General features: G+C 73.4%; 43 protein-coding genes and 1 pseudogene (2 of these 44 only partly in view). 20 read left to right on the top strand and 24 right to left on the bottom strand.

The genetic code is table 11. From position 1 onward, the window contains the following. The 4 genes from rapZ to uvrA all read right to left on the bottom strand — a co-directional run. Positions 1-234 carry the 5' portion of an RNase adapter RapZ gene (gene rapZ / locus ACPC54_RS16860; protein WP_498965545.1) on the bottom strand. The gene continues 651 nt to the left of window position 1, outside the view, so 234 of the gene's 885 nt are visible here — the first part of the coding sequence; its start codon is at positions 232-234; its stop codon lies off the left edge, out of view. 118 nt (positions 235-352) lie between these two features. After that, positions 353-2,392: an excinuclease ABC subunit UvrC gene (gene uvrC, locus ACPC54_RS16865; RefSeq protein WP_498965546.1), complete on the bottom strand. Its 2,040-nt coding sequence runs from the start codon at positions 2,390-2,392 to the stop codon at positions 353-355. A gap of 66 nt (positions 2,393-2,458) precedes the next feature. After that, positions 2,459-2,905, bottom strand: a complete 447-nt coding sequence (locus tag ACPC54_RS16870) for a Rieske (2Fe-2S) protein (RefSeq protein WP_498965547.1) — start codon at positions 2,903-2,905, stop codon at positions 2,459-2,461. 102 nt (positions 2,906-3,007) lie between these two features. Next, the gene (uvrA, locus tag ACPC54_RS16875) at positions 3,008-5,920 is read right to left on the bottom strand and encodes an excinuclease ABC subunit UvrA (protein ID WP_498965548.1); all 2,913 of its coding nucleotides are present in this window, start codon (positions 5,918-5,920) and stop codon (positions 3,008-3,010) included. A gap of 290 nt (positions 5,921-6,210) precedes the next feature. Between uvrA and ACPC54_RS16880 the strand changes: the two genes are divergently transcribed. Together ACPC54_RS16880 and ACPC54_RS16885 are read left to right on the top strand one after the other, a co-directional pair. Further along, positions 6,211-6,951 carry a maleylpyruvate isomerase family mycothiol-dependent enzyme gene (locus ACPC54_RS16880; protein ID WP_498965549.1) on the top strand — a complete coding sequence of 247 codons (741 nt, stop codon included), beginning with the start codon at positions 6,211-6,213 and terminating at the stop codon, positions 6,949-6,951. A gap of 49 nt (positions 6,952-7,000) precedes the next feature. Beyond that, positions 7,001-7,654, top strand: coding sequence for an MBL fold metallo-hydrolase (locus tag ACPC54_RS16885; RefSeq protein WP_498965550.1), 654 nt, complete (start codon positions 7,001-7,003; stop codon positions 7,652-7,654). Positions 7,655-7,733: 79 nt separating this feature from the next. Here ACPC54_RS16885 and ACPC54_RS16890 read toward each other — a convergent pair whose 3' ends face one another. The 4 genes from ACPC54_RS16890 to zapE form a co-directional block, all read right to left on the bottom strand. Beyond that, positions 7,734-8,753 carry a TerC family protein gene (locus ACPC54_RS16890; protein WP_498965551.1) on the bottom strand — a complete coding sequence of 340 codons (1,020 nt, stop codon included), beginning with the start codon at positions 8,751-8,753 and terminating at the stop codon, positions 7,734-7,736. A 190-nt stretch (positions 8,754-8,943) separates the two neighbouring features. After that, complete coding sequence (locus ACPC54_RS16895) at positions 8,944-9,522, bottom strand: TerD family protein (RefSeq protein ID WP_498965552.1); 579 nt, start codon at positions 9,520-9,522, stop codon at positions 8,944-8,946. Between the two features lie 257 nt (positions 9,523-9,779). Continuing rightward, complete coding sequence (gene uvrB, locus ACPC54_RS16900) at positions 9,780-11,870, bottom strand: excinuclease ABC subunit UvrB (RefSeq protein ID WP_498965553.1); 2,091 nt, start codon at positions 11,868-11,870, stop codon at positions 9,780-9,782. Positions 11,871-11,906: 36 nt separating this feature from the next. Then, complete coding sequence (gene zapE / locus ACPC54_RS16905; protein ID WP_498965623.1) at positions 11,907-12,950, bottom strand: cell division protein ZapE; 1,044 nt, start codon at positions 12,948-12,950, stop codon at positions 11,907-11,909. 146 nt (positions 12,951-13,096) lie between these two features. Here zapE and ACPC54_RS16910 point away from each other — a divergent pair, with 146 nt between their 5' ends. The 4 genes from ACPC54_RS16910 to msrB all read left to right on the top strand — a co-directional run bounded on the left by ACPC54_RS16910 (position 13,097) and on the right by msrB (position 16,345). After that, the gene (locus tag ACPC54_RS16910) at positions 13,097-13,882 is read left to right on the top strand and encodes a pyrimidine reductase family protein (protein WP_498965554.1); all 786 of its coding nucleotides are present in this window, start codon (positions 13,097-13,099) and stop codon (positions 13,880-13,882) included. Between the two features lie 57 nt (positions 13,883-13,939). Continuing rightward, the gene (locus ACPC54_RS16915; RefSeq protein ID WP_498965555.1) at positions 13,940-14,401 is read left to right on the top strand and encodes an indole-3-glycerol phosphate synthase; all 462 of its coding nucleotides are present in this window, start codon (positions 13,940-13,942) and stop codon (positions 14,399-14,401) included. A 107-nt stretch (positions 14,402-14,508) separates the two neighbouring features. Then, on the top strand, positions 14,509-15,918 hold the full coding sequence (gene murC, locus ACPC54_RS16920; RefSeq protein WP_498965556.1) for a UDP-N-acetylmuramate--L-alanine ligase: 1,410 nt from the start codon (positions 14,509-14,511) through the stop codon (positions 15,916-15,918). Positions 15,919-15,940: 22 nt separating this feature from the next. Further along, on the top strand, positions 15,941-16,345 hold the full coding sequence (gene msrB / locus ACPC54_RS16925; RefSeq protein WP_498965557.1) for a peptide-methionine (R)-S-oxide reductase MsrB: 405 nt from the start codon (positions 15,941-15,943) through the stop codon (positions 16,343-16,345). A gap of 49 nt (positions 16,346-16,394) precedes the next feature. Here the strand turns inward: msrB and ACPC54_RS16930 are convergent, their stop codons facing one another. The 7 genes from ACPC54_RS16930 to ACPC54_RS16960 form a co-directional block, all read right to left on the bottom strand. Next, positions 16,395-17,591 carry a cytochrome P450 gene (locus ACPC54_RS16930; protein ID WP_498965558.1) on the bottom strand — a complete coding sequence of 399 codons (1,197 nt, stop codon included), beginning with the start codon at positions 17,589-17,591 and terminating at the stop codon, positions 16,395-16,397. Continuing rightward, a complete protein-coding gene (locus tag ACPC54_RS16935; RefSeq protein WP_498965559.1) occupies positions 17,588-18,265 on the bottom strand; it encodes a GTP-binding protein in 678 nt (225 codons plus the stop codon). Before ACPC54_RS16935 ends, ACPC54_RS16930 begins: the two co-directional genes overlap by 4 nt. Continuing rightward, positions 18,243-18,596 (bottom strand): DUF742 domain-containing protein, encoded by a 354-nt coding sequence (locus ACPC54_RS16940; RefSeq protein ID WP_045703841.1) that lies wholly within the window; start codon positions 18,594-18,596, stop codon positions 18,243-18,245. Before ACPC54_RS16940 ends, ACPC54_RS16935 begins: the two co-directional genes overlap by 23 nt. Next, the gene (locus tag ACPC54_RS16945; RefSeq protein ID WP_498965560.1) at positions 18,593-19,030 is read right to left on the bottom strand and encodes a roadblock/LC7 domain-containing protein; all 438 of its coding nucleotides are present in this window, start codon (positions 19,028-19,030) and stop codon (positions 18,593-18,595) included. The genes ACPC54_RS16940 and ACPC54_RS16945 overlap by 4 nt, the downstream gene beginning before the upstream one ends. Then, on the bottom strand, positions 19,027-20,907 hold the full coding sequence (locus ACPC54_RS16950) for an ATP-binding protein (protein WP_498965561.1): 1,881 nt from the start codon (positions 20,905-20,907) through the stop codon (positions 19,027-19,029). The genes ACPC54_RS16945 and ACPC54_RS16950 overlap by 4 nt, the downstream gene beginning before the upstream one ends. Before the next feature lie 99 nt (positions 20,908-21,006). Then, a complete protein-coding gene (locus tag ACPC54_RS16955) occupies positions 21,007-22,020 on the bottom strand; it encodes an MBL fold metallo-hydrolase (protein ID WP_498965562.1) in 1,014 nt (337 codons plus the stop codon). Between the two features lie 188 nt (positions 22,021-22,208). Then, positions 22,209-23,141: a GNAT family N-acetyltransferase gene (locus ACPC54_RS16960; protein WP_498965563.1), complete on the bottom strand. Its 933-nt coding sequence runs from the start codon at positions 23,139-23,141 to the stop codon at positions 22,209-22,211. 274 nt (positions 23,142-23,415) lie between these two features. On the opposite strand from ACPC54_RS16960, the gene ACPC54_RS16965 reads away from it, so the two are divergent. The 3 genes from ACPC54_RS16965 to ACPC54_RS16975 all read left to right on the top strand — a co-directional run bounded on the left by ACPC54_RS16965 (position 23,416) and on the right by ACPC54_RS16975 (position 26,848). Further along, complete coding sequence (locus ACPC54_RS16965) at positions 23,416-24,774, top strand: MbnB/TglH/ChrH family RiPP precursor modification enzyme (RefSeq protein WP_498965564.1); 1,359 nt, start codon at positions 23,416-23,418, stop codon at positions 24,772-24,774. A gap of 80 nt (positions 24,775-24,854) precedes the next feature. Beyond that, positions 24,855-25,982, top strand: coding sequence for a TIGR04222 domain-containing membrane protein (locus ACPC54_RS16970; RefSeq protein WP_498965566.1), 1,128 nt, complete (start codon positions 24,855-24,857; stop codon positions 25,980-25,982). An 83-nt stretch (positions 25,983-26,065) separates the two neighbouring features. Next, a complete protein-coding gene (locus tag ACPC54_RS16975) occupies positions 26,066-26,848 on the top strand; it encodes a TIGR04222 domain-containing membrane protein (RefSeq protein WP_498965568.1) in 783 nt (260 codons plus the stop codon). 73 nt (positions 26,849-26,921) lie between these two features. On the opposite strand, the gene hemQ is transcribed toward ACPC54_RS16975, so the two are convergent. Then, positions 26,922-27,647 carry a hydrogen peroxide-dependent heme synthase gene (gene hemQ / locus ACPC54_RS16980; RefSeq protein ID WP_498965569.1) on the bottom strand — a complete coding sequence of 242 codons (726 nt, stop codon included), beginning with the start codon at positions 27,645-27,647 and terminating at the stop codon, positions 26,922-26,924. Then, entirely contained in the window at positions 27,644-29,083 is a 1,440-nt protein-coding gene (gene hemG, locus ACPC54_RS16985; protein WP_498965571.1) for a protoporphyrinogen oxidase, read from the bottom strand. Before hemG ends, hemQ begins: the two co-directional genes overlap by 4 nt. A gap of 193 nt (positions 29,084-29,276) precedes the next feature. On the opposite strand from hemG, the gene ACPC54_RS16990 reads away from it, so the two are divergent. Together ACPC54_RS16990 and ACPC54_RS16995 are read left to right on the top strand one after the other, a co-directional pair. Continuing rightward, positions 29,277-29,729, top strand: a complete 453-nt coding sequence (locus tag ACPC54_RS16990) for a 2-thiouracil desulfurase family protein (RefSeq protein WP_498965574.1) — start codon at positions 29,277-29,279, stop codon at positions 29,727-29,729. 182 nt (positions 29,730-29,911) lie between these two features. Then, entirely contained in the window at positions 29,912-30,898 is a 987-nt protein-coding gene (locus ACPC54_RS16995; RefSeq protein WP_498965575.1) for a DUF4349 domain-containing protein, read from the top strand. A gap of 61 nt (positions 30,899-30,959) precedes the next feature. On the opposite strand, the gene hemE is transcribed toward ACPC54_RS16995, so the two are convergent. Beyond that, a complete protein-coding gene (gene hemE, locus ACPC54_RS17000; RefSeq protein WP_498965624.1) occupies positions 30,960-32,042 on the bottom strand; it encodes a uroporphyrinogen decarboxylase in 1,083 nt (360 codons plus the stop codon). 216 nt (positions 32,043-32,258) lie between these two features. Between hemE and ACPC54_RS17005 the strand changes: the two genes are divergently transcribed. The 5 genes from ACPC54_RS17005 (at position 32,259) to ACPC54_RS17025 (ending at position 39,037) form a co-directional block, all read left to right on the top strand. Beyond that, positions 32,259-32,921: a DUF3000 domain-containing protein gene (locus tag ACPC54_RS17005; protein WP_498965577.1), complete on the top strand. Its 663-nt coding sequence runs from the start codon at positions 32,259-32,261 to the stop codon at positions 32,919-32,921. 322 nt (positions 32,922-33,243) lie between these two features. Next, positions 33,244-33,966 carry a LuxR C-terminal-related transcriptional regulator gene (locus ACPC54_RS17010; RefSeq protein WP_498965579.1) on the top strand — a complete coding sequence of 241 codons (723 nt, stop codon included), beginning with the start codon at positions 33,244-33,246 and terminating at the stop codon, positions 33,964-33,966. A gap of 206 nt (positions 33,967-34,172) precedes the next feature. Then, on the top strand, positions 34,173-35,426 hold the full coding sequence (locus ACPC54_RS17015; RefSeq protein ID WP_498965581.1) for a ribonuclease D: 1,254 nt from the start codon (positions 34,173-34,175) through the stop codon (positions 35,424-35,426). Between the two features lie 243 nt (positions 35,427-35,669). Further along, on the top strand, positions 35,670-36,887 hold the full coding sequence (locus ACPC54_RS17020) for a thiolase family protein (RefSeq protein WP_498965582.1): 1,218 nt from the start codon (positions 35,670-35,672) through the stop codon (positions 36,885-36,887). A gap of 2 nt (positions 36,888-36,889) precedes the next feature. Beyond that, positions 36,890-39,037 (top strand): 3-hydroxyacyl-CoA dehydrogenase NAD-binding domain-containing protein, encoded by a 2,148-nt coding sequence (locus tag ACPC54_RS17025; RefSeq protein ID WP_498965584.1) that lies wholly within the window; start codon positions 36,890-36,892, stop codon positions 39,035-39,037. Positions 39,038-39,118: 81 nt separating this feature from the next. On the opposite strand, the gene ACPC54_RS17030 is transcribed toward ACPC54_RS17025, so the two are convergent. From ACPC54_RS17030 to ACPC54_RS17040, 3 genes are all read right to left on the bottom strand, one after another. After that, positions 39,119-40,645, bottom strand: coding sequence for an ArnT family glycosyltransferase (locus ACPC54_RS17030; RefSeq protein WP_498965585.1), 1,527 nt, complete (start codon positions 40,643-40,645; stop codon positions 39,119-39,121). A 214-nt stretch (positions 40,646-40,859) separates the two neighbouring features. Then, positions 40,860-42,764: a 1-deoxy-D-xylulose-5-phosphate synthase gene (gene dxs / locus ACPC54_RS17035; RefSeq protein ID WP_498965587.1), complete on the bottom strand. Its 1,905-nt coding sequence runs from the start codon at positions 42,762-42,764 to the stop codon at positions 40,860-40,862. A 294-nt stretch (positions 42,765-43,058) separates the two neighbouring features. Beyond that, positions 43,059-44,237: an ROK family transcriptional regulator gene (locus tag ACPC54_RS17040; protein ID WP_498965588.1), complete on the bottom strand. Its 1,179-nt coding sequence runs from the start codon at positions 44,235-44,237 to the stop codon at positions 43,059-43,061. 293 nt (positions 44,238-44,530) lie between these two features. Between ACPC54_RS17040 and ACPC54_RS17045 the strand changes: the two genes are divergently transcribed. Next, positions 44,531-46,333 (top strand): outer membrane protein assembly factor BamB family protein, encoded by a 1,803-nt coding sequence (locus ACPC54_RS17045; protein ID WP_498965589.1) that lies wholly within the window; start codon positions 44,531-44,533, stop codon positions 46,331-46,333. A 193-nt stretch (positions 46,334-46,526) separates the two neighbouring features. Next, positions 46,527-49,121 (top strand): aminopeptidase N, encoded by a 2,595-nt coding sequence (gene pepN, locus ACPC54_RS17050; protein ID WP_498965590.1) that lies wholly within the window; start codon positions 46,527-46,529, stop codon positions 49,119-49,121. A 145-nt stretch (positions 49,122-49,266) separates the two neighbouring features. Here the strand turns inward: pepN and ACPC54_RS17055 are convergent, their stop codons facing one another. Further along, a complete protein-coding gene (locus ACPC54_RS17055; protein WP_498965591.1) occupies positions 49,267-49,503 on the bottom strand; it encodes a hypothetical protein in 237 nt (78 codons plus the stop codon). A gap of 103 nt (positions 49,504-49,606) precedes the next feature. Beyond that, positions 49,607-51,709: a 4-alpha-glucanotransferase gene (gene malQ, locus ACPC54_RS17060; protein WP_498965625.1), complete on the bottom strand. Its 2,103-nt coding sequence runs from the start codon at positions 51,707-51,709 to the stop codon at positions 49,607-49,609. A 410-nt stretch (positions 51,710-52,119) separates the two neighbouring features. On the opposite strand from malQ, the gene ACPC54_RS17065 reads away from it, so the two are divergent. Then, a complete protein-coding gene (locus tag ACPC54_RS17065) occupies positions 52,120-56,064 on the top strand; it encodes a beta-N-acetylglucosaminidase domain-containing protein (protein ID WP_498965592.1) in 3,945 nt (1,314 codons plus the stop codon). Positions 56,065-56,309: 245 nt separating this feature from the next. Here ACPC54_RS17065 and ACPC54_RS17070 read toward each other — a convergent pair. Then, a pseudogene (locus tag ACPC54_RS17070) lies at positions 56,310-56,813 on the bottom strand (HNH endonuclease); the annotation flags it as partial. 447 nt (positions 56,814-57,260) lie between these two features. Between ACPC54_RS17070 and ACPC54_RS17075 the strand changes: the two are divergent. Continuing rightward, positions 57,261-57,671 carry the 5' portion of a mechanosensitive ion channel family protein gene (locus ACPC54_RS17075; RefSeq protein ID WP_498965594.1) on the top strand. Its footprint extends 780 nt past the window's final position, so only the first 411 of its 1,191 coding nucleotides appear in the window; the start codon lies at positions 57,261-57,263; the stop codon falls past the right edge of the window.

Genomic DNA, 57,671 nt, shown 5'->3' on the forward strand with positions numbered 1-57,671 from the left:
GTCGTCGAAGAACTGCCGGCCGCGGACGTCCACGACCACGCCGATCCGGGCCACGTTCCCCTGGGAGCGGGCGCCGAGGTCGACCATGGTCGGGATCAGGGCCGGCGGCAGGTTGTCGACCACGAACCAGCCGAGGTCCTCCAGGCACTTGGCCGCGGTGGAGCGGCCGGCTCCGGACATGCCGGAGATGATCACCAGCTCCGGCGCGTTCTCGGCCACGTCTGACACGGTCACTTCGGTTCCCCGCTCTCGGTCTTTCTGCTGGGGAGAACGCCTACGGCGCGGCCGCCCTTCCCCGGCCCGGACGGGCGCGCGGGGGCGGGGCGGGCCTGCTGACGGGCGGCGTCGGCCGTCATGGCGTCTCCTGGGATGGTGCGGTCAGGGGCACTGCGGTCACGACCTCGTCGGCCCCGTCCTCGATGATCTCGCCGGTCGCGGTGTTGACCGCGGGTGCGGCGGGTGTACGGGAGGACAACGCCGCCGCGACTGTCTCCGCCGTGCGGCGTCCGATGCCGGGTACGGCGCAGAGTTCGTCGACGGTGGCCGCCCGGAGCCTCTTCAGCGAGCCGAAGTGCTTGAGCAGTGCCCGGCGGCGAGTCTCGCCGAGGCCCGGGACGGAGTCCAGCTCCCCGGCGGTGAGTCGCTTGGAACGCTTGGCGCGCTGGTAGGTGATCGCGAAACGGTGGGCCTCGTCGCGGACGCGCTGCAGCAGGTACAGGCCCTCGCTGGAGCGGGGCAGCACCACCGGGTCGTCCTCGCCGGGCAGCCAGACCTCCTCCAGGCGCTTGGCCAGGCCGCACAGCGCGACGTCGTCGATGCCGAGTTCGTCCAGGGCGCGACGGGCGGCGGCGACCTGCGGCTGGCCGCCGTCGACCACCAACAGCTGCGGCGGGTAGGCGAAGCGGCGCGGGCGGCCGTCCTCGGTGCGCGGGCCCTCCCCCTCGTCGTCCGCCTCGGGGACGGCCCACTCGCCGGTCTGCTCGCGCTCCTGGAGGTAGCGGCGGAAGCGCCGGCCGATCACCTCGTGCATCGAGCGGACGTCGTCCTGGCCGTCGAACCCCTTGATCTGGAAGCGCCGGTACTCGCTCTTGCGGGCCAGGCCGTCCTCGAAGACGACCATCGAGGCGACCACGTCCTCGCCCTGGAGGTGGGAGATGTCGAAGCACTCGATGCGCAGCGGGACGGAGTCCAGCTCCAGCGCGTCGGCGATCTCCTGCAGGGCGCGGCTGCGGGTGGTGAGGTCGGAGGCCCGCTTGGTCTTGTGCAGCGCCAGCGCCTGCTGGGCGTTGCGCTGCACGGTGGCCATCAGGTCCTTCTTGTCGCCGCGCTGCGGGATGCGCAGGTCGACCTGGCTGCCGCGCAGGTCGCTCAGCCAGTCCCGGACCGGCCCGACCGGGTCGGGCAGCGCGGGCACCAGCACCTCGCGCGGGACGGACTCGTTGCGCTCGTCCGCGGCGGCGGCGCCGTACAGCTGCTGCAGGGCGTGCTCGACCAGGCCGGCCGTGTCGACGTCCTCGACCTTGTCGGTGACCCAGCCGCGCTGGCCGCGCACCCGGCCGCCGCGGACGTGGAAGATCTGCACGGCGGCTTCGAGTTCGTCCTCGGCGACGGCCAGCAGGTCGGCGTCGGTGGCGTCGGCGAGCACGATGGCGTTCTTCTCCATCGCGCGCTTGAGGGCGCCGATGTCGTCCCGCAGCCGGGCCGCCTTCTCGTACTCCATCTCCTCGGCGGCCTCCTGCATCTCCGTCTCCAGGCGGCGCAGGTAGTTGCCGGTGCGCCCGGCCATGAAGTCGCAGAAGTCCTCGGCCAGCGCCCGGTGTTCGTCCGCCGTCACCTTGCCGACGCAGGGCGCCGCGCACTTGCCGATGTAGCCGAGCAGGCAGGGCCGGCCGACCTGCCGGGCGCGCTTGAAGACGCCGTTGGAGCAGGTGCGGACGGGGAAGACGCGCAGCAGCAGGTCGACCGTCTCGCGGATCGCCCAGGCGTGCCCGTACGGGCCGAAGTAGCGCACGCCCTTCTTGTGCGCCCCGCGCATCACCTGGACCCGCGGGTACTCCTCGTTCAGGGTGACGGCGAGCTCCGGATAGCTCTTGTCGTCGCGGTACTTGACGTTGAACCGGGGGTCGAACTCCTTGATCCAGGAGTACTCCAGCTGCAGCGCCTCGACCTCGGTGGCGACCACCGTCCACTCCACCGAGGCGGCGGTGGTCACCATCGTCGCGGTGCGCGGGTGCAGCCCGGCCAGGTCCTGGAAGTACGAGGACAGGCGCGGGCGCAGGCTCTTGGCCTTGCCGACGTAGATGACCCGGCCGTGGGCGTCGCGGAACTTGTAGACGCCCGGGGACGTCGGGATCGCTCCCGGCGCCGGGCGGTAGGTGCTCGGGTCAGCCATGGGTCCACCGTACCGATCGGGGCCGGTGCCGCGGGGGAAAGATCACGGGGACGGGGCTCGCCTGCTTCAGCTCGGGGTCACCTTGAGGTTCCCGCCCTCGACCGTGACGGCGTAGGCGGGCAGCGGGGTCGGGGCCGGGCCGTCCTGCACGGAGCCGTCGGTGATGGCGAACCGGCTGCCGTGGCACGGGCACTGGATCTGCTGCTTCTTCACCTGGTCCACCACGCAGCCGGCGTGGGTGCACTTGGCGCTGAACGCCTTGAACTGGCCCTCGGCGGGCTGGGTCACGACGATCTTCTGCTCCCGGAAGACCTTTCCGCCGCCGACCGGGACGTCGGTGGCCGGGCCGAGGTCCACCGGGCCCTTGGGGGCGCTGCTCTTGCCGGAGGAGGAGTCGGCGGAGGAGCCGCAGCCGGCGACCGCCACGGTGCCGCCGGCCGCCAGGGCGGCCGCGGCTCCGCAGAGCAGGGTGCGGCGGGAGGTGGCGGGGCTGGACTCGGGGGCCTCGGACATCGGTGCTCTCCTGCGGTTCGGCTGCTCGTGGGACCACGGAAGTCTATGCGGCACGCGCCCCGCCGCCCCCTGGACGTCCGGGGAACGGCGGGGCGGGGCCGACTACTTCTTCGCCGCGACGGCCCGCTTGCGCGGCGCCCGCTTGGCGGGGGCGGCGACCGGGGCGTCCGCGAAGTCGCCCGGCAGGATGTCCCGGAGGAACTTGCCGGTGTGGCTCTCCGGGACGGCCGCGATCTGCTCCGGGGTGCCCTCGGCGACCACCGTGCCGCCGCCGGAACCGCCCTCGGGGCCCATGTCGACGACCCAGTCGGCGGTCTTGATCACGTCGAGGTTGTGCTCGATCACGATCACCGTGTTGCCCTTGTCGACCAGCCCGCTGAGCACCTTGATCAGCTTGCTGATGTCCTCGAAGTGCAGGCCGGTGGTGGGCTCGTCCAGCACGTAGACCGTCCGCCCGGTGGAGCGCTTCTGCAGTTCCGAGGCGAGCTTGACGCGCTGCGCCTCGCCGCCGGACAGCGTCGGCGCGGACTGGCCGAGCCGGACGTAGCCGAGGCCGACGTCGTTGAGCGTCCGCAGGTGGCGGGCGATCGCCGGGACGGCCTCGAAGAAGGCCAGCGCCTCCTCGATCGGCATGTCCAGCACCTCGGCGATGGACTTGCCCTTGTAGTGCACCTCCAGCGTCTCCCGGTTGTACCGGGCGCCGTGGCACACCTCGCACGGCACGTAGACGTCCGGCAGGAAGTTCATCTCGATCTTGATGGTGCCGTCGCCGGTGCAGTTCTCGCAGCGGCCGCCCTTCACGTTGAACGAGAACCGGCCGGGCAGGTAGCCGCGGACCTTGGCCTCCTGCGTCTCCGCGAACAGCCGGCGCACGTGGTCGAACACCCCGGTGTAGGTGGCCGGGTTGGAGCGCGGCGTCCGGCCGATCGGCGACTGGTCGACGTGCACCACCTTGTCCACCAGGTCCGTGCCGGTGATCCGGGTGTGCCGGCCGGGCACGCTGCGGGCGCCGTTCAGCTCCCGGGCGAGGTGGGTGTAGAGGATGTCGTTGACCAGCGTCGACTTGCCGGAGCCGGAGACGCCGGTGATCGCCGTGAAGGTGCCCAGCGGGAAGCCGACCGTGACGTCCTTGAGGTTGTGCTCGCGGGCGCCGTGCACCGTCAACTGCCGCTTCTTGTCCCGCTCGCGGCGCTCGGCCGGGACCGGGATGAACCGCTTGCCGGACAGGTACTGGCCGGTCAGCGACTCCTTGTTGGTGAGCAGCTGCTTCAGCGACCCGGAGTGCACCACCTTGCCGCCGTGCTCGCCGGCGCCCGGGCCGATGTCCACCACCCAGTCCGCGGTCTTGATGGTGTCCTCGTCGTGCTCGACCACGATCAGGGTGTTGCCGATGTCGCGCAGCCGCACCAGCGTCTCGATCAGCCGGTGGTTGTCCCGCTGGTGCAGGCCGATCGACGGCTCGTCCAGCACGTACAGCACGCCGACCAGGCCGGAGCCGATCTGGGTGGCCAGCCGGATGCGCTGCGCCTCGCCGCCGGAGAGGGTGCCGGCCGCGCGGTCCAGCGACAGGTAGTCCAGGCCGACGTCGACCAGGAAGCGCAGCCGCTCGTTGACCTCCTTGAGCACGCGCTCGGCGATCTGCTTGTCCCGGTCGTTCAGCTTCATCGCGCCCAGGAACTCGGCGCAGTCGCTGATCGACATCGACGAGACGTCGGCGATCGACTTCTCCTCGACGGTGACCGCCAGCACCACCGGCTTGAGCCGGGTGCCCTGGCAGGTCGGGCACGGCACCTCGCGCATGTAGCCCTCGAAGCGCTCGCGGCTGCTGTCGCTCTCCGCCTCGGTGTGCCGGCGCTGGATGAACGGGACGGCGCCCTCGAAGCCGGTGCTGTACGAGCGCTCGCGGCCGAAGCGGTTGCGGTAGCGGACCTGCACCTGGTGCTTGTGCCCGTACAGCAGCGCCTTCTTGGCGCGGGCCGGCAGCCCGGCCCAGGGGATGTCGGTGCGGAAGCCCAGCTCCTCGGCCAGCGCGTCGATCAGGCGCTGGAAGTACTCCTTGGCGTGCCCGGCCGACCACGGGTGGATCGCGCCCTCGTCCAGCGAGCGCTCCTGGTCCGGCACGACCAGCTCCGGGTCGACCTCCATCCGGTTGCCCAGGCCCGAGCAGTCCGGGCAGGCGCCGAACGGCGAGTTGAAGGAGAACGAGCGCGGCTCCAGCTCCTCGAACGACACGTCGTCGTACGGGCAGTAGAGGTGCTCGGAGTACATCCGCTCGCGCTCGGGGTCGTCCTCCGGGAGGTCGACGAAGTCGAGCACGACCATGCCGCCGGACAGCCGCAGGGCCGTCTCCACCGAGTCGGTGAGCCGCCGCTTGGCGCTCTCCTTGACGGTCAGGCGGTCGACGACCACCTCGACGGTGTGCTTCTCCTGCTTCTTCAGCTTCGGCGGCTCGGCGAGCTGGATCGTCTCGCCGTCCACCCGCGCGCGGGAGTAGCCCTTGGACTGGAGGTCGGCGAACAGGTCGACGAACTCGCCCTTGCGCTCGCGCACCACCGGGCTGAGCACCTGGAAGCGGGTGCCCTCGGAGAGCTCCAGCACCTTGTCGACGATCGCCTGCGGCGACTGCTTGGCGATCGGGCGGCCGCAGTGCGGGCAGTGCGGCTTGCCGATCCGGGCGAACAGCAGGCGCAGGTAGTCGTACACCTCGGTGATGGTGCCGACGGTCGAGCGGGGGTTGCGGTTGGTGGACTTCTGGTCGATCGAGACGGCCGGGGAGAGGCCCTCGATGAAGTCCACGTCGGGCTTGTCCATCTGACCCAGGAACTGGCGGGCGTAGGAGGACAGCGACTCGACGTAGCGGCGCTGGCCCTCGGCGAAGATCGTGTCGAAGGCGAGCGAGGACTTGCCGGAGCCGGAGAGGCCCGTGAAGACGATGAGGGAGTCGCGGGGCAGGTCGAGCGAGACGTTCTTGAGGTTGTGTTCGCGTGCACCGCGGACGACGAGGCGGTCGGCCACTGCTTCTGGCGCCTTTCTCCGGTGCCGAGACGGCTTGCGCCGAGGTTCGGGAGGTCTGCTTCTGGGTTCGTGTTCTTCTTCCAGGATGCGGCAGCCAGCCTATAGCTCAGACGTTCGAATATCGACTCTGTCCAGCGGGGACCACCCGAACGAGTGAGGGCCCGCCCCGGACGGTCCGTACCCGGACCGAAAAACCCCCTGCTCAGGGCCCGGATTCGGCGATAGCGTCAGCTGGTCAACGAGCGAAGCCCCCCGCGGGCAACGCCCCGTCCGCACCGAAGGCAGGATCGATGACCGACCCGCAGTCCGCCGCCGTCTCCGCCGCCAGCTGGCTCGCCCGGGCCGAGGAGAGCACCCAGCGTCTGCTGACCACCGTCGCCGCCCTGGAGCCCGACGCCGTCACCGGGCCCTCCGCGCTCCCCGGCTGGACCCGCGGCCACGTGCTCGCCCACCTCGCGCGCAACGCCGACTCCCTGGTCAACCTGCTGAACGGCGCCCGCACCGGCACCGACATCCCGCAGTACGCCAGCAACGAGGCCCGCGACCAGGACATCGAGCGCGACGCGCCCCGCCCGCTGGACGTCCAGCTCGCCGACCTGCGCGACTCGCACGCCCGCTTCGCCGAGGCCGCCGCGCTGATGACCGCCGAGGCCTGGACGGCCGGGGTCAAGCACCGCTCCGGCTACGTCTTCCCGGCGCACGAGATCCCGATGAAGCGCCTGCTGGAGCTGGACTACCACCACGTCGACCTCGACGCCGGCTACACCCCGGCGCAGTGGTCGGAGGCCTTCGCGGTGTCCCAGTTCCGCCGGCTCGCCAAGGTCCTGGAGGGCGACGACGACCTGGACGCCGCCGTCGAGCTGATCGCGGACGACACCGAGGACCGCGCCGTCATCGGCCTGGGCACCCCGTCGCTGACCGCCCGGGGCCCGGTCCGCGCCCTCGCCGCCTGGCTCTCCGGCCGCTCGGACGGCGCCGACCTGCGCCGCACCCCCGACACCGAGCTCCCCTGGCTTCCCCCGATGGGCTGAGGGCGGGACGATGATCCTGGACCCTGTTGCCGGACGAGGAGCAGACGGAATGACGTACCACGGAGCGGTCAAGGTCGGCGGACCGCCGGACGTGCGCGAGCTGGCCCACCTGATCATCACCAAGGTGGCCGTGGGCCCGTACGACAACAACGCCTACCTGCTGCGCTGCCGGGCCACCGACGAACAGCTGCTGATCGACGCGGCCGCCGACGCGCCCGTGCTGCTGGAGACGGTCGGCGACGAGCTGGCCACCGTGGTCACCACCCACCGGCACCACGACCACTGGGCCGCGCTCGCCGAGGTGGTCGCCACCACCGGCGCCCGCACCGCCGCCGGCGAGCACGACGCCGAGGGCATCGACGTCCCCACCGAGCTGCTGCTCGCGGACGGCGACCGGCTGCGCGTCGGCGAGGTCGAACTCACCGTCCGCCACCTGGTCGGCCACACCCCCGGCGCGATCGTGCTGGTCTACGACGACCCGCAGGGCCACCCGCACGTCTTCACCGGCGACTGCCTCTTCCCCGGCGGCGTCGGCAACACCTGGGGCGACCCGGAGGCCTTCCGGACCCTCTACCGGGACGTCACCGAGAAGATCTTCGACGCCCTCCCGGACGAGGCCTGGGTCTACCCCGGCCACGGCAACGACACCACCCTCGGCGCCGAGCGCCCCCACCTCGCGGAGTGGCGCGACCGCGGCTGGTGACGCCCCCCCGGGGGAACGCCGAGAGGCCCCCGGTGGACCGGAAACCGGTCCGCCGGGGGCCTCGGGCGTCGTGGCAGGGTCAGGCGTCGAGCTCCTGCGGCTCGCGCTCGGCCCGCCCGGCCTGCTCGGCCTGCTCGGCCTGCTCGGCCTGCTCGGCCTGCTTAGTGGAGGCCCGCAGGCTGGTGAAGGTGGTCACCGCCAGCACGACCACGATGAAGGCCAGCGAGAACGGGATGCCGATCTCGGGGACGTGGGCGCCCGCCTCGTGCGCGGCGTGCAGGACCAGCTTCACGCCGATGAAGCCGAGGATCACCGAGAGGCCGTAGCTGAGGTGGACCAGCTTCTTCAGCAGGCCGCCGATCAGGAAGTACAGCTGGCGCAGGCCCATCAACGCGAAGGCGTTCGCGGTGAAAACGATGTACGGGTCCTGGGTGAGGCCGAAGATGGCCGGGATCGAGTCCAGGGCGAACAGGACGTCCGTGGTGCCGATGGCCAGCATCACGATCAGCATCGGGGTGATCAGGCGGCGGCCGTGCTCACGGACGACCAGCCTGGTGCCGCGGTAGTCCTCGGTGGCGGGGAAGCGCTTGGTGATCGACTTGAGCAGACGGTTCTCCTCGAACTCCTCCTCGTCCTCGTCGGCCCGGGCCTCCTTGATCAGCTTCCAGGCCGTCCAGATCAGGAAGGCGCCGAAGACGAAGAACACCCAGGAGAACTGGGTGACCAGTGCGGCCCCGCCGGCGATGAACGCCGCGCGCAGCACCAGGGCGATGATCACGCCGAACATCAGCACGCGCTGCTGGTGGATCCGGGGCACCGCGAACTTGCCCATGATCAGGATGAACACGAAGAGGTTGTCGACGCTGAGCGACTTCTCGGTGATGTACCCGGCGAAGAACTCGCCGGCCGGCTGACCGCCGGAATGCCACCAGAGGAAGCCGCCGAACAGGAGCGCCAGCACGACCCAGACGGCCGTCCAGATCCCGGCCTCCTTGATCGAGACCTCGTGGGGCTTGCGGCCCCCGATGAAGAAATCGGCCACGACCAGTGCGATCAGCACACCGATCGTGGTGACCCACATGGTTACGGAAACGTCCATGACTGCTCCTCCGGCAGCTAGGCGAGACAGGTCGTCACTGCCGGAGGTCTCTTCCGCCCATCGGGCCAGCGCCCCGGGGTGCCGCGACGGGCACCCGTGATGACGGGGTCGGCTGTCGAGGAATACTCCCCTCCGCTCCCGTCGAGAGTAACAGGAACGGCAAGGAAAGGTAAAGAAGGTAAAGGGATCGTCAGAGGAACGGCTCGATGGTCGGCAGCAGGTCCTGGAACGTCCGTCCCTTGGCCGGCGCGCCGATCGCCTGCATCTCCCAGCCGCCCTCGCCGTCCCGGTACACCTTGGCCATGATCTGCCCGGTGTGCGGCCCGCCGCCCGCCAGCTCGTACCGGGCCAGCTCCACGCCCGTCGTCTCGTCCACCAGCCGGCAGTGCGCCTGGCGCACCTCGGCGAAGGTCTGCCCGGTGTACGAGCTGACCGTGAACACCACCTGGGTGATGTGCGCCGGCACGTGCAGCAGGTCGACCAGGATCGCCTCGTCGTCCTCGGCGCCGGAGCCGCCCTCCAGGTTGTCCCCGGTGTGCCGGACGGAGCCGTCCGTCGACTCCAGGTGCTGGAAGAACACCACGTCGGACGGCGTCTTCTCGGCGTACAGCAGCGCCGAGGCGTCCAGGTCGATCTTCCGGGTCCGGCTGCCGAACAGGCCCCGCTTGGGCGCGGCCTGCCAGCCGAGGCCCATCCGGACCACGGTCAGCGAGCCGCCCGGCCCCTTCCTGAGGCTGACCCGTTGGCCCTTGGCCAGGTTCACCGACACGGCGTTGTCCTCTCTGCACGGCCGCGCGGTGGAGTCCACGCGGCGCCACGATGGAACACCCCGTTGCCGTCCCCCGGCTGAGGCCCCCGCTACCACGGCTCGCCGCTCCGTCCCGCGAGCGCGATGCCGCAGGCCAGCCTAGGGCCTGCGGCCCCGTCTCCTCCCCTGCGTTTTCCCGTTTGTGGCAAGCCTGAGACACCGCTGGGCTTGACCGGTGCCATTCCGGCCAGGCCCCGCGGCGCCCCCCGACCGGGCGGCTACGCCACCCCGGCCTCGCGCATCTGCCGCAGCTCCTTCTTCAGCTCCTTGACCTCGTCGCGCAGCCGCGCCGCGACCTCGAACTGCAGGTCGGCGGCGGCCGTGTGCATCCGGTCGGTCATCTCCTGGATGAGCTCGGCCAGCTCGGCGGCCGGCAGCGACTTGGCGGGCTTGCGCTCCGAGCCGAGCATCGGCACCGGGGCCTTGCCCTTGCCGGAACCCCGGTAGCCGGTGGAGAGCAGTTCGTCGGTGTCCACGTCCTCGCGGGCGAGGGTGTCCAGGATGTCGCCGATCTTCTTCCGCAGCGGCTGCGGGTCGATCCCGTGTTCCTGGTTGTAGGCCTGCTGCACGGCCCGGCGGCGGTTGGTCTCGTCGATCGCCTTCTCCATCGACGGGGTGATCCGGTCCGCGTACATGTGCACCTGGCCGGAGACGTTGCGGGCCGCGCGGCCGATCGTCTGGATGAGCGACGTGCCGGAGCGCAGGAAGCCCTCCTTGTCCGCGTCCAGGATCGCCACCAGCGACACCTCGGGCAGGTCCAGGCCCTCGCGCAGCAGGTTGATGCCGACCAGCACGTCGAACCGGCCCGCGCGCAGCTCGCGCAGCAGCTCCACCCGGCGCAGGGTGTCCACGTCGCTGTGCAGGTACCGGACCCGGATGTCCAGGCCGAGCATGTAGTCGGTGAGGTCCTCGGCCATCTTCTTGGTCAGTGTGGTCACCAGGACGCGCTCGTCCCGCTCCACCCGCTTGCGGACCTCGTGCACCAGGTCGTCGATCTGGCCCTCGGTCGGCTTGACGATCACCTCGGGGTCGATCAGGCCGGTCGGACGGATGATCTGCTCGACCTGGCCGTCACCGCGGGACAGCTCGTACGGGCCCGGCGTCGCCGACAGGTACACCGTCTGGCCGATCCGCTCCAGGAACTCCTCCCACTTCAGCGGGCGGTTGTCCATCGCGGACGGCAACCGGAAGCCGTGCTCGACCAGCGTGCGCTTGCGCGAGGCGTCGCCCTCGTACATCGCGCCGATCTGCGGGACGGTGACGTGCGACTCGTCGATCACCAGGAGGAAGTCCTCCGGGAAGTAGTCGAGCAGCGTGTTCGGCGGGGAGCCGGGCTCGCGGCCGTCGAAGTGCATCGAGTAGTTCTCGACGCCCGAGCAGGTGCCGATCTGGCGCAGCATCTCGATGTCGTAGGTGGTGCGCATGCGCAGCCGCTGGGCCTCCAGCAGCTTGCCCTGCTTCTCCATCTTCGCGAGCGTCTGCTCCAGCTCCTGCTCGATGCCGGTGATCGCGCGCTCCATGCGCTCCGGGCCGGCCACGTAGTGCGAGGCGGGGAAGACGTAGATCTGCTCGTCCTGGCTGATGATCTCGCCGGTGAGCGGGTGCAGGGTGTACAGCGCCTCGATCTCGTCGCCGAACATCTCGATCCGGACGGCGAGCTCCTCGTAGACCGGGAAGATCTCGATGGTGTCCCCGCGCACCCGGAAGGTGCCGCGGGTGAAGGCCACGTCGTTGCGCGCGTACTGGATGTCGACGAAGCGGCGCAGCAGCACGTCCCGGTCGATCTCCTGGCCGACCTTCAGCGGGACCATCCGGTCCACGTACTCCTGCGGGGTGCCGAGGCCGTAGATGCAGGAGACGGACGCGACCACGATGACGTCGCGGCGGGTGAGCAGCGAGTTGGTGGCCGAGTGCCGCAGCCGCTCGACCTCCTCGTTGATGGAGGAGTCCTTCTCGATGTAGGTGTCCGTCTGCGGGACGTACGCCTCGGGCTGGTAGTAGTCGTAGTACGAGACGAAGTACTCGACCGCGTTGTTCGGCAGCAGCTCGCGGAACTCGTTCGCCAGCTGCGCGGCCAGCGTCTTGTTCGGCGCCATCACCAGGGTGGGCCGCTGCAGCTTCTCGATCATCCAGGCCGTGGTCGCCGACTTGCCGGTGCCGGTGGCACCGAGCAGCACGACGTCCTTCTCCCCGCCCTTGACCCGCCGCTCCAACTCGGCGATCGCCGCCGGCTGGTCACCGTTCGGCTGGAAGGGGCTGACGACCTCGAAGGGCGCCACGGACCGCTCAATACTCGTGATGGGACGCACGACACCACCGTACGACCCACCACTGACAGACGGGACCTACTTGGCGCTGTCCCGGGCGAGGGCGACCAGGCGGGAGATGGCGCGGAGGTACTTCTTGCGGTAGCCGCCGCGGAGCATGTCCTCGGGGAAGACCTGGTCGAAGGGGAGGCCGGAGGCGGTGATGGGCAGCTCGCGGTCGTACATGCGGTCGGCGAGGACGACCAGGCGCAGCGCGGTGGACTGGTCGTCGACCTGGCGGACGCCGCGCAGGCAGACGGCGGTGACGTCGTCCAGGAGGGCGCCGTAGCGGCTGGGGTGGACGGCGGAGAGGTGGGCCAGCAGGGCGTCGAAGTCGTCCAGGGAGGCACCCGGGGTGCGCGCGGCGACGGTCTCGACGGTGTCGTCGGTGTACGGCGGCGGGGCGTCGGGCAGGCCGCGGTGGCGGTAGTCCTGGCCGTCGATCCGCATCGGGCGGAAGTGGGCGGACAGGCCCTGGATCTCGCGCAGGAAGTCGGCGGCGGCGAAGCGGCCCTCGCCGAGCTTCTCCGGGAGGGTGTTGGAGGTGGCGCACAGCTTGACGCCGTTGTCGACGAGGCGGCCGAGCAGGGTGGAGACCAGGACGGTGTCGCCCGGGTCGTCGAGCTCGAACTCGTCGATGCAGAGCAGGGTGTGCCCGGAGAGGGTCTGAACGGCCTGCTGGAAGCCGAGCGCGCCGACCAGGTTGGTCAGCTCGACGAAGGTGCCGAAGGCCTTCGGGCCGGGGGCGGCGTGCCAGAGCGAGGCGAGCAGGTGGGTCTTGCCGACGCCGTAGCCGCCGTCGAGGTAGACGCCGGCCGGGCCGGTGGGCGCGGGGGCGCTGCGGCGGAACCAGCTGCGCTTGGGCGCAGAACCGTTTCCGCTACCGAGCGTGGTCGCGAACTGCTCCAGCACCTGCACGGCCTCGTACTGGCTGGGCTGATTCGGGTCCGGGAGGTACGTCCCGAAGCCGACCTGGGAGAAGCGCGGCGGCGGGACCATCTCGGCGACCAGGCGCTCGGCGGGCACCACCGGACGGCGGGCGGTGAGCGCGATCGGGGCGCCGGCCTGGCCGGGAACGGCTATGGTCGCGGTCGCGGTGGCGGGGCGGGGAGCTGCGGACACATCAGTAGAGGGTACGCCTGGTCCCCCCGCCGTCCGAACGGCCCAGGGACCTCCCTCGAACAGCCCACGAACGACCCCCGAACGGCCCCCGGTGGAAGACTGGGGGCATGCACCTGCTGATCAGCCCGCTCGACGGGCCCGTCGCCGATCCGGCCTCCCTGGAGTCGCTGGCCGCCCTCTACGCGTACCCCGACCAGGTGAATCGGGGCCGGCCCTGGCTGCGCGCCAACATGGTGGCCGGGCTGGACGGCGGGGCGAAGCTCGACGGCGTGTCCGAGGGCCTGTCCGGCGACGCCGACAAGCGGATCTTCGGCGTGCTGCGCGCGCTGGCGGACGTGGTGCTGGTGGGCGCCGAGACGGTCCGGACCGAGGGCTACCGGCCGGCCCGGGCCCGGGCGGAGTTCGCGGCGGCACGGGCCGCGGCCGGGCAGGCCCCGGCCCCGGCGATCGCCGTCGTGACCCGCTCGCTGGACCTCGACCTGAGCGCGCCGCTGTTCACGGAGCCGCTGGTCAGGACGGTGGTGATCACCACCGAGGACGCCCCCGAGGAGCGCCGCCGGGCCGTCGCCGAGGTCGCCGACCTGGTGCTCGCCGGGCGCGGCTCGGTGGACCCGCGGGCCGGTGTGGCGGCGCTCGCGGAACGCGGCTGGACGCGGCTGCTGAGCGAGGGCGGCCCGCGGCTGCTGGGGCAGCTGGCGGCGGCGGACCTGCTGGACGAGCTGTGCCTGTCGCTGGCCCCGCTGATCACGGGCGGCGACGCGCCGCGGATCATCCGCGATGCGGAAATGCCTGACGTGCAGCGGATGCGGCTGGTCTCATTGATCGAGCAGAAAGGATTCCTCTTCACCCGCTACCTGCGTCACCTGGGTTCGGATGACCCCGTGACCCCCTGATCGTGATCCCGTTATGCGATGCCGGGGCCCGGGGGCCGGCCACTGGAAGGGACTCACGTGTTCAAGACGGTACTGATGATCGAGAAGGCTCTCTCCGACGCGGACGTGGAGCTGGTCACCACGCTCCACAGCGACGAGACGGTGTCCTTCGTCGTCCTGATGCAGCCGCGCGGCAAGCAGGACGAGCTGCTGCGGGCGCTCGACGACGTCGCCCTCGGCCACCTGGACAAGGTGGTGCACGAGCACGACGAGTCCGAGAGCGGCCCGACCGTGGCCACCGAGTCGCTGGAGCACAGCCTGCGCCACCTGCGCGCGGCCGGGGCCGAGGCGGTCGGCGAGCTCGTGGAGGAGAAGCCGCTGGACCGGCTGCGCGAGGTGGTCCAGCAGCAGGAGGCGGACGAGGTGGTGGTGCTCACCTCACCGCACTTCGTCGAGGAGTTCTTCCACCGCGACTGGGCGTCCCAGGCCCGGCACAAGGTGGGGGTCCCGGTGCTGCGGCTGTTCGCCAGCGACTCCTAGCTCCGCGCCTCGGTGGTGCAGAATCGTCCTTGCGGTCCGACCCGCGAGGACGATTCGCATCTGGCCCGCCCGTCCACACCCAGCCCCCGCCCGTACGGAGCCCCGCCTTGAACGACGCCGCGCACGACCTGCACGCCCCGCACTTCATCGGCATCGGCGGCGCCGGGATGTCCGGCCTGGCGAAGATCCTCGCGGTGCGCGGTGCCAGCGTCTCCGGCAGCGACTCCAAGGAGTCCGAGACCGTCCTCGCGCTGCGGGCGCTGGGCGCCACCGTGCACGTCGGCCATGCCGCCGAGCACGTGCCGGACGGCGCCAGCAGCATCGTCGTCTCCAGCGCGATCCGCGCCGACAACCCCGAGCTGGTCGCCGCCCGCGAGCGCGGCGTCCCGGTGGTGCACCGCTCCGACGCGCTCGCCGCGCTGATGGGCGGCCGCCGGGCGCTCGCCGTCGCCGGCACCCACGGCAAGACCACCACCACCAGCATGCTCGCCGTCGCCCTCGGCGAGCTGGGCCTGGACCCGTCCTACGCGATCGGCGGCGACCTCGACGCGCCCGGCTCCAACGCCCACCACGGCACCGGCGAGATCTTCGTCGCCGAGGCCGACGAGAGCGACCGCAGCTTCCACAAGTACGCGCCCGAGGTGGCGATCGTGCTCAACGTGGAGCTGGACCACCACGCCAACTACGCCTCGATCGACGAGATCTACGAGTCCTTCGAGACCTTCGTCGGCCGGATCGTCCCCGGCGGCACCCTGGTGGTCTCCGCCGACCACGACGGCGCCCGCGAGCTCACCGCCCGGGTGGCCGGGCGCGAGGGCCTGAACGTGGTGACGGTCGGCGCCGCCGAGGACGCCGACCTGCGCGTGCTGTCGGTCGTCGCCCACGGCATGACCAGCGAGGTCACCGTGCTGCTGGACGGCGCCGAGCTCACCTTCACCGTCTCGGTGCCCGGCCGGCACTACGCCCACAACGCGGTCGCCGCGCTGGCCGCCGGCGTCGCGCTCGGCGTCCCCGCCGCCGACCTCGCCAAGGCCCTCGGCGCCTACACCGGTGTGCGCCGCCGGCTGCAGCTCAAGGGCGAGGCGGGCGGCGTCCAGGTGATCGACTCCTACGCCCACCACCCCACCGAGATGACCGCCGACCTGGAGGCCATCCGCGAGGGCCTGGACGGCGCCGGGCGGGTGCTCGTGGTCTTCCAGCCGCACCTGTTCAGCCGCACCCAGCAGCTCGCCGAGGAGATGGGCACCGCCCTCGCCCTCGCCGACGCCTCGGTGGTGCTCGACATCTACCCGGCCCGCGAGGACCCGATCCCGGGCGTGACCAGCGAGCTGATCATCGACGCCGCCCGCCGGGCCGGCGCCGACGTCACCCCCGAGCACGACTTCACCGCCGCCCCCGCCCTGCTCGCCGGGCTCACCCGCCCGGGCGACCTGCTGCTCACCATGGGTGCGGGGGACGTCACCAACCTCGGTCCAGAAATTCTGAAGCACCTGGCGAACGTTGCCTCCAACGTCTGACCCACCGCGTTCGGGAGCCGTGATGAGCTACGAGATCGAGAAGACCGAGGCCGAGTGGCGCGCCCAGCTCAGCCCCGAGGAGTACCACGTGCTCCGCGAGGCCGGCACCGAGCGCCCGTTCACCGGCGAGTACACCGACACCAAGACCGTCGGCGTCTACGGCTGCCGCGCCTGCGGGGCCGAACTGTTCAGCTCCGAGACCAAGTTCGACAGCCACTGCGGCTGGCCGTCCTACTACGCGCCGCTGGCCGAGGACCGGGTCCAGTACATCGAGGACACCTCCCTCGGCATGCGCCGCGTCGAGGTCCGCTGCGCCACCTGCGGCGGCCACCTCGGCCACGTCTTCGAGGGCGAGGGCTACGGCACCCCGACCGACCAGCGCTACTGCATCAACAGCATCTCGCTGACCCTGAAGCCGGCCGAGTAGCGGCGACCGCCACGCGAAGGGCCCGGACGACGCGTCCGGGCCCTTCGCGCTACCCGGAGACCGGGGCGAAGTGGACGGGGAGGTGGACGAGGGCGCGGTGGAAGGGGCCGGGGCGCCAGAGGAGGCGGTCGGCGGGGGTGGCGAGTTCGAGGTCGCTGAGGCGGCTGGTCAGTTGCTCGATGGCGGTGATCGCGATGAGCAGGGCCGGGTCGCGCGCGGGGCAGGCGTGCGGGCCGGCGGCCCAGGCGAGGTGAGCGCTCTCGCCACTGCGCAGTCCGGGGCCGTCGGTGGGCGGCGCGGCCTGGGAGTTGGCGGCGGCGTAGGAGACCAGCATCAGGGTGCCGGCCTTGATCTCGCGGCCGTGGAAGGTGATGTCGTAGCGCGGGTAGTGCGCCGAGAGGTTGGCCAACGGCGGCTCGTGCCACAGGACTTCGTCGATCGCCTGGTGGGCGGTCATCGCGCCGCCGAACAGTGAGCCGGCGTAGCGGGCGTCGGTGAGCAGGCGCAGCAGGGCGTTGCCGATGAGGTTGGTGGTCGGCTCGTGCCCGGCGATCAGGGTGAGGGTGATCTGCCGGATCACCTCGTCGTCGTCCAGTCCGATCGGGTGGGTGACGAACCAGGAGGTGAGGTCGTGCCGGGGCCGTTCGCGGCGTTCGGCGACCATGGCGGTGACGATCGCGACGAGGGTGCCGTACGAGGCGGCGGCGCACTCGGTGGACTCGATCAGGCCGGTGATCGCGTCGATCATCGGGGCGCTGTCCTCGTCCGGGACGCCGAATCCGGTGGTGAACACGGAGGCGGTCAGCCGGGTGGCGTACTGGGAGATCAGGTCGGCGGTGCCGACCGCCGCGAAGCCGTCGATCAGCTGGTGGGCGACCAGGGCGACGTCGCGCTGTACGCGGTGCGGTTCGATCAGTGCGAGGCCGTCGGTGATCACCGCGCGGTAGCGGGCATGCGTCTCGCCGTCGCTGAACAGGGCGGTGGGGCGGTAGGCGAGCACCGGCAGCAGCGGGCAGTCCGGCGGGACGGTGGCCTGCCAGGCGCGGGAGTCCTTGGAGAAGGTGTCGGTGTCGCGCAGCAGGTCCAGGGCGGCCTGGTAGTCGGTGACCAGCAGGGCCTCGATGCCGGGCGCGATCTCCACCGGGGCGACGGCGCCGTGCCGGCGCAGCTGCTCGTACGCCCGTTGCGGGTCGGCGGCGAAGGCCGGGCCGTACATCTGGGTCAGGGCCGGGGTCGGCGCGGTCACGGGCGCTCCTGGGCGGCGGTGGGGCCGGGCTCGGTGGCGGGGCCGGCGGGGCCGGCGGGCAGGGTGTCGAGCACGTGCTCGGCCAGGGCGATCAGCGCGTCCAGGCTGCTCTCGCGGTCGCGGGCGTCGCAGAGCACCAGCGGGGTGGCGGGGTGCAGGTCCAGGCGGGCGCGCAGCACCTCGACCTGGTGCAGCGGCGACTGCGGGAAGCAGTTGACCGCGACGGCGTACGGCAGGCCCTGCTCCTCGACCATGTCCATGATCTCGAAGGAGTCGGCGAGCCGGCGGGTGTCGGCGAGCACCAGGGCGCCGAGGGCGCCGCGCGCGATGTCCTGCCAGAGCGGGAAGAACCGGCGCTGGCCGGGGGTGCCGAACATGTAGAGCACCGTGTTGCCGGGCAGGGTGAGCCGGCCGAAGTCCACGGCGACGGTGGTGGTGGACTTCTCAGGCACGCCCGCGAGGTCGTCCACCGGCCGTCCGGTCTCGGTCATCGCCTCCTCGGTGTGCAGGGTGGCGATCTCGGAGAGGGTCCGGATGAGGGTGGTCTTGCCGACGCCGAAGGGACCGGCGACGACCAGTTTCATCAGGGTCTGGTCCCGGTCGGGCAGGTAGCCCACCCGGTTGGGCCGGTCGGGCGTGGGCCCGGTCGGGTTACCGGAGTGCACGGAGTCCAACGAGGAGCCTCTCGACGATGGTGCGGTCGGTCTGCTGGGCGCGCGGGATCGGGGCACGGGCGCGCAGGCAGCCCGCCTCGACCAGATCGGCGGCGAGGAAGACGGTGGCGCTGACCGGCAGGCGCAGGTGCGCGGCGGCCTCCACCACGGTCAGCGCGCCGGGACGCAGCAGCTCCCAGAGCCGGCGGTGCTCGGGTTCGAGCCCGGTGGGTGGTTCGGTGCGGTCGGCGAAGAGCACGGTGAGTCGCTCGAAGCCCTCGGTGCCCGGGCGGCTGCGGCCGCCGGTGGCCAGGTAGGCGGGCACCATCCGCCTGCGGGGGAACGCGGTCATGACCGGGTGGTGGCCGCGTCCTGCTGCCGGCACGGGCTGGCGAGCGCCCGGGCCAGGGCGGCGACCTGGATCTGCATCTGGTAGGACACGTTGCCGAGTTGGGCCTCGGGGCTGGTGAACACGGCGAGCGAGGTGTTCTCCCCGGCGGGCACGACGATGGCGTAGCCGAGGTCGGACTCGACCACGGTCTGGGCCAGTGCGGGCCGCTCGACGTCGGTGAAGGCGGTGGTGAAGGCCCGGGCGGCGGCGTGCACGGTCGCGGTCATCGCGGCGACCCGCTCGGCGGAGGCCCGTCCCAGGCCGTCCGAGGCGCCCTCCACCAGGCCGTCGCCGGTGGCGATGACGGCGTGCAGCACCCCCGGGAGCTCCAGCAGCGGGTGCAGGACCCAGGAGATCTCCTCGGTGGCGGTCGGGCTGGGCGGCGTGCTGCTCACTGCTCGGCTCCTTCTAAGGTCTGGCCGGGGGTGTGGTCGCCGGTGTCGCGGTCGGCGGTGTCGCGGTCGGCGGTGGTGTCGCCGGTGGTGCTGGTGTCCTCGGGCCGGGCCCCGCGGGCGGTCCCGTGCCGGGTGGCATCGTCCCGTACGGCCCCGTCCCGTACGGCCCCGTCCTGCGCGGCCCCGTCCCGGGCGGCGGCCCGGCCGGCGTCGGTGCCCTGCTGCAGGGCCTGCCAGCGGTCGGCGACGTGCTCGGCGCTGCGGGCGGGCGGCCCGGCCGGTGCGGGGGCGGGGGCCGGTCCGCCCTGCTCCCCGGCGGCCAGCGGCCGCCGGCGGCGCCGGCTCGGCAGGCCGCTGCCGTCCTCCCCCGCCGCGGACGGCGCCTCGCCGCCCGGGTCGCGGTCGGCCGGCACGTCGGGCACCGCCCGGATCGCCGGGGCCGGGTGCGGCCCGGCCTGGTCGTGCCGGTCGGCGAGCCCGGGGTGGTCCCGTTCGTCGGCGTCGCGCATCGGCGGGACGGCCTGGACGGTCGGCGCGGGGGCCGGCCCGGCGCCCGCGCGCAGCGGCAGCGGGGTGAGCACCGACAGCGGCTGCTCCTCGCCGACGACGGTCACCAGCGCGGCCGGGATGCGCAGGATGGTCCGCATGCCGCCGTACGGGGAGGGCTCGATGTGGCAGGCGAAGCCGTACTGCCGGGCGAGCTTGCCGATCACCGCGAAGCCGGTCTTGGGCGGGTTGCCGAGTTCGGTGAGCAGCACGTCCGGCGGGCCGGCCAGCAGGCGGCGGGCGCGGCGCAGCTGGTCCTCCTCCATGCCGATGCCGCTGTCGTCGATGATCACCAGCGCGCCGCGGCCGCCCTGCTGGACGGTGACCGGGACGTCGGTCTCCGGGTGGGAGTAGGCGGTGGCGTTGGCGAGGAGTTCGGCGAGGGTGACGGCGATCGGCTCGGCGGCCCGGGCGACCACGGCGAGCCGCTGCTCGCGCAGGTGGTTGGCGACCTTGATCCGGGCGTAGCCGGGCACCCGGGAGAGCGCGCCGACGACGACCTCGGCGAGCGGCGAGTCGGTGCGGGCCAGGCCCGGCCAGGCCTCGCAGAGCACGGCGACGGTCTGGATGCGGCGCAGCGCGACCTCGTTGCGGAAGTCGAGCTCCAGCAGCCGGGGGTCGTCGTTGTCGTTCTGGAGCTGCTGGACCAGGCTCTGGATCTGGTACAGCAGGGTCTGGATGCGGGAGGTGGCGCCGCGCATGGTGGCGCGGGCGGCCGCGTCGACCCGCTCGCGCTCGTCGGCGAGGGCGGCGGTGGTGGCGTCCAGGACGGCCTGCAGCGCGCGGACGGCCTCCGGGCCGACGGCCTGGGCGTCCAGCGGGCCGACCAGCGGGGAGTTGGCGTGGGTGAGCCGGACGGCGGTGGCGGCGACGCGTTCCTGGGCGAGGTGGCCGATCTCGGCGAGCAGTGCGGCGGCGTTCTGCTCGGCCGCCCGGCGGGCGGCCGCGGCGGCGGCGAGCCGCTGTTCGGCCTGCTCGGCGCGGGTGGCCGCGGCGGCGTTCTGCCGCTCGGCCTCGTGGGCGCGCTCCTCGGCGGTCCGGGCCCGGTCCTCGCCGGCCCTGGCGTGTTCCTCGGTGTCGCGGTGGCGGTCCTCGGCCCGCCGGGCCTCCTCGGCGGCGCGCCGGGTGTCCTCCTGCGTCTCGCGCAGCTGCTGTTCGGCGCGGGCGAGCCGGCCCTCGGCGGCGCGGGTGCGCTCCTCGGCCTGCTCGCGGGCGGTCTCGGCGGCGGCCGCCCGGGTGACGGCCCTCGCCCGGGCCCGGGCGAGGAGGCCGGCGGCCGCGGCGGCGACCACGGTCAGAACGATCGGCGCGATCAGCGCGCTCTGCGTCATCGGTGTCCTCGGGAGTCCTCGCTCGTGGGCTGCTGCGACCGCCTGGCTCGGGGGCCCGCCGCCCTGTCCGGGGCTGACGGGCCGTCCGGGCGGCCGGGTTCAGTCCTGGCCGGCGGTGCGGGGGCGCGGGATGCGGGCGCCGTCCCGGGCGAGTTCGCGCGCCACCAGGGCGACGTCGCCCATGGCGTCGAGGATGCCGGGTGCCGGGGTGCCGTCCAGGTGCCGGTACTCGGCGGCGATGGTGAGCACCAGCCGCTCGGGCAGGCCGAGTTCGGGGTGGCGCTGCTCGGCTATCACCCGGCGGGCGGCGTCCAGCGCGGGGATTCCGGCGGCGTGCAGGGCGTGGGCGCGGTCGCGGACGTAGGCGAGGTAGCCGATGTGCCCGTCCACGCCGTCGCGGTCCAGGACCGGGCCGTGGCCGGGCACGAAGATCTCGGCACCGGTGGCGAGGGCCTGCTCGCAGGCGCCGATGATGTTCTCCAGCGGGCCGGCCCAGTGCGAGGGGTGGTCGCCGGGCTGCTCGGGGGTGGAGGAGAAGATCACGTCGCCGGTGAACACGGCGCGCTGGTGCGGGAGGTGGACCATCAGGTCGCCGCCGGTGTGGGCCGCGGGCAGGCTGGTGACCTGCACCGGGTAGCGGCCGACGGTGAACTCCAGTTCGCCGGTGAAGACGGTGTCCGGGCGCACCGGCTCGGTGGTGGACCAGTCGAAGACCCCGAAGTGCTCCTTGAGGTAGCCGCCGAGCGGGGACTCCGGGTCGCCGTTGGTGACGAGCGCGTGCTGCTGCTGCGGGGTGGGCTCCCAGTGGATGTGCTCCAGCGCCTCGCGGGTGGCGATCACCTCGGCGTCGGGCACCACCCCGGCGCCCCACAGGTGGTCGCCGTTGGCGTGGGTGACGACGACCCGGTCGACGTCCACCCCGGTGGGGAGCAGTCTGCGGGTCTGGGCGAGGAACTCCCCGGCCAGCGAGGGGTCGTACGGCGTGTCGATCCAGAGCGCGGTCGCCTCGGAGGCCAGGAGGCCGCAGTTGGCCAGGCCCCAGCCGCGCTTCGGCGGGAGCCACACGTACAGGTCCTCGGCAATCGCGCTCACGTTCGCACGCTTGATCGTCATGTGCGCGATTATGCCCATGTTGTGTCAAGGATGGGGCAAAACCTTTGCGAACCGCAGGAGTTCATGCCCCGGTCTCTCCCGAGCTGTCCGGTTTCGCCCTGTGTGGTCTCTACCACTCGTCTCAGTGCCCGGAATGATCGGTGGACACCCCCACCGTACCCGACCGCCCCGCCCGGCCGCCCGGCCGCCTACCCGGCGGACGGCTCCAGGGACTTGAGGCCCTTGCGCTCCCCGGCGCAGCGCTGATAGCCGAGCCAGGTGTTGACCGCGAGCATCGGCACGTTCGTCAGGTCGTTCGACGTGTACGCGCGCCGGTAGCCCGCCGCCGCGGCCAGGCGCAGTGACTCCCGCTTGGCGAGCTTGATCAGGCCGCGGCCGCGGTACTCGCGGCGGCAGGCGGTGAACGCGGACCAGTAGCGGTCCACGCCGTCGGTCTGCGCCAGGCTGAACGCGGCCGGCACGCCGTCCACCACGGCGACCACGGTCAGTTCGCGGTCGAGGTCGGGCCGCGACCAGACGCTGTCGCGCCAGTCCTCGTACCCGCGGGCGTCCAGGGCCACCTCGCCGGGCTCGTCCCGGGCGGCGTCCGCGTCGACCAGGTACAGCGGGTACGGGTCACCGGCCCAGTCGGCGGCCGGGCGCAGCTCGACGCCGGCCGGCAGTGCGGGCGCGGACGGCAGCGGCAGCGTCAGGTCCCGCTCGGCGAACTGGGCCGAGCTGCCGAGGCGGTAGCCCCGGGCGGCGGCGAAGGCGAGCGAACCGGGCTCGTCGTCCACCCAGCAGTGCAGCTCGGTCACCCCGTGCGCGGCCAGGTGCCGTTCGGCGGCGGCGAGCAGGGCGGTGAAGGCGCCGCGCCGCCGGAAGGCGGGCAGCACGCTGCCGTTGGCGTGGCCGACGCCCGCCCGGGTGGTGCCGGTCTCCACGCCGCAGCGGACCGCGCCGACCACCCGGCCGTCCAACTCGGCGACGAGGGTCCGGAAGTGTTCGCCCGGCAGGCTCCGGGCGTTCATCCAGGTCAGCGCCTCGGCCGTCCACACCAGGTGCTCGCGCCCGGCCTGGTGGGAGGCGATGACGGCGTCGGCGTCACCCGGGCGGAAATCACGGATCGTCAGAGGAGTCATGGGTTCGCACGCTATCGGCCCGTCCCGTCCGGCGCCTCTGGTTTTCCCGGCGTGGCTCGGCCGACCTGCGGCGATGCCGCTAGGATCCCGACAGGACGGGGCCCAGGGCCCACGTCCGCCTCCCGGCAAGCTCAAATAATCCTCTGAGAAGACCGGGCGGGGCTTGGCAGCCACCCCACCCGGGGACATCCTCAGCAACACGGCCGCGCGGTCCTGGCGACGACGCCCGCACCGCCGCCGGCCTCCCACCCGGCCCTCCGAAGGGGGCGCACCGATGACCTCCCCTGCACTGGACCAGCCCGTACGGGCGGCCGCCACCGCGCACCCGGCCGCCGCCCCGGCCCGGCCGGGCGGCACCCCGGCCCGGCTCGGCGTCGGCCTCGGCTGGCGCAGCGAGATCGACACCGTGGTCGAACGTCAGCACGGCCTGGACTGGGTCGAGGTGGTGGCGGAGAACGTCTGCGCCGGCCACCTGCCGGCCTCGCTGACCGTGCTGCGCGCCCGCGGCGTCACCGTCGTCCCGCACGGCGTCGGCCTCGGCCTCGGCGGCGCGGCCCGGCCCGACGCCGGGCGGCTCGCCAAGCTGGCCGACGTGGCGCTCGCGCTCGACTCCCCGCTGGTCACCGAGCACCTGGCGTTCGTCCGGGCCGGCGGGCTGGAGGCGGGCCACCTGCTGCCCGTCCCCCGCACCCGGGACTCGCTGCGGGTGATCGCGGAGAACATCCGGATCGCCCAGGAGCAGCTGCCCGTCCCGCTCGCCGTGGAGAACATAGCCGCCCAACTCGCTTGGCCGGACGACGAGTTCACCGAGGGCGAGTTCCTCGCCGAGCTGGTCGGGCGGACCGGCGTCCGGCTCCTGATCGACGTCGCCAACCTGCACACCAACCGGGTCAACCTCGGCCTCGACCCGGCCGCCGAACTCGACCGGCTGCCGCTGGAGGCCATCGCCTACGTCCACGTCGCCGGCGGCAGCCTGGTCGACGGCGTGTGGCACGACACCCACGCCCACCCCGTCACCGAACCGGTGCTGGAGGTCCTCGCCGAGCTCTGCTCCAGGACCGAACCGCCCGGCGTCCTGTTGGAACGGGACGCCGACTTCCCGCCGCCCAGCGAGCTGGCCGGCGAACTGGACGCCATCCGCCGAGTGCTGGAGGGGAGCACCCGGCGGACGGCGCCCGCCGCGCCCGCGCCCGCACCCGCGCCCGCACCCGGGCACCGGGGCTGCGAGCCCGCCGGGGACGACGCCCGCGACCGGCTGGCCCGGCGTCAGGAGAAGCTGCTGGCCGCCCTGGTGGCCGGCGGGCCCGTCCCGCCCGGCTTCGACCCGGCACAGGTCCGCGCCCAGTCCATCGGCCTGGCCGCCAAGCGGCGCGACACCACCGCGAAGGTCGCCCCGGAGCTGCCCCGGCTGCTCGACGGCCGGTACGGCCCGCTGTTCCTCGCGTACGCCCGCACCCACCCGCAGACCGGCGGCTACCGCTCCGACGCCCGGGCCTTCGGCGAGTGGGCCCTCACCGCCGACGACCCGTCCCTCGCCGAACACCACCGCCGGGCCCTGGAGCAGTGGCTCCGCCCGGCCCCCGAGCGGCCGCCCGGCCCGCTCGCCCGGCTGCGCCGCGCCCTGCGCGGCTGACGCCCTGGGCTCGACGCCCTGCACCCGACGCCCGGTCACGCTCCACTCGCTCCATTTCTTCACCTCGGGGGAAAACGCCCATGTGGCACAACACCTACTTCCTGATCCCGGCCGCACTGCTGATCGCGGCCGTCGGGTACCTGAGCCACGCCGCCCGGCAGGCCACCCGGGTCGACAACCCGCTCGGCCTGCCCGGCCGCGGCCTGCCGCTGCTCAGCGCCGCGTTCCTGTCCGGCGGCCCCGGCCGCGTCTTCGACACCGTCCTGGTCCGGATGCACCTGGGTGAGCGCGTGGTGGTCAGCCGCGCGGGCACGGTCACGCTGACCCACGACGAGCCGCACGACGACGTCGAGCAGGCCGTCGTGACCGCACTGGGCCCGAGCCGCAGCCGCGGCCTGACCGAGCTGCGCACCGCCGTGATGCGCTCGCCCGCCGTCCAGGCGCTCGGCGACGAGCTCGCCGAGCGCGGCCTGATGCGCCGCCCGGACCGGCTGCGGATCGTCCGCCGGGCGCGGCTGCTGCTCTGGCTCTCGCTCGGGGTCCTCGGTCTCTTCACCCTGCTCGCCGCCGTGCTCGACGACGGGCAGGCCGGCTACGACCACCCGGCGTACTGGGTCCCGGGCGTGCTGGCCGTGGTCGGTGTCTGCGCGGTGCTCTCCACCCGGGTGCCCGGGGCCCGGATCACCCCGGCCGGGCACCGCCAGCTCTCGCTGATGGACACCGGCCGACCGTGGACGCCCAGCCACGGCCTCTACCCGGCCATGGCCGGCGGCGCGGTGCTCGGCGCGATCGCGCTCGGCGGGCTCGCCGTCGCCGGGGCGGAGCTGGGCGACGACGAGCTGCAGGAGGCGCTGACCGGGGCGGCCGCCCAGCAGGCCGCCCAGCAGGCCGCGAACGGCGGCGCCGGGTACGCGGGCTCCTCGTCCTCCTCGTCGTCCTCGTCGTCCTCGTCCTCGTGCAGCTCCGGTTCCTCCTGCGGGGCGTCCACCACCTGGTGCGGCTCCTCCGACACCGGTTCGTCCTCCGGCTGCGGGTCGTCCTCGTCGAGCTGCGGGTCCTCGTCGAGCAGCTGCGGCTCGTCGTCCTCGTCCAGCTGCGGATCCTCCTCCAGCAGCTGCGGCTCGTCCTCCTCGTCGAGCTGCGGGTCGAGCTGCAGCTCCTCCTCGTCGAGCTGCGGGTCCAGCTGCGGGTCGAGCTGCGGCGGCTGAACGGTGCGTTCCGACGTCACAGTTCGGTATCGCGGTCCGGGATTCCGTTCCCCGCGCCGTCCGCCCAGGCATACAACAAGCCCATGTGGTTGCTGTTCCTGATCCCGGCCTGCGTGGCGGCAGTGCTCTCCTGCCTCCGGCTGGTGCGGATGACCGCGGCCGCGGACGCCCTGGCCGAACGGGAGGGGCTGCGGCCGCCCGAGGCGGTCGGGATCGGCCTGTACGAGACCGCCTACCTGGCCGGCGGCCCGGACCGGGTGGTCGAACTCGCCCTCGTCCTGATGGCCGGCCGCGGTCGGCTGCACCTCGCGCACACCGGCTGGACCACGGTCGTCGACCCCCGGGGCCGCAGCCGCCTGGAGCGCGCGGTCATCGCCGCGGTCGGCCCCGAGGGCCAGTGCCGGACGGACGAGCTGCGCCGCGCCATGGCCGAGCACCCGACCGTCCTGGAGATCGGCGCCCGGCTCTCGCTGGCCGGCCTGGCCACCCCGGCGGCGGTCCAGCGCGACACCGTGGCCGTGGTCCGGCAGGTCCGGCACGCGCTGCTGCTGTCACTGGTCCTGCTGGCGGCCGCACTGTCCCTCAGCGGCTTCACCGGCGGCGACACCCTCGCCCCACTGGCCTGGTTCTCGCTGCCGCTGATCCTCACCTCCGGCACCCTGCTGATGGCCCGGGTCGACGTCTACCCGTACACCCGCTGGGCCTCCCCCACCGGTATGGAGGTGCTGCGCGAGGTCCGGCCGGCCCGCCAGCACGGCCTCAGCGACGACGAGGAGCGCGAACTGCTCACCGCCGTCGCCATGAACGGCCCCGCCGTCCTCCCCGACGCCCGGCTGCGCGCCGCCCTGCGCCCGCACCGAGGCTGACGGCCGCCCCCGGAACGCCGGGAGGCCGGCTCCCCCGTACGAGTACGAGGGAGCCGGCCTCCGGTCGCAGGTCTCAGACCAGGCCGTTCAGCAGCTCGGCCACCGGCTTGCGGCGGCCGGTGAAGAACGGCACCTCCTCGCGGACGTGCAGCCGGGCCCGGGACGGGCGCAGGTCGCGCATCAGGTCGACGATCCGGTGCAGCTCGTCCGCCTCGAAGGCCAGCAGCCACTCGTAGTCGCCCAGCGCGAACGAGGCCACCGTGTTGGCCCGCACGTCCGGGTAGCCACGCGCCATCTGGCCGTGCTCGGCGAGCATCGCGCGCCGCTCGGCGTCCGGCAGCAGGTACCACTCGTAGGAGCGGACGAACGGGTAGACGCAGACGTAGTCGCGCGGGCGCTCGTCGGCGAGGAACGCCGGGATGTGCGACTTGTTGAACTCCGCCGGGCGGTGCAGCGCCATGTTCGACCACACCGGCTCCAGCAGCCGGCCCAGGCCGGTGCGGCGGAAGCGGTTGTACGCCTCCTGCAGGTCGTCCGAGTCGGCCGCGTGCCACCACACCAGGATGTCGGCGTCGGCGCGCAGGCCGGAGACGTCGTAGGTGCCGCGCACCGTCACGTCCTTGGCGGCCAGCTGCTCGAACAGCCCGTCCACCTCGGCGGCCAGCGCCGTACGGTCCTCGGGCAGGGCGCCCTTGAGCTTGAACACCGACCACATGGTGTAGCGGATGACCTGGTTCAGGTCGCGCGCCTTCTTCTTCTCGGGCTGCTGCTCCGGCTGCTGCTCAACGGTCTCAGTCATGCGCCCATTGTCCTCTCCGTGGAACCTTCCCCCGTTGCCGGGGTCAACAGTCTGTCGACGGCGGCGGCCGCCGCGGCCGCCGAAGCGATGCACGCCGGAATGCCCACGCCGTCGTACGCGGCGCCGCACACCGCCAGCGCGCCCACCCGGTCCGTCGCCGCCCGCACCCGGGCCACCCGGTCCAGGTGGCCCACCGGGTACTGCGGCAGGCCTGCCGTGAAGCGCGAGACGAAGGAGTCGTACGGCCGGGCCGTCAGCCCGACCGCCTCCTTCAGGTCGGCCAGCGAGCGGGCCACCAGCTCCTCGTCCGGCAGCTCCAGCGCCTCCTCCTCGCGGTGGCGGCCCAGCGAGGTGCGCAGCAGGAACGCGTCCGGGGCCGAACGCTCCAGCCAGCCCCACTTGTTGGAGGAGAACGTCGACGCCTTGATCCGCCGGCCGTCCACCGGGGGCACCAGGAAGCCGCTGCCGCCCGGGAGTTGGTCCAGGCCGGCCAGGTCCTCCCGGCGGAACGCCAGGGTCACCAGCGCCATGCCCGCGTACTCGACGGTGTCCAGCTCCGCGGCCGCCGCCGGGGCGTCCGCCCGCAGCAGCCGGGCCGCCTCGGGGGCCGGCGCGGCCAGCACCACGGCGTCCGCGTGCAGCACCTCGCCGTTCACCACGACGCGCCAGCCCTCGGGCGTGCGGCGCAGCTCGGTCACCGGGGCATCGGTGCGCAGGTCCACACCGGCCTTCACACAGGCCGCGGCGACCGCCTCCGGCAGCGTGCCCAGACCGCCGCGCAGACCCGCGAACACCGGGGCGCCGACCGTCTGCGGCCGGGAGGCCAGCGCGTGCACCCCCTCCACCAGCGAGCCGCCGCCACGCGCGATCGGCAGCAGCTGCGGCACGGCGGCCCGCATCGAGATCTCCTCGGCCCGCCCGGCGTAGACACCGCCCAGCAGCGGCTCGACCAGCCGGTCCACCACCTCCTGGCCGAGCCGGTCGGCGACGTAGCGGCCGATCGCCACGTCCTCGCCGACCTCCGTCGACTCCTCGTGCCGGGCCCGTTCCAGCCCCGCCGCGGTCAGCACCCCGGAGGCCGACAGCGCCGCCAGGTCACCGGGGACGCCCATCACCTGCCCGCCCGGCAGCGGCCGCAGCGCCCCCCGGGTCCAGATCGCCGCCTTCGCGGTGGTCGGCGACTCCAGTTCCTCCGCCAGCCCGACCGCCCGCGCCAGCTCCGTGCCCTCCGGCCGCCGCGCCAGCATCGACTCGGCCCCGAGGTCCACCCTGACCCCGCCGACCTCCCCGCCCCACAGCTTCCCGCCGACCCGCCCCGACGCCTCCAGCACCGTCACCCGCGCCCGCGCCGGCCCCCCGGCCGCCCCGCTCAGGAAGGCGGCCGCAGCCAGCCCCGCGATCCCACCACCGACGACGACGACCTGTGCTTCCGACATGCCTCGCAGTCTCGCAGGTCTTACGGGGAAAGCCTCAATCCCCTGCACGAGGTACGACCGCGTGCAGGTCGACGTGCAGGTCGACGGAAATCGGGAACGGCACCGGACGCTCCAGCCGGCCCCGGAGGATCCCGGCCGGGGCGTACGAGGGGGAGTTCGGGGCCGCGACGAGCCGCTGCCTAGTCTGTGTGCCGTGGAACCGATCCTCGTGAGTGCGTGCCTGGCCGGAGTCCCCTGTCGCTATGACGGGCGGGCGAAGACCGACCCGGCCGTCGTCGGGCTGGTGGCGGACGGGCGGGGCGTCGTGGTGTGCCCGGAGGGGGCGGGCGGGCTGCCGACGCCGCGGGCGGCGGCGGAGATCGTGGGCGGGGACGGCGCGGACGTGCTGGACGGGCGGGCGCGGGTGGTGGACGCGACCGGGGCGGACCGCACCGAGGAGTTCACGGCCGGGGCCCGGGCCGCGCTGGCCGCGGCCGAGGAGGCGGGGGCGCGGCGGGCGGTGCTGATGGCGCGCAGCCCGTCCTGCGGGTGCGGGCAGGTGTACGACGGGACCTTCGGCGGCACGCTGCGCCCCGGGGACGGTGTGACCGCCGCGCTGCTGCGGCGGGCCGGGATCGAGGTGGTCGGCTCCACCGAGGAGCTGTGAGCGGTCGGACGGTGCCGGCGTACCGGCCCCGATGGGCACCACTCCCCACCGACAGCGGCGGCCCGTCGACGGTGTCCGCCCCGCGGCCGAGCCGTGATCGAGTCGCGACCTCCCGGGCGGGTCCGCCGGGGCCGTTCGCCCGTCCAATGGGCATATCCGTCAACGGACTTGGGGAGGGCCCGATGAGGAACGGGAGCCGGAACGGCAGAGCGGCGGCGGTGGCCGCAGCGGTGCTGCTGGCGGGAGGGTGCGGCGCGAGCGGGGAGAGCCGCAGCGGGGCCTCGACGGCGGACGGCGGTGCCCCGGCGGCGGCCCCTGCCGTGCCCGGCGCGGCCGCGCCGAACGCCGCCGCGGCGGGCGCTCCGGCGCCCGCCGCCGGGCACGGGAGCGCCGGCGGCACCGTCGCCCCGGCCGCCGACCACCGGCTGATCTCGTACACCGCCCAGCTCGCGCTGCGCGCCGGGGACACCCGGCAAGTCCTGGACAAGGTGCGGGAGTTGACGGCCGGAGCGGGCGGCTATGTGGGCAGTGAGTCGCTCACCGGCACGGCCGGGAACGCGCCGGTCGGCCGGCTGACCCTGAAGATCCCGTCCGAGTCCTTCCAGCGGACCCTGGACCAGCTGGCCGGCCTCGGCGAGGTGCTGTCCCGGGTCAGCCAGGCCGAGGACCTCACCCAGCAGGTCGCGGACGTGGCGAGCCGGGTGCAGACCCAGCAGGCCAGCGTGGACCGCGTCCGGGCACTGATGGCGCAGGCCAAGTCGCTGACCGAGGTGACCGAGCTGGAATCGGAGTTGAGCAAGCGCGAGGCGGACCTGGAGTCCCTGCAGCGGCAGCAGAAGGAACTGGCCGGCAAGACCTCCTACTCGACCGTCACCGTGGACCTGAGCACCGAGGCGGCACCGCCCGTGCCGGCGCCGGCGAAGGCGCACGGCTTCTGGCACTCGGTCGGTTCGGCGCTGTCCGACAGCTGGCACGCCCTGGGGGTGGTCACCCGCGGCCTGCTGGTGGTGCTCGCCACGCTGGCGCCGTTCCTGTTGGTCCTGGGCGTGCCGGCGCTGCTCGTCCTCCGTCTGGTGCGCCGCCGCCGGAACCCGGCCCCCGCGCCCGCGCCCGCGGAATCGGAGCCGGAGACCGAACCCGAGACCGAACCCGAGACCGGGACACCCTGAGACGCGGCGGTGGCGGGCCCCGGCACGGGGGCCCGCCACCGCGGAGCGTCGACGGCCGGGGTCAGCGCGCGCTGGCCTCGTGGACGAAGGCGACGAGGCGGCTGAGCGCGTCCGGGTCCATGCTCGGCAGGACGCCGTGGCCGAGGTTGAAGATGTGGCCGCTGGTACCGAGCGCCTGGGCGGCGTGCAGCACCTCGCGGGCCTTGGTCTCGACGACCTTGGTGGGCGCGTACAGCACGGCCGGGTCGAGGTTGCCCTGCAGGCCCTTGCCGGGGCCGACCCGCTCGGCGGCGACGTTCAGCGGCACTCGCCAGTCGACGCCGACGATGTCCGCGCCGGCCTGGCCCATCAGGCCGAGCAGTTCGCCGGTACCGACGCCGAAGTGGATCCGCGGCACGCCGTAGTGGGCGACGGAGTCGAAGACCTTGGCACTGGCGGGCATCACCGAGCGGCGGTAGTCGTCGGGCGCGAGCGAGCCGACCCAGGAGTCGAACAGCTGGACGGCCGAGACGCCGGCCTCGATCTGCACCTTGAGGAAGGCCGAGGTGATGTCCGCGAGCCGGTCCAGCAGGGCGGCCCACAGCTCGGGCTGCCCGTACATCATGGCCTTGGTGTTCTCGTGGTTCTTGGACGGCCCGCCCTCGATCAGGTAGCTGGCCAGCGTGTACGGCGCGCCGGCGAAGCCGATCAGCGGGGTCTCGCCGAGCTCGTCGACCAGCAGGCCGACCGCCTCGGTGATGTACGGCACGTCGTCCGGCTCCAGCGGGCGCAGCCGCTTGAGGTCCTCGAAGGTGCGGATCGGGTCGGCGATGACCGGGCCGACCTTCGGCTGGATCTCGACGTCGATGCCGACCGCCTTGAGCGGCACCACGATATCGCTGAAGAAGATGGCCGCGTCCACCTTGTGCCGGCGCACCGGCTGCAGGGTGATCTCCTTGACCAGGTCGGGCCGCGTGCAGGACTCCAGCATCGTGGTGTTCTCGCGGACCTTGTGGTACTCGGGCAGCGAGCGGCCGGCCTGGCGCATGAACCACACCGGGGTGTGCGGCACCGGCTCGTGCCGGCAGGCGCGCAGGAACGCGGAGTCGTACGCGGCGCCGCGGCGCGCGGGAGTGGGCGGGCCGTCGTGGGTGGCCGCCGGAATGTCTGCCGTAGTCTCGCTCACGGGTGGAATCTTCGCACGCGCGACGGGGCGGGCCCCGGCCGGTCCGGCCGCCGGTCGGCACCGGCGGCACCGACGGCCGGGTGGCGCCACCGGTCCGGACGGCCTTGGCAGGTTCCGGACGGGTTTGCCGTTCCGGCACGCCGCAGACTCGGAAGTTGCGGCGTCGACCGGGGTTTTCCACCTAGTCTTCGGGTCATGGCAGCGGTCGGAGGGCACCCCGCGCAGGGTGGCGCAGCAGGTGGCGGAACGGGTCCGGAGGGGGCGCCCAGCGAGTTCCGGGCCGCCGTGCGGGCACTGGACGGGGCGCGGCTGCGGCCCGAGGTGCAGCTCTCCCCCGCGCCGGCGCCGCGCCGACTGGCCCCGCACGCGTTCGCGGTGACCGCCTCGGTGGAGGTGGACGGCGAGGAGCTGGCGGACGGCCGGCTGGTGCTGCTGTACGACCCGGCCGGGCAGGAGTCCTGGAACGGGGAGTTCCGGGTGGTGACGATGACCCGGGCCGAGCTGGAGCCGGAGATGGCCGGCGACCCGATGCTGTCCGAGGTCGGCTGGGCCTGGCTGATGGACGCGCTGCAGGCGCACGCCGCCGGGTACGCGGAGCCGTCCGGCACGGTCTCGCTCTGCGCCTCGCAGTACTTCGGCGGGCTGGCGGAGCGCCCGGCGTCGACGGAGATCGAGATCCGGGCGTCCTGGACGCCGGCCGACGGCCGGTTCGAGCGGCACCTGGCGGCCTGGGCGGACCTGCTCTGCATCAGTGCCGGCCTGCCGCCGGCGGCGCCGGCCCCGCAGGCGGCGCCCGAGGTCACGTCACTCGGCGGAGTGGTCCCGATGCCCGCTCGGCGACGCCCGCGTTCGCACTGACGGGTGGCGCCCCTCCCCGGGAGGTGTTCGGGGCCCGGACACCACTCCCAGGGCTGACGGAGTGTGGCTCGGGGTCTGGTCTGCGTCAATTCACTGGCGGGTAGTGACCGTTCCCTGACGGTTTTGATCGATTTTGTGCGATTTCCGGGCATGTCGTATCACTCATATGCGCGATTTGTCCGTATTGTTACTCACTAGATCGTGATCTTTCGCTAAAGCCGGGGACGCATGCTGCCGAAGCAGACTGTGACCCTTTCCGAACGCGGAACACTCCGAACCGCCCCCATCGGGGTTCCGTCCGCCACTCCCCGCAGGAGGCCTGGTGTCGGTCCTTCTTGAGCACCCCGCAAACGTGGTCGCGTACCGTCCGACCAAGCCCACCGCCATGGTGGTCATCGCCGATCCCCGCGTCCGAAACACCGTCACCCGCCACCTGTGGGCCCTCGGCGTCCGGGACGTGATCGAGGTGTCCTCGATCGCCGAGGCCCGCCCCCGGGTCTCCACTCCCCGTGACATCTGCGTCGCCGACGTCCACCTGCCGGACGGCTCCGGGCTGACCATCCTCGCCGAGACCCGCGCCGCGGGCTGGCCGAACGGCCTGGCGCTGTCCGCAGCCGACGACATCGGCGCGGTCCGCAGCGCGCTGGCCGGCGGCGTCAAGGGCTACGTGGTCACCGGCACCCGCACCAACGTCGCGATGCCGGGCCGCCCGGGCCTGCCGCTCGGTGCCGGGCTGGCCGGACGGATGCGCCGCCCCGGGATGCCGGGCATGCCGGGTGCCGCCGGCGCTCCGGGCGCTCCGGGCGCGCCGGGCACCCCCGGTGCCCCGGGCCCGCAGCAGCCCGCCTACCGCGAACTGTCCGGCCGCGAGGTCGAGGTGCTGCGGCTGGTCGCCGAGGGCCAGTCGAACAAGGCGATCGGCGTGGCGATGGGCCTGTCGGCACTGACCGTCAAGAGCCACCTCGCCCGGATCGCCCGCAAGCTCGGCACCGGTGACCGCGCCGGGATGGTCGCGGTGGCCCTGCGCACCGGCATCATCCACTGACCCCGACCGGCCCGGCCCCGCTGCGGCGGCTGAGGAGGAACGTTTCCCCCTCGGCCGCCGCGGGCGTTCGCGCACCCACGGCCCGCCGCCCCCGCTCGCCGGCCGGCCGCCCCCGGACACCGCCCGGGCCGAGCGGCATAGTCCCGAACGCGGTCTGACCAGTCCGACAACACTCCCAGTCGCGGTGACCGTCGTACCCTTGGTGGGTGACCGACGCCGTAGCAGCCATCCCAGAAGAAGCAGCCCCGGTCCCACTCCTCGAACCGAAGGAGGGGATCCCACCCGTCGTGGTGGACGAGCAGGCGCTGGCCGACACCGTCGCCGCGTTCGCGGCGGGCACCGGGCCGGTCGCCGTCGACGCCGAGCGGGCCTCCGGCTACCGCTACGGACAGCGCGCGTACCTGATCCAGCTCCGCCGCGCGGGCGCCGGCAGCGCCCTGATCGACCCGATCGCCTGCCCCGACCTCAGTGCCCTCGGCGCGGCCCTCGCCGACGCCGAGTGGGTGGTGCACGCCGCCACCCAGGACCTCCCCTGCCTGGCCGAGGTCGGCATGCGGCCGCAGCGCCTCTTCGACACCGAGCTGGCCGGCCGGATCGCCGGCTTCGCCCGGGTCGGCCTCGGGCCGATGACCGAGAACGTGCTCGGCCTGAGCCTGGCCAAGGAGCACTCGGCGGTCGACTGGTCCACCCGCCCCCTGCCCGAGCCGTGGCTGCGCTACGCCGCTCTGGACGTCGAGGTGCTGGTCGAGCTGCGTGACGCACTCGAACAGGAGCTGGACGCCCAGGGCAAGCTCGACTGGGCGCTGGAGGAGTTCGCGGCGATCGCCGCCGCCCCGCCGCGCCCGGCCCCGCGCACCGACCCGTGGCGGCGCACCTCGCAGCTGCACAAGATCCGCCGACGCCGCCAGCTGGCCGTGGTGCGGGAGCTGTGGCTGGCCCGGGACCGGATGGCGCAGGAGCGCGACGTCTCCCCGGGCCGGGTGCTGTCGGACGCCGCGATCGTCAACGCCGCGCTGGCCATGCCGCTGAACGCCGCCGCCCTGCAGGCCGTCCAGGGCTTCGGGCCGCGGGTGCACCGCCGTCAGCTGGACCAGTGGCTGGCCGCCGTGCAGCGCGGCCGGGAGGTCCCGGAGAACCAGCTGCCGGCCTCCGCCGCGCCGCACGACGGGCCACCGCCGCCGCGCGCCTGGGCCGAGAAGGACCCGGTGGCCGCCGCCCGGCTCTCCGGCGCGCGCAGCGCCGTCACCGAGCTGGCCGAGCGTCACCACCTGCCGGCCGAGAACCTGATCACCCCGGACCACGTCCGCCGGGTGTCCTGGGAGCCGCCGGCCGACGCGGGTGCCGAGGGCATCGCCGCGGCGCTGCGCCGGCTCGGCGCCCGGCAGTGGCAGGTCGACCTGGTGGCGCCGGCGCTGGCGACCGCCTTCGCGGCGGCCGCGGCCACCGCCACCCAGGGCTGACCTCGGGCGCGACCGCGGGACGCGACAGCGGGGACGTCACCCGGACGGGTGGCGTCCCCTTTCCCGTCCCCAGGCACAGGGCCGCTGGTCGGACGTGTCGCGGGACACACGGGCCGAACACTCCGAGGGGCCTGGGCAGGTTGGTTACCGACCGGTAGCATGGCGGTGAAGCGGCGCCGCTCGGATCTTCGCCGGCGGCAGCCTGCCCACCTCGAAATGTTGGTCCCTGGGAGGAGAGCCCCCGTGCCTCGTACCGCGAGGGACGTCGTCTTCGTCGATGGCGTCCGCACCCCGTTCGGCAAGGCCGGCCCGAAGGGCATCTACCACGAGACGCGCGCCGACGACCTGGTCGTCAAGTGCATCCGGGAGCTCGTGCGCCGTAACCCGAACCTGCCCGTCGAGCGCATCGACGAGGTCGCCATCGCGGCCACCACGCAGATCGGCGACCAGGGTCTGACCATCGGCCGCACCGCCGCCCTGCTGTCCGGCCTGCCGAAGTCCGTCCCCGGCTACGCCATCGACCGCATGTGCGCCGGCGCGCTGACCGCCGTGACCACCACCGCCGGCGGCATCGCCTTCGGCGCGTACGACGTGGTCGTGGCCGGCGGTGTCGAGCACATGGGCCGCCACCCGATGGGCGAGGGCGTCGACCCGAACCCGCGCTTCGTCTCCGAGAAGCTCGTCGACGAGTCCGCCCTGTTCATGGGCATGACCGCGGAGAACCTGCACGACCGGTTCCCGCACATCACCAAGGAGCGCTGCGACGCCTACGCGGTGCGCTCGCAGGAGAAGGCCGCCAAGGCGTACGCCAACGGCGACATCCAGCCCGACCTGGTGCCGATCTCGATCCGCAACACCAACCCCGAGGTCGGCGAGACCGGCTGGGGCCTGGCCACCACGGACGAGCCGATGCGCCCGGGCACCACGATGGAGTCGCTGGCCGGCCTGAAGACCCCGTTCCGCCCGCACGGCAACATCACCGCGGGCAACTCGGCCGGTCTGAACGACGGTGCCACCGCCTCGCTGCTGGCCGCCGAGGACGTCGCCGAGGAGCTCGGCCTCCCGGTCAAGATGCGCCTGGTCTCCTACGCCTTCGCGGGCGTCGAGCCCGAGGTCATGGGCATCGGCCCGGTGCCGGCCACCGAGAAGGCGCTGGCCAAGGCCGGTCTGACCATCGACGACATCCAGGCCTTCGAGGTCAACGAGGCCTTCGCCGTCCAGGTGCTGGCCTTCCTGGACCACTACGGCATCGCGGACGACGACGAGCGGGTCAACCCGTTCGGCGGCGCGATCGCCTTCGGCCACCCGCTGGCCTCCTCGGGCGTGCGCCTGATGAACCAGCTGGCCCGCCGCTTCGAGCAGCGCCCGGACGTCCGCTACGGCCTCACCACGATGTGCATCGGGTTCGGCATGGGCGCGACCGTCATCTGGGAGAACCCGCACTTCGAGGGTGGTAAGTGAGCATGAGCAACACCACTGAGCTGCTCCAGCACGGCGCCGAGCTGTTCCCGGGCGAGGTCGTCACGACCGCGCACGTGCGCCACCTGGACCTGCCGCTGCAGGCCGGCAAGCTGGCCCTGATCACCCTGGACAACGGCTTCGACCACACCAAGCCGACCACCTTCGGCCCGGGCTCGCTGCTCAAGCTGAACGAGGCGCTGGACCAGGTCGAGGCCGAGGCCGCCGAGGGCAAGATCGTCGGCGCCGCGATCACCGGCAAGCCGTTCATCTTCGCGGTCGGCGCCGACCTCAAGGGCGTAGAGCTGCTCAAGCAGCACGCCGACGCGCTGGCCATCGGCAAGGGCGGCCACGAGGTCTTCAAGCGGATCGGCGCGCTGCCCGTCCCGACCTTCGCCTTCTACAACGGCGCGGCCATGGGCGGCGGCGTCGAGGTCGGCCTGCACTGCGACTACCGCACGGTGTCGGCGGGCGTCCCGGCCTTCTCGCTGCCCGAGGTCTTCCTCGGCCTCGTCCCCGGCTGGGGCGGCTGCACCATCCTGCCGAACCTGATCGGTGCCGGTAAGGCCGTCAAGGTCGTCATCGAGAACTCGATGAACCAGAACAAGCAGCTCAAGGGCAAGGACGTGTTCGAGCTGGGGATCGCCGACGCGATCTTCGAGCCGGCCGACTTCCTGGAGCAGTCGCTGCTGTGGGCCGCCAAGGTCCTCAAGGGCGACGTCGTCGTCGAGCGCGAGGCGATCGACCGCGGCAAGGCCTGGGACGACGCGGTCCTCTGGGGCCGCATGGTCGCCGACGCCAAGGTGCACGGCGCCGCCCCGGCCGCCTACAAGGCGCTGGACATCATCGCCGCCGTCAAGGACGCCGACTTCGCCGACAAGGCCAGCCTGCAGGCCGGCTTCGACGCCGAGGACGCGGCCCTGGCCGACCTCATCATGAGCGGCGAGCTGCGCAGCGGCATCTACGCCTTCAACCTGGTGCAGCGTCGGGCCAAGCGCCCGGCCGGCGCGCCGGACAAGTCGCTGGCCCGCCCGGTCTCCAAGGTCGGCGTCGTCGGCGCCGGTCTGATGGCCTCGCAGCTGGCGCTGCTGTTCGCCCGCCGTCTGGAGGTGCCGGTGGTCCTCACCGACATCGACCAGGAGCGCGTCGACAAGGGCGTCGGCTACGTCCACGCCGAGATCGACAAGCTGCTCGGCAAGGGCCGCATCGGCCAGGACAAGGCCAACCGCCTCAAGGGCCTGGTCTCCGGCTCGCTGGACAAGGCCGCCGCCTTCGGCGACGCGGACTTCGTCATCGAGGCCGTGTTCGAGGAGATGGGCGTCAAGCAGACCGTCTTCGCGGACCTGGAGAACGTGGTCTCGCCGACCTGCGTGCTGGCGACCAACACCTCCTCGCTGTCGGTCACCGAGATGGCCTCGAAGCTGAAGCACCCCGAGCGGGTCGTCGGCTTCCACTTCTTCAACCCGGTCGCGATCCTGCCGCTGCTGGAGATCGTCCGCGGCGACAAGACCGACGACGCCTCGCTCGCCACCGCCTTCGCGGTGTCGAAGAAGCTGAAGAAGACCTCGGTCCTGTGCAAGGACGCCCCGGCGTTCGTGGTGAACCGGATCCTGACCCGCTTCATGGGCGAGATCCAGAACATCATCGACGAGGGCACCCCGATCGCCGACGTCGAGAAGGCCGTCGAGCCGCTCGGCCTGCCGATGTCCCCGATCATGCTGCTGGAGCTGGTCGGCCCGGCCATCGCCCTGCACGTGTCGGAGACCCTGGCCGGCGCCTTCCCGGAGCGGTTCACCGTCTCCGAGAACCTCGGCAAGGTGGTCAAGGCCGGCAAGCGCGGCTTCTACACCTGGGTGGACGGCCAGCAGGTCCTCGACCCCGAGGTGCTGGAGCTGCTGAGCTTCGGCGACTCGGTGCTCACCGAGCAGCAGGTCCGCGACCGCGCCCTGGAGGCCGTCGCGCAGGAGATCGGCCTGATGCTGGAGGAGGGTGTCGTCGCCGAGGCGCAGGACATCGACCTCTGCATGATCACCGGTGCCGGCTGGCCCTTCCACCTGGGCGGGATCACCCCGTACCTGGACCGTGAGGGCATCGCGGAGCGGGTGAACGGCAAGAAGTTCCTCGCCCCCGGCGTGGCCTCGGTGCCCGCGTAAGGCGTAGCCGTACGAAGGAGCCCCCGGCGACCTGAGCTGGTCGCCGGGGGCTCCTTCGTGTCCGGGTGGCCCGGGTGGCCGCTACTTCTTGAGGCGGTAGACCACGGTGTCGGCGAAGACGCCGACCATCTCGTAGTGGGTGTCCAGCAGGTTCTCGATCCGCGGCACCATCACCGGCTGGTACGGGGCGATGCCGGAGTCGTCCACGAAGACCTCGGGCAGGTTGTTGGCCAGCTCCTTGTCGAAGGTCTGCCAGGCGTTGTTGACGCTGAACTGCTCGCCCACGTTGGGGCTGCCGTCCTTCCCGCCGCTGTAGTTGGTCAGGAAGCCGGCCGTCAGGTAGCGGGTGGCGGGCTTGCGGTCGGCCAGCCAGTACAGCTCGGGGTGCATGCCCCAGACCAGCACGGTGTCCTTGGGGGTGGTCTGCGCGGCCACCGCCGTGGCGACCTCGGTGTTGCGGTTCAGCTGCTCCCCCGGCCAGGCCAGCGCCAGGCCCCAGAAGACCGTGGCGGCGGCCGTGGTGTACACCAGGACGGGCTTCCAGCGGACCGCCGAGGTGGCCACCGCCCCGGTGCCCAGCAGCACCAGGGCGGGCATCAGCTGCAGGTAGTAGTGGCCGAAGAAGTGGAAGCCCACGCTGACCGCGACGGCCGAGGAGAGCAGCCAGACCCACAGGTCGGTGGTCGAGCCGTGCTCCTCGCCGGCCACCGGCAGCGGGCGGTGGCGGCGCTTGAGCCAGAGCCGGCGCCCGACCGGCAGCAGGAAGCCGAGGCCCGCGGCGGCCAGGATCGCCGAGTTGCCGAGCGCGCGGCCGATCATCTGCAGCCAGGCGCCGCCGAAGGAGGCGTAGTCGCCGCTGCCGGTGACCACCCAGAAGAGGAAGCCCTTGGGCTTGGTCAATATGACCGCGACCAGCGCTATCGGCAGGACGAAGCCGAAGCCGATCTTGAACAGGGCGGGCGGCCAGCGCACCCCGCGGCGGCGGGTGTCCTGGAACAGCATCCAGAGCACCGGCAGCAGTACGGCGCCGCCGGTCTGCTTGGTGAGCGAGCAGAGCGCCACCGCGATGCCCGCGGCCAGCCAGCGCCGGCGCTCGGCGTAGCGGAACGCGGCCACCATGGCGGGCAGCATGAAGACCTCGAAGGTCGCCGCCTGGGTGTCCTCCGGGGAGAGCCCGATGGAGACCAGCAGGTAGAGCAGCCCGGCGCCGGCGCCGGCCCGGTTGCCCCAGCGCCCGCGGGCGATCGAGACCAGCAGGATCGCGGTGACCAGGTGGGCGACCACCGCGAGGGTGCGCAGCGGCCAGAGCGAGGCGGAGCCGAAGACGGCGAAGCAGGCCTGGTAGAGCCAGGGCAGCAGCGGCGGCTTGCGGTCGACCACGGTGTCGTAGAGCACCCCGCCGTCCGCCAGCATCCGGGCCTGGGTGGCCAGGAAGCCCTCGTCCGGGCTCCAGACGGGCCGGGCGAAGGAGGGGAGGTGGGTGGCCAGCGCGACCAGCGCGAGCACCGGCACCAGCCTGGTCCAGTACCCCTGTCGTAGGTGGGTACGGGCGCGCGCGGGCAGGCGCTCGGCCAGTCCGGCGAGGCGGGGGCGGGTGGGGGTGGGCACGGTTGACAACCTACCCGGCGAATTCGGTGCGGGTGGCGCCGGTCCCGCCTTTCGGTGCGATTGTCAGCTTGTCCCGTGACCAACTGTGACGAAGTCGGGACGAACGGCGCCGGCGCGGCGGCTCGGGCGGCCGTTTCGCCGGGGACGGCCGACCGGTGGCAACTCTCTGCCACCGGCCGGCGGACCGCAGGCGTCAGCGGTCCGGCGTCAGGTGTCAGGCGTCGACGCGGTCGGCGTCCAGGCTGGCGACCAGGGCGGTGACCTTCCGGGCGATGTCCGGGGCGTTCAGGCCCGTCTCGGCCATGATCTCGTCGCGGCTGGCGTGGTCCAGGAACTCCTGCGGGATGCCGAAGTCGCGCACCGGCAGGTCCACGTCCGCGTCCCGCAGCGCCTGCGCCACGGTGGCGCCGACGCCGCCCACCCGGCCGTTGTCCTCGATCGTGACGACCACCCGGTGCTCGGCCGCCAGGCCGGGCAGGGCCGGGTCCACCGGCTTGACCCAGCGCGGGTCGACCACGGTGGCGGTGATGCCCTGGGCGGCCAGCAGGTCGGCGACCTCCAGGCTCATCGGGGCCATCGCGCCGACCGAGACGACCAGCACGTCGGCGCGGTGCGCGCCGGAGGACTCCTCGGCGGCGCGCAGCACGTCCATGCCGCCGATCCGGCCGACCGCGGCGACGGCCGGGCCGACCGTGCCCTTGGAGTAGCGGACCACGGTCGGGGCGTCGTCGACCTCGACGGCCTCGCGCAGCTGGGCGCGGACCTGGTCGGCGTCGCGCGGGGCGGCGAGCCGCAGGCCGGGGACGACCTGGAGGATCGACATGTCCCACATGCCGTGGTGCGAGGCGCCGTCCGGCCCGGTGACGCCGGAGCGGTCGAGCACGAAGGTGACGCCCAGCTTGTGCAGGGCGACGTCCATCAGGACCTGGTCGAAGGCCCGGTTCAGGAAGGTCGCGTAGACCGCGAACACCGGGTGCAGGCCGCCGGTGGCCAGGCCCGCGGCGCTGGTGACGGCGTGCTGCTCGGCGATGCCGACGTCGAAGATGCGGTCCGGGAAGGCCTTGGCGAACGGGGCCAGGCCGACCGGGTGCAGCATGGCGGCGGTGATGCCGACCACGTCCGGGCGCTCGTGGCCGATCGCGACCATCTCCTCGGCGAACACCGAGGTCCAGTCCTTGCCCGCGCTCTTGATCGGCAGGCCGGTCTCCGGGTGGATCACGCCGACCGCGTGGAAGCGGTCCTCGTCGTTGCTCTCGGCGGCGTGGTAGCCGCGGCCCTTCTCGGTGAGGCAGTGCACGATCACCGGGCCGCCGAAGCCGCGCGCCTTGGTCAGCGCGGACTCCAGGGCGGTCAGGTCGTGACCGTCGATCGGGCCGATGTACTTGAGGCCGAGGTCCTCGAACATGCCCTGCGGGGCGATGAAGTCCTTGAGGCCCTTCTTGGCGCCGTGCAGGGTCTCGAACAGCTGCTGGCCGACCACCGGGGTGCGCTTGACGGCGTCCTTGCCCCAGGACAGGAAGCGCTCGTAGCCCTGGGTGGTGCGCAGGGTGGCGAGGTGGTTGGCCATGCCGCCGATGGTCGGGGAGTAGGAGCGCTCGTTGTCGTTGACGACGATGACGACCGGGCGGTCCTTGGCGTCGGCGATGTTGTTGATCGCCTCCCAGGCCATGCCGCCGGTGAGCGCGCCGTCGCCGATCACCGCGACGACCGGGTCGTGGCTGCCCCGGAGCTGGTTGGCCTTGGCCAGGCCGTCCGCGTAGGAGAGCACGGTGGAGGCGTGCGAGTTCTCGATCACGTCGTGCTCGGACTCGCTGCGCGACGGGTAGCCGGACAGACCGCCCTTCAGTCGCAGCCGGGAGAAGTCCTGGCGGCCGGTGAGCAGCTTGTGGACGTAGCTCTGGTGCCCGGTGTCGAAGAGGATGCGGTCGCGCGGGGAGTCGAAGACCCGGTGCAGCGCGATGGTGAGCTCGACGACGCCGAGGTTCGGGCCCAGGTGGCCGCCCGTCTTGGAAACCTCGGTCACCAGGAAGGTCCGGATCTCCTGGGCCAGGGCGGCCAGCTGTCCGGGCGTGAGCCGGTCGAGATCGCGCGGTCCCCGAATGCGGGTCAGCAGGGCCACCCGTTCCTCCTCGTTCAAGTCTTCGCGGACCGCGGGGGTCCGACGCTCGTCGCTGCCCGGTCCGGCGCCAGGCCGGCGGTCCCGGCCGGTGCCGACCGGTCGAGTCTAATGTCCGCCTGCCGGACACCGAGCGGCACGCCCGGTGCCACCGTTCGATTACCGCCATTACCGGAGGTCGGCCGGGGGGTGCCGGTCAATCCTCCTTGACGAACACGCGGGCGAGCGCCGACCCGGAGGTCGGTACGTCCGGAATGCGGGGTACGTGCTCGCCGCGCGCCCGTCGCGGGCCGGCCCTCAGGCGCGGCCGAGGGCGCCGGACTCGCCCATCTCGCTCATCACCATGGCCAGCGCGCCCAGCACCTCGGCCCGGCCGCCCAGGGTGCCGGGAACGACCGAGAGCTGGCGGGCGGCGCTGGGGATCGCGTACCGGGCCACCGAGTCGCGGATCGGGGCGAGCAGCAGCTCACCGGCCTCGGCCAGGTCCCCGCCGAGGATCACCCGGCGGGGGTTGAGCAGGTTGCACAGGGTGGCCACGCCGGTGCCGATCTGCCGGCCCGCGTCGGCGATCACCCGGCGGCAGCCGAGGTCGCCCTGGTGGGCCAGCTCGACCACCTTGAGCAGGGTGAGGTCCGCGCCGAGGGTCGGGGTGAGCAGCGAGAGCAGGTAGCGGGAGCCGACGAAGGTCTCCAGGCAGCCGCGGTTGCCGCAGCGGCAGACCTGCCCGGCCTCGTCCAGCGTGATGTGCCCGATCTCACCCGCGGTGCCGCCCGGGCCCCGGTAGATCTGGCCGTTGACCACCAGCCCGGCGCCGACGCCGCTGGCGACCTTGATGTACGCCAGGTCGCCCAGCCCCCGGCCGGCGCCCCAGACCAGTTCGCCGAGCGCGCCCAGGTTGGCGTCGTTGTCCACGTGCACCGGCATGCCGAGCCGCTCGGACAGCTCCCGGCCCGGGGCGATGCCCGTCCATCCGGGCAGGATCGCGGTGGAGCCGAGCGCGCCGGTCTCCACGTCGATCGGGCCGGGCACGCCGAGGCCGACGCCGATCACCTTCTCCGGGCGGAACCCGGCCTGCGCCAGCAGCCGCTCGACCATCGCCTCGGCCCGGTCGAAGCCCTGCGCGGCGGAGACGTCCACGTCGATCGGGGCGCTCTCCTCGGCCAGCACCCGGTGCGCCAGGTTGCCGACCGCGACCCGCAGGTGGGTGTGGCCGAAGTCGATGCCGACCACGATGCCCGCGTCCCCGCTCAGCGAGACGCTGCGGGCCCGGCGGCCGCCGGAGGAGGTGTCGGCGACCACGACGGTGCCGCTCTCCTTCAGCTCCCGCACGATGTTGGACACGGTGGCCGCGGAGAGGCCGGTGCTGCGGGCGATCTCGGCCTGGGTCAGCGAACCGGCCATCCGCACCGCGCGCAGCACACGCTCCAGGTTCGCCCGGTGCAGGGACGACTGTGAGCCCGGTGTGTCCGTGGACATGATCAACCCTCCCAGGCGGGGACCCCTCCGCCGGGCGTCCCCTTCGACTCCTGAAGGGTAGGCCCTCGGCGGGGCGCCCGGGGCGGCGGTGCGGGGACGCTGCGGCAAGGGAGTGACGGACCGGTGGGGGTGCTGTGGCCGTCCGCGGCGCGGACCGGGCCCGGGCCGGGATTCCGGATGCCCGGCGGTGGCCGAAAACCACTCACCACTAGCATGGTGCCCAATCTCACCCGTCCCACCGGAACCCGGACGGTACCGGCAGGGGGACGGATCCAGACATGACGGGGAATCAGATGGCAGGGGATCACCCTACGGCCGGATCCGGCGACACGCCCGGCAGCGGCCCTCAGGACCACCGCGGCGTCCACCTCGGACGCCAGCCCGGCGCCGTGGACCCGGCCGCCGTCGCGGACCAGATGACGCAGCTCGACGGCTCCGCCGTCCCCGGCCAGGCCGCGCCGCCCGCGCCCGCCGGGCCGCCGCCCGCGCAGCCCCCGGCCGCGCCCGCGCAGCCGCCGGTCGGCGGCGCCGAGTACGCGGCGTACGCGCCGACCGCGGCGGGCTTCCCCACCCAGGCCCCGCCGCCGCCCCCCGGGGCCGCGCCGCTCGGCCCGTACGACCCGGTGCCCGGCGGCTACCCGGCCCCGGACGCCGGCCAGACCTACGGCGGCTACAACTACCAGCAGCAGCCCGGGTACTACCCGGGTGCGCCGGTGCCCGAGGCGCCCAAGCAGCGCAACCCCGTGATGCTGTGGGGCGGGATCATCGGCGGTGTGCTGGTGATCGCGATCATCATCGGGCTGGTCGTCCTGCTGCAGCCGAAGCCCGCGCCGAAGCCGAGCGACAACACCTCGGGCGGCACCACGTCCAGCTCCGGCAGCACCACGGACGGCCCGGTCAACAACTCCCCCGGCCCGGACACCAAGAGCGGCGCCTCGTACAACGTCGCCTGGAGCGCCCCCAAGCCGGCCAACACGGACACCAGCTCGCAGATGCTCGCGATCTGGGGCACCGACAAGGTCGCCGTGCGCGTGGACGCCAGCGGCATCCGCGCGTACAACCTCTCGGACGGCAAGGAGGCGTGGACCATCCCGGTGCCGTCCGGCAGCAAGGAGATCTGCGCCGCCTCGTACGGGACGAACTCCAAGAACATCGGCGCCGTCTCGTTCAACACCGGTGACTACGACTGCTCCACCGTCGGCGTCGTCGACCTCACCACCGGCAAGCTGTCCTGGAGCGTGAAGGCCAGCGCGGACAAGATGTCCTCGCCGACCCTCAGCATCACCGACAAGGTCGTCGCGTTCGCGAGCAGTTCGGTCGGCGCGCTGAACGTGGACAACGGCGCCTCGACCTGGAACTACTCGCCGCACGGCAAGATCTGCACCGTCAACGGCCGCGCGGCCGGCGCCCAGATCGCCGTCAGCGAGCGCTGCTTCGACAACGGCGACCAGAAGGGCTCGCTGCAGATCCTCAACTCCGAGACCGGGGCGGCCACCAGCAGCCAGATCCCGCTGACCGGCTCGATCGAGCGGATCGACAAGGTCGTCTCGGACCAGCCGCTGGTGCTGTCGATGTCCAGCGGTGCGAACGGCGACTACATCCTGCCGTTCGACAAGGACAACAAGCCGGGCAACCAGATGCCCGCCAAGGAGCCCGGCTCGGACAGCCTGCGGCTCTCCGGCCAGAGCGACGCGTTCACCCAGAACGTGGTCAGCGGCACCACCCTGTACGTGCAGGTCAGCGGTTCCAAGGCGGCCATCAACGCGTACGACCTGACCACCGGCAAGCGGATCTGGTCCAGCACCCCGCCGAGCTCCGGCAGCTCCATCGGCGGCGACGTGCGCCTGGTCGCCGGCACCGACAAGCAGGGCAAGGTCCGGGCCATCGTCAGCCAGGGCTACAACAAGCCGGCCCGGCTGGTGACGCTGTCGCAGACCGACGGCTCGATGACCGACCTGGGCACCCTCGCGATGCCGAACGGCCTGGACATCGGGATGAGCCTGTCCGAGTACCTGATCGGCGACGAGAGCAACTCGGTGTACGCGTTCCGCCGCTCCTACAGCTCGGACGCGTGGATCACCAAGTGGAAGAAGTGACGGCGGAGCCGATGCGCTGAGCCGGATCGGTCCGCTTCGGTCGGGAACGATCCGGAGCGGACCGAAACGGCGTGCGGGCGGGGCGGGTTGCGGGCGAACGGCCCGGGCCCGCCCCGCCCGCCCGTTATTCGGGAGACCGGGACGCCTGGCATGCGAGGATGCGAAGCATCAGCCTGACGAAGGAGTGCAGCCAGTGCCCGGCACCAACCTGACCCGCGAGGAGGCCCGCACCCGGGCCGACCTCCTGCGGGTGGACGCGTACGACATCGAACTCGACCTGGGTTCGGCCCGCGAGGGCGGCACCTTCCGGTCCACCACCGTGGTCCGGTTCACCGCCACCACGCCCGGCGCGGACACCTTCATCGACCTCGTCGCACCCGCCGTCGAGGAGATCACCCTCAACGGCACGCCGCTCGACCCGGCGAGCTTCGCCGACAGCCGGATCCCGCTGCCGGGCCTGGCCGCCGACAACGAGCTGCGGGTCGTCGCGAACTGCGCCTACACCAACACCGGTGAGGGCCTGCACCGCTTCGTCGACCCCGTCGACGGCGAGACCTACCTGTACACCCAGTTCGAGGTGCCGGACGCCCGCCGGGTCTTCGCCAGCTTCGAGCAGCCCGACCTCAAGGCCTCCTTCGCCTTCACCGTGACCGCGCCCACCGGGTGGGTCGTCATCTCCAACTCGCCGACGCCCGAGCCCGCCCCGGCCGCCTCCGGCGACGGCTCCGTCCAGGTCTGGAGGTTCGAGCCCACCGGCCGGATCTCCGGCTACATCACCGCGCTCGTCGCCGGCCCGTACGTCGGCGTCTTCGACACCTACGAGAACGGCGACCAGCGGGTGCCGCTCGGCGTCTACTGCCGGCCCTCGCTGCGCGAATTCCTGGACGCCGACGCCGTGTTCGCGGTCACCAAGCAGGGCTTCGACTACTTCCAGGAGAAGTTCGACTACCCCTACCCGTTCGCGAAGTACGACCAGCTGTTCGTCCCGGAGTTCAACGCCGGCGCGATGGAGAACGCGGGCGCCGTCACCCTGCGCGACCAGTACGTGTTCCGCTCCAAGGTGACCGACGCCGCGTACGAGCTGCGCGCCGCGACGATCCTGCACGAGCTCGCCCACATGTGGTTCGGCGACCTCGTCACCATGGAGTGGTGGAACGACCTCTGGCTGAACGAGTCCTTCGCGACCTTCGCCGAGGCCGTCTGCCAGGCCGAGGCCCCCGGCTCCAAGTGGCCGCACTCCTGGACCACCTTCGCCAACCAGATGAAGACCTGGGCCTACCGGCAGGACCAGCTGCCGTCCACCCACCCGATCATGGCGGAGATCAACGACCTGGAGGACGTCCAGGTCAACTTCGACGGCATCACCTACGCCAAGGGCGCCTCCGTCCTCAAGCAGCTCGTCGCCTACGTCGGCCAGGACGCCTTCTTCCAGGGCGTGCAGGCCTACTTCAAGCGCCACGCCTGGGGCAACACCCGGCTCGGCGACCTGCTCGGCGCCCTGGAGGAGGCCAGCGGCCGCGACCTGCGGACCTGGTCCACCGCCTGGCTGGAGACCGCCGGCATCAACGTGCTGCGGCCGTCGATCGTGCTCAACACGGACGGCGAGATCGAGTCCTTCACCGTGCTGCAGGAGGCCCCGGCCCTGCCCGCCGGCGCCAAGGGCGAGGCCGTGCTGCGGCCGCACCGGATCGCGATCGGCCTCTACGAGCTGGTGGACGACTCGCTGGTGCGGGTCGAGCGGATCGAGCTGGACGTCGACGGGCCGCGCACCGAGGTGCCGCAGCTCGTCGGACGGCACCGGCCGGCCGTCGTGCTGCTCAACGACGACGACCTCTCGTACGCCAAGATCCGGCTCGACGAGGACTCGATGGCCGTCGTCACCGAACACCTCGGCGCCTTCACCGACTCGCTGCCGCGCGCGCTGTGCTGGGCCTCCGCCTGGGACATGACCCGCGACGGCGAACTCGCCGCCCGCGACTACCTGTCGCTCGCCCTGTCCGGCCTCCGCCGGGAGAGCGACATCGGCGTCGTCCAGTCCGTGCAGCGGCAGGTCAAGACCGCCCTCGACGCGTACGCCGACCCCGACTGGCGCGAGCAGGGCCTCGCCCGCTGGGCCGTCGCCGCCGAGGAGTACCTGCGCGCCGCCGAGCCCGGCAGCGACCACCAGCTCGCCTGGGCCCGCAGCCTCGCCGCCGTCGCCCGCACCGACGGGCAGCTCGCGCTGCTCGCCGGGCTGCTGGACGGCACCGTCGAGGTCAAGGGCCTCGCCGTCGACACCGAGCTGCGATGGGCCCTGCTCGCCCGGCTCGCCGCCACCGGCCGGGCCGACGAGGCCGAGATCGCGGCCGAGCTGGAGCGGGACAACACCGCGGCCGGCCAGCAGTACGCCGCCAGCTGCCGGGCCGCCCGGCCGACCGCGGAGGCCAAGGCGCAGGCCTGGGCGTCGGTGGTGGACTCGGACGAGCTGACCAACTACGTCCAGGAGGCCGTCATCGCCGGCTTCCAGCAGTCCGACCAGCGGGAGCTGCTGGCGCCGTACGCGGACCGGTACTTCGCCGTGGTGAAGGGCATCTGGGAGACCCGCAGCCACGAGATCTCGCAGCAGATCATCGGCGGGCTGTACCCGGCGCTGCAGCTGACCCAGGCGACCGTGGACGCGACGGACGCGTGGCTGGCGGCGGCCGAGCCGGCGCCGGCGCTGCGGCGCCAGGTCGTCGAGGCGCGGGCCGGCGTCGAGCGGGCGCTCAAGGCGCAGGCGGCGGACCGGGCGGCGGGCGCTCAGGGCTGAGGCCTGAGGGCCTGGCGCTTGATGCTTGATGCCTGACGCTTGATGCCTGACGCTTGATGCCTGAAGGGGCGCCGGACCGTGGTCCGGCGCCCCTTCGAGGTCGTGCGGGTCCTGGGTGGACTCGGCTGCTGTGTGCGGCAGCCGCCTACTTCTTCTTGCCCTTGGCGGACTTGCCGTACGGCATGGCCGCGAGTGCCGCGATGACGGCGAAGGCCGCGAGCGGGATCAGCACGTACAGGCCGATGGTCTGGCCGACGCTCAGGCCGTCGCCCGGTTGGTCGCCGTCATCCCGGGTGAGGGCCATGGCGGGCGACGACAGCAGCATCATCAGCGTGACCGTTGCGGAGACCGCGCCGGCTCGCAAAGCGTTCCTCTTGTCCACGTTTCCAACTTACCCGCCGCTTATGGGACGGCGCGCGTCGGGGTGGGCCTGCCGGGGCCGGGCCTGGGGCTGGGGCTGGAGGCTGGGGGCTGGGGGCGGGGGCCTACCGGTGCTCGGCGGGCCTGGGGGTGTGCAGGCCCGCCAGGAGACGGGACAGCAGCCGGGGGGCCGGGGTGGCGGCGAGGCGGTCCAGCGTCACCGGGCCGCCGGTGCCGTCCGCCACCGGGAGGCGCCAGTTCGGGTACTGGTCCCAGGTGCCCGGCAGGTTCTGCGGACGCGGGTCCCCGACCAGGTCCGGCAGCCAGACCCCGACCAGCTCCGCCGGCGTCGCCCGCAGGAAGCGGTACAGCGCCGGCATCGTCAGCGGCTCGCCCTCCGCCAGCAGGCCCAGGCGGGTCAGCTCGGCGTGCCACTCCGCCAGCTCCGCGGCCGCCTCCGCCTGCTCCTCCCCCAGCGGCCGGGCCAGCAGCCCCAGCCGGTGGCGCAGCTCCACGTGCTCGCCGGACAACCGGGCGGCGGTGCTCGGCAGGTCGTGGGTGGTGAGGGTGGCCAGGCAGCCCGTGCGCCAGTCGCCCGGGGGGAGGATCCGGCCGTCCGCCCGCCAGTCCCGCTCGAACCAGAGCACCGAGGTGCCGAGGATGCCGCGCGCCCTCAGCTCCTCGCGCACGCCGGGCTCCACCGTGCCCAGGTCCTCGCCGATCACGGCCGTGCCGGCGCGGTGCGCCTCCAGGGCGAGGACGCCGAGCATCGCCTCCGCGTCGTAGCGGACGTAGGCGCCCTCGGTCGGCGCGTGCCCCTGCGGGACCCACCAGAGCCGGAACAGGCCCATCACGTGGTCGATCCGGACCGCCCCCGCGTGGCGGGCCGCCGCGCGCAGCAGCTCCGCGTACGGGGCGTAGCCGGCGGCGGCCAGCGCGTCCGGGCGCCAGGGCGGCAGGCCCCAGTCCTGGCCGTGGGCGTTGAAGGCGTCCGGCGGGGCGCCGACCGAGATGCCGCCCGCCAGGACGTCCTGCAGCGCCCAGGCGTCCGCGCCGTCCGGGTGCGCGCCCACGGCGAGGTCGTGGATCAGGCCGACCGACATGCCGGCCTCGCGGGCCGTCTGCTGGGCGTGGGCCAGCTGCTGGTCGACCTGCCAGGCCAGCCAGCGGTGGAACTCCACCTGGTCGGCGAGCTCCTTGGCGGCCTGCTCGACCTGCGGCCCGCGCGGATGGCGCAGGCCCTTCGGCCAGTGGTGCCAGTCGGCACCGTGCGCCTCGGCCAGCGCGTTCCACAGGGCGTGGCGGCGCAGCCACTCGCCCTCGCGGCGCTGGTACGCCTCGTACGCGGCCTGGCGGCCGGGGGCGCGCGGGACGTCGTGCAGCAGTTCCAGGGCCTCGCGCTTCAGCGCCCAGACGGCGTCGCGGTCGATCAGGCCGTCGTGGGCGAGGACCTCCTCGCGCAGCTTCGCCGCCTTCTGGGTCAACTCCTCGGCCTGCGCCCGCTGCTGCTTCGTCAGGTAGCCGAACTCGGGGACGGCCTCGATCCGCAGGTGCACCGGGTCCGCGAAACGGCGGGAGGACGGGCGGTACGGGGACGGGTCGGTGGGGGCGGCGGGGGCGGCCGGCAGCGCCTGGTGCAGCGGGTTGATCTGCACGAAGCCGGCGCCGAGGTCGGCGCCCGCCCACTGGGCCAGCTCGGCGAGGTCACCGAGATCGCCCATGCCCCACGAGCGTTCGGACAGCACGGAGTACAACTGGGCGAGGAAACCCCAGCTGCGACCGGGGAGTTGGGGCAGCCGCTCGGGTGCGACGATCAGCGCCGCCGCCGCTGTCCGCTCCCCGCACGCGGCGTTGAGGGTGTGCCGCCCGAGCGGCAGGTCGCCCGGCACCCAGTGCGCGTGCCCCCGCGGAAGCTCCCACCGGCCGCCGTCCTCCAGCTCGACGTGCAGCCGCGCGTCCGCCGGCACGTCCAGCGCCGTCCGCCGCCCCTGCCGCACCACCACGCACGGCGGCAGCAACCTGCTTCGCTGCTCGGCCCGGTGACGCTCCAGCGCCTCCCGCGCCTCCTCCGGCGTCCCGGCCGCCACCCCCAGCGCCCCGAGCACCGCCACCAGCGTCCGCGCCCCCACGCTCCGCCCGTCCACCCCCGGATACCGGGTGTCCACCCCGTACGCCCGCGCCAACGCCACCAGTTCGGGCGGAGGCGGCGGCGAATCCTGCGCCGGCACCGCCAGCCCCTCGGCTCGGTCTGCTCCGTCACGGTCCAGGTAAGCGGCCACTCGCGGCTCCTGCGCTCTCTCGGCAACGCCCGATTCAGGACCCCCCAGTCCTACCCGCGTAACCAGCCCACCACGCTGCGCGACACGGGGAGGGGTCGGCCGGGCTCGGGGGGGAGGGCGGCACGGTGGTCTTCGGGGCGAGGCGGTCGGTGACTCGGCGGACGGGCGCGCCACGCAGGTTGACGGCGGGCCGACAATCGGAGACCTTCCCTCCGGGCGGTGGGCGGTCGGGGCTCCGACCTGGGTGAACGGGGAGTCAATTCCGGCAAAGCGCGCATAGCCGTCGACGGCGTTGACACCGGGTCGGGTAGCTGGTGGGGTTGCGGACGATGTGGTTGAGGCCTGTCGAGGAGGCTCCTGTGCAAGCCCGAGTGTCCGTCGCGGCAGGGCGACGACTGCGGCAGCTGGAGCAGAGTGCCGCCCTGTGGGAGGTGCTGCACCATCCCGCCGCGCTGGCGGCCCGGCGGGCGACCGCGCGGACCTGCCGTCAGCTCGCGCCGAAGACCGCGGACCGGCTGATCGCCGACCTCAAGGGGACGGAGCCGCTGCTCGCCTCCGTGCGGGCCGAGCGGGCCGCGCGGGCGGGTGGGCGGCCGACGCCGCGGGCGGTGCGGATCGCCGCGGGTGTCGCGGCGGCCGCCGTCGTGGGCGGGCTGCTGGCCGGGCCGGTGCCAGGCGCCACCGCTTACGCGGCCGCCCCCTCGCCGGACGCCGTGAGCACCGCCCCGCAGACCCCGCTGGGCAGCATGACCGACCCCCAGGTCTTCCCCCGGCCGCAGGAGCGGACCGTGGCCGGCAAGGCCGTCACCGTGCCCGCCGCCGTCACCCTGGTGATCGCCGACAAGGCCGACCGCGGCGCCGTGGACGCCGTGCGCGAGGTGCTGACCGTCGCCGGGGCCACCGACGTCGCCCCGCAGCCGGACGGCGGCACCCCGGCCGCCGGCTCCCTGGTGGTCTACGTCGGCGGGCCCGCCGAGGGCGCCGAGGGCGAGACCGACCGGACGCTGCGCGCGCTCGCCACCGCGGCCGGGGCCACCGACGGCTCCGCGCCGACCACCATCGGGATGCCGGCCGGCGGCTACGTGCTGTCCGCCGGCCAGCTGCCCGCCCAGGGCGGCGGGACGTACGGCGCCGTCGTGCTCTCCGGCGTCGACGCCGCCGGCACCTTCTACGCCGCGCAGAGCCTGCGCCAGCTGCTCGCCGCCGTCCCCGCCGGACAGGGCCAGGGCCCCGGCGCGGCCGGGCTCGGCCTGCCCGGCATCACCCTGCGGGACTGGCCGACCGGCGCCGCCGTGCGCGGCACCGCCGAGGCCTTCTACGGCACCCCGTGGACCGCCCAGCAGCGGCTCGACCAGGTCGACTTCCTCGGCCGCAGCAAGCAGAACTTCTACCTCTACGCCCCCGGCGACGACCCGTACCGGCTCTCCCGCTGGCGCGACCCCTACCCCGCCGCGCAGAACGACGAGCTGCGCGCGCTCGCCTCCCGGGCCCGGCGCAACCACGTCACCCTCGGCTACTCGATCGACCCCGGGCAGTCCTTCTGCTTCACCTCCGGCGAGGACGTGGACGCGCTGGTCGCCAAGCTGGACGGGCTGCGCAAGCTCGGCTTCACCGCCTTCCAGCTGCAGTTCCTCGACGTCAGCTACGACGAGTGGCACTGCGGCGACGACCGCGACGAGTACGGCACCGGGCCCGCCGCGGCCGCCAAGGCGCAGGCGCAGCTGGTCAAGAAGGTGCAGGACCGGCTGATCGCCAAGAACCCGGACCTGGCGCCGCTGTCCGTCGTGCCCACCGAGTACCACCAGCAGGGCGCCACGCCGTACCGCAAGGCGCTCGCCGACGCGCTGCCGGCCGGCGTGCAGGTGGCCTGGAGCGGCGTCGGGGTGATCCCGGAGAAGATCACCGGCGCGCAGGCCTCCGACACCGGCGCGCTGTACGGGCACCCGCTCGTCACCATGGACAACTACCCGGTCAACGACGCCAGTCCGGACCGGCTCTTCCTCGGCGCCTACACCGGCCGCGAACCCGAGCTGGCCACCCGCTCGGCCGTGCTGCTCACCGGCGCGATGCGCCAGCCGGTCGCCTCCCGGATAGCGCTCGCCACCGCCGGCGACTTCGCCTGGAACCCGACCGGCTACCGGCCCGCCGAGTCCTGGCAGGCCGCGGTGCGCTCGCTCGCCGGGCCGACCGCGGACGGCGCCACCCCGGCCGGCTCGGCGCTGGACGCCGTCTCCGCGCTGGCCGGCAACAGCTCCTCCTCCCCGCTGGCCAAGCAGGAGTCCGGCTACCTGACGCCGCTGATGGACCAGTTCTGGGCCGCCGCCGAGCCCACCTCCGGCGCCTCCCCCGACCTCGGCAAGCTGATGGCCGCCGCGACGCCGCTGCGCACCGCCTTCGTCTCGATGGCCACCGCCCAGCAGACCCTGGCCGGCACCCAGGCCACCACCCAGCTGGCCGCCGAGGCCGGGCCGTGGCTCGTCCCGCTGCGCGACTACGGGCTCGCCGGGCAGGCCGCGCTGGACATGGTGGTCGCCCAGCACGGCGGCGACGGCGCGGCCGCCTGGAAGGCCCGGGTCCAGCTCAACCAGCTGCGCGAGAAGCTCTCCGCCAGCCCGGCCACCATCGGCGCGGGCGTGCTCGGCCCGTTCCTGGACCGGGCCGTGCGGGCCGCCGACAACTGGTCCGGCGTGGTGAGCGGCGGGGTCACCCCGACCTCCACCATGGGCACCGCGCAGGACCACCTGCCCGCGCTGATGACCGACGGCCGGGCCGACACCTTCTACTGGAGCGCCGCTCCCCCGCAGCCCGGCGACGCGGTCGGCGTCGACCTCGGCGCCGGCCGGCCGGTCAGCGCCGTCACCGTGCTGATGGGCGGCTGGGGCGACGGGCCGGACGCGCAGAACGCCGTCGACGACTACATCCGCGACGGCGTGCTGGAGTACAGCACCGGCGAGGGCGGCTGGAAGCAGCTCGCCGTCGTGAAGAACCAGAAGTCGGTCGCCGCCCAGCTGCCGTCCGGCACCGTCGTCCGGGCGGTGCGGCTGCGCGCCACCGCCGCGCAGAAGACCGCCGTGGCGGTGCGCGAGTTCACCGTCACCGGGCCCGACGAGTCCCCCGCCAGCGTCACCGGCGGGCCCGCCGCGCTGCCCGGCTCCTCGGCCGCCGCCGTCCTCGACGGCAACCCGGACACCGCCTACCGCGCCGCCAAGGCGCCCACCGCGCAGGACGAGCCGCTCACCGTCGAGCTCGGCTCCGCCCGTCCGCTGGACCGGCTCACCGTGCTGACCGACCCGAACGTGCACGCCACCGCCACCGTCGCCGTGCGCCACCCGGACGGCACCTGGACGGACATCGGCGCCGTGCAGCCCGGCTACAACGAGCTGCCGGCCGGCGGGCAGCTCGCCGACGCCTTCCGGATGACCTGGAAGCCCGGCGGCGACCCGCCGGTCGTCAACCAGGTGATCCCCTGGTACGCGGACGCCCCGGCGGCCCGGCTCACCCTCGCCGACCCCGCCCTCGACGTGGTCACCGGCACCGCCGCGCCCGCCCAGACCCGGGCCACCGTCGAGGCCGGCCGCCCCGAGGGCACCACCGGCACGCTGACCGCCGAGGTGCCGGCCGCCGCCAAGGGCCTCACCGTGGCCCCGGCCGGCGGGGTCACCGTGCCGCGCGGCGGCCGGGTCGGCGTGCCGCTGCTGGTCAGCGCCGCCCCGGGCACGCCGTCCGGCACCTACCAGGTGCCGGTCACGTACACCGCCGGCACGACCGTCCTGCGGCAGGTGCTGCAGGTGCACGTGGTGCCGCCGACCGGTGGCGCGGACCTCGCGGTCGGCGCCACGGCCACCTCCTCGGGCGACGAGACGCCGAACTTCCCGGCCTCGGCCGTCGCGGACGGCGACCCGAAGAGCCGCTGGTCCTCCCCGGCCAAGGACGACGCCTGGGTGCAGCTGGAGCTGCCGCAGGCGACCCGGCTCGGCTCGGCGGTGCTGCACTGGCAGGCCGCGTACGCCGCCTCGTACAAGATCCAGGTCTCCACGGACGGCAGCACCTGGACGGACGCGGCGACGGTGGACAACGGCAAGGGCGGGGACGAGACGGTGCGCTTCGACGCGCCTGGCGTCCGGTTCGTCCGGATGCAGGGCGTGGCGCGGGCCACCAAGTACGGGTACTCGCTGTGGGGCGTCGAGCTGTACGCCGTCACGGTGCCGGGCCAGACGGCGGTCGCCCCGCCGGCGCAACCCGCTCAGCCGGGCACGGTGGCGGTGCCCGGTGCCGGGGTGGTACCTCCGGCGACGAAGCCCTGACCCGCACACGCGGCGGGCCGCCGGCTCCCCGGTGCGGGGGGCTCGGCGGCCCATGAGGCGCGTACCGACGATGTGACGGGCGGGCCCTTGTGGTGCGGGGGTCAGGCGGAGAGCGGTTCGGGCTGCTCGCCGCGGCGGACGGGGGCGGAGTGGGCGCCGTGCGCCCGGCCGAGCGGGACGGTGTGGCCCGGCTGCTCGGTATGGTCGTGGTGCTCGTACTCGCCCCACTGCGGGGCGCGCAGCTGGTCGCCGCCGCCGTACGGCTCCAGGTAGGGGCGCCAGCGCGGGTCCTTGATGCCGGTGCCGATGATCCGCCAGGCGAGGCCGGACGGCGGTGCGGGTGGTCGTTTCATCCGCCAGCCGAGTTCGGTGAGGTGCCGGTCGGCCTTGGTGTGGTTGCAGCGGCGGCAGGCCGCCACCACGTTGTCCCACCGGTGCTGGCCTCCCCGGCTGCGCGGGATGACGTGGTCGACGCTGGTGGCGGCGGCCCCGCAGTAGACGCAGCGGCCGTGGTCGCGGGCGAACAGCGCCCGGCGGGTGAGCGGGACGGGCCCGCAGAACGGGACCCGGACGAAGCGGGTCAGTCGGACGACGGACGGCGCCGGAAGGGCGCTGGTGGCGCTGTGCAGAGTGACTTCCGAGTCCTCCAGGCTGACCGCCTTGTGGTTGAGGACCAGGATGAGTGCGCGGCGCATCGATACGACGCCGAGTGGCTCGTAGGACGCGTTGAGGACCAGGACATGCGGCACGGATGCCTCCTTGGACGCCTGCGGCGCGTGGCTCGCGCCGGGACGAGCGGTTGGATCGCGCAACGAGTGCGTGATCTCCCCCAGTGTCGCCTTACGCCTTCGTACGGCGCCACCACTCCTGTGTAACGGACCAGGAGTGAACTGCGAGTGTGGTCTCGGTCATATCCGGTATGCCCGGGGGAGGGTCGGGTTGCACCCGGGTGCCTCCGGGGCGGGGCCGGGCGGCCCTCCCGGGGGACGTATCGGCCGGTCGGAGCAGTGCCGGCCGCCCGGCGGGGCGGGGAGCGCACCGGGGCGTTGACGGGGCGTCCGGGGCCGGGCACACTCCCGCCGGGGCCGGTCGGTGTGTCCGGACCGGTGTTCGGCGGCGGATAGGCTAAGCGGCACGGTCCGCGGGCCGCTTGCGCGGTGCGGGCCCGTCACGCCCCCTGCAAGGAAGGTCCGCACGTGTTCCGCTCCGGCGCCCTCGGCCCAGTCGCGTCCTCGACGCTCTCCACCCCGACGCCGGCTCCCAGCCCCACCGCACCCCAGGTGCCGGGCCTGGACCTGCGGATCCCGACCAGCGCGCAGGAGGTGTCGGACACCACCAAGCAGGCCGCCAGCTGGTTCGACTCGCACTGGCAGTCCTGGCTGGAGAGCAGCCTGCGGATCGTCTTCATCGTGGTGCTGGCCCTGGTGCTGCGGACCGTGGTGAGCAAGCTGATCACCCGGCTGATAGCGCGGATGGCGCGCAGTCACGAGCACCACGAGGAGAGCCGGCTGGGCGGGCTGCTGGCCAACCACGGGGTGGTGAACCCGGAGCGGCGCCAGCAGCGCTCGGAGGCGATCGGCTCGGTGCTGCGCAGCGTGGCCTCCTTC

This window comes from Kitasatospora sp. NPDC094028 (assembly GCF_049543595.1).
GTDB lineage: Bacteria > Actinomycetota > Actinomycetes > Streptomycetales > Streptomycetaceae > Kitasatospora.

Excerpts from the sequence above, each read along its gene's own strand:
- uvrC (WP_498965546.1), bottom strand. The coding sequence starts at position 2,392 with ATGGCTGACCCGAGCACCTACCGCCCGGCGCCGGGAGCGATCCCGACG.
- ACPC54_RS16870 (WP_498965547.1), bottom strand. The coding sequence starts at position 2,905 with ATGTCCGAGGCCCCCGAGTCCAGCCCCGCCACCTCCCGCCGCACCCTG.
- ACPC54_RS16880 (WP_498965549.1), top strand. The coding sequence starts at position 6,211 with ATGACCGACCCGCAGTCCGCCGCCGTCTCCGCCGCCAGCTGGCTCGCC.
- ACPC54_RS16885 (WP_498965550.1), top strand. The coding sequence starts at position 7,001 with ATGACGTACCACGGAGCGGTCAAGGTCGGCGGACCGCCGGACGTGCGC.
- ACPC54_RS16890 (WP_498965551.1), bottom strand. The coding sequence starts at position 8,753 with ATGGACGTTTCCGTAACCATGTGGGTCACCACGATCGGTGTGCTGATC.
- ACPC54_RS16910 (WP_498965554.1), top strand. The coding sequence starts at position 13,097 with ATGCACCTGCTGATCAGCCCGCTCGACGGGCCCGTCGCCGATCCGGCC.
- msrB (WP_498965557.1), top strand. The coding sequence starts at position 15,941 with ATGAGCTACGAGATCGAGAAGACCGAGGCCGAGTGGCGCGCCCAGCTC.
- ACPC54_RS16940 (WP_045703841.1), bottom strand. The coding sequence starts at position 18,596 with ATGACCGCGTTCCCCCGCAGGCGGATGGTGCCCGCCTACCTGGCCACC.
- ACPC54_RS16950 (WP_498965561.1), bottom strand. The coding sequence starts at position 20,907 with ATGACGCAGAGCGCGCTGATCGCGCCGATCGTTCTGACCGTGGTCGCC.
- ACPC54_RS16955 (WP_498965562.1), bottom strand. The coding sequence starts at position 22,020 with ATGACGATCAAGCGTGCGAACGTGAGCGCGATTGCCGAGGACCTGTAC.
- ACPC54_RS16960 (WP_498965563.1), bottom strand. The coding sequence starts at position 23,141 with ATGACTCCTCTGACGATCCGTGATTTCCGCCCGGGTGACGCCGACGCC.
- ACPC54_RS16965 (WP_498965564.1), top strand. The coding sequence starts at position 23,416 with ATGACCTCCCCTGCACTGGACCAGCCCGTACGGGCGGCCGCCACCGCG.
- ACPC54_RS16970 (WP_498965566.1), top strand. The coding sequence starts at position 24,855 with ATGTGGCACAACACCTACTTCCTGATCCCGGCCGCACTGCTGATCGCG.
- ACPC54_RS16975 (WP_498965568.1), top strand. The coding sequence starts at position 26,066 with ATGTGGTTGCTGTTCCTGATCCCGGCCTGCGTGGCGGCAGTGCTCTCC.
- hemQ (WP_498965569.1), bottom strand. The coding sequence starts at position 27,647 with ATGACTGAGACCGTTGAGCAGCAGCCGGAGCAGCAGCCCGAGAAGAAG.
- hemG (WP_498965571.1), bottom strand. The coding sequence starts at position 29,083 with ATGTCGGAAGCACAGGTCGTCGTCGTCGGTGGTGGGATCGCGGGGCTG.
- ACPC54_RS16995 (WP_498965575.1), top strand. The coding sequence starts at position 29,912 with ATGAGGAACGGGAGCCGGAACGGCAGAGCGGCGGCGGTGGCCGCAGCG.
- ACPC54_RS17005 (WP_498965577.1), top strand. The coding sequence starts at position 32,259 with ATGGCAGCGGTCGGAGGGCACCCCGCGCAGGGTGGCGCAGCAGGTGGC.
- ACPC54_RS17025 (WP_498965584.1), top strand. The coding sequence starts at position 36,890 with ATGAGCAACACCACTGAGCTGCTCCAGCACGGCGCCGAGCTGTTCCCG.
- ACPC54_RS17040 (WP_498965588.1), bottom strand. The coding sequence starts at position 44,237 with ATGTCCACGGACACACCGGGCTCACAGTCGTCCCTGCACCGGGCGAAC.
- ACPC54_RS17045 (WP_498965589.1), top strand. The coding sequence starts at position 44,531 with ATGGCAGGGGATCACCCTACGGCCGGATCCGGCGACACGCCCGGCAGC.